Origin of the sequence: Desulfopila inferna, from assembly GCF_016919005.1 — a bacterium.
In the GTDB taxonomy this organism is placed as follows: domain Bacteria; phylum Desulfobacterota; class Desulfobulbia; order Desulfobulbales; family Desulfocapsaceae; genus Desulfopila_A; species Desulfopila_A inferna.
In genome coordinates, this window is sequence record NZ_JAFFQE010000001.1 from 57,672 (window position 1) to 115,342 (window position 57,671).

Consider the following 57,671-nt stretch of genomic DNA (forward strand, 5'->3'; position numbering starts at 1 on the left):
AGGTTGAAGGCCGCCGCATAACGATCAAGGATGCGGAAGCTCTGGCCTTTCGCTGATTTTAATAGAGCAGGCGGGTCATCAATGAATGACGAGGTTCATCAATGGGATCGACCAACTCGTGCTGTCTGGGCTGTAAACCGAACATCGCCTGCATATTCTTATCCAGGACCAGTTTATAATCAACTGAAGAAACAATGTTTGCATTGACCGGATCTACCAGCCTGGCAGACAAATAGATGGTTTTGTCGGCCAAAGAATAGGTACCTACGGAGATAGCTTGAGCTGTCTGGCTTTGCCGGATATCCTGAAGGTTCCTCGAGAGCATTTTCTCACCGCTTAAGGGCTCAACCTGCAGTTCATTGCGAAATTTGACTTCCCGGACGGTGTATCCCATCTGCACGAAACGTGAGGTCAGGTGTTCCTGAAGAACCCTGCTGAAGTGAGAGGTCTGGCCAAGATCGTTATTATTGACAAAAGTAGTTGTCAGAATCGGCTGCTCGGGGTGACGGGGTTGGAGGGGAGGGAACGCCTGCTTTTCCAGATCTTCCGCGATCTTATAGGCAACATGGATAAGATTTTGCTCGGAGCTGAATAATCCTGCTACTCTGTTTTCGTTCAACTTTGCGCAGCCACTTGCAAAAAAAAGCAGGGCAATCAGCATAAAGCAATACTTCTGCGAGGCGGATCTGGATAGTCGCAATCCCTGCCAGCTGAATCGAATGTCCGTTTTCATTAGTTTCTTCTCCATATGCCGGACTCGCCTGTACTGGTCAGCTGAATTTCTTTGGATGATCTTCCGCCTTTGTAGTGATGAGAATCAGCACTGTTGATGTAGTAGATGTCTGATGAGCGGAAAAGGTACTTGTTCCGGAAAATCATCGAGGTGGTGATGATTGCCTCCAGATTTGTGGTTTTGGCATAGGTTGTGTTACCATAATCGATGCCTGCAGCAAGAGAAATAGCCATAATTTCCGCCGGCGCATTACGCAGCACCGAAACTGCCGTCGTGAGTGCGGTGAGGAGCCCGGGCCGCACTGTTCGGATACGTCCGGCTTGATGGTAGACCACCTGGACCTTGTAGTCCACCCTAATTGCCTCACCGTCGGCAACGGCACTTGTGGGTATGCCGAATCCTACCAGCTCGGTGATGAGCAAATCCCTGAATCCTTCGTTGAAATCTGTTGTTGTGTTCTCGGCACACGGTTCGGCTTCGCTGCCGCAGGTCTCTTTTACAAACACGGCGGTATCGAGAAAATCGCTCCTGATCAGCTCGTTATTGATTTTGTTGGCAAGGTCCCGGGAGAGAACATTCCAGTGATGAACGGCCTGCATTTTTTCCTGGGTGGAATATTGGTATCCGATCGGCTCCGGGATTCGGCTGCACGATGATAGCAGAAATATGATGGCAAAAGAAAATAAAAGGTACTGCATAGATGCCCCCTCAAAAGTGATATGATACGATTGTATCGGATGGCTGGTGAGAAAATATAGATAAAAATGGATCTTAGAGTGTGTTTTGCAACAAAAGCGGTAAATGGCCGTTTGATCAAAATTCATAAAAGAATTACATTGATCTGTATGAAAAATTTTGATTTTTTTCTTTTTACAAAAACGTGATATCTTATGTCTATTGATCTTCATATTCATTCCCTGTTTTCCGACGGCACCTACACCCCGACGGAAATAGCACATCTTGCTCATAAACGCGGCTTAACGGCTATAGCGCTAACTGACCATGACACCCTGGCTGGAATTGCTGAGTTAATAACCGCCGTTGAACCTTTTGATATAGAGGCGATACCGGGTATCGAACTGAGTGTTGTTCATGGGGAAAACCATTTTCATCTCCTGGGGTATTTTGTTGATCACCTTGATATGGAACTTCACAGAAAAATAGATGTCCTGCAGAAAGCCCGCAACCTGAGAAATGAAAGAATCGTGGCCAAGCTTAAGGGCTTTGGTATTGAAATAACTATGGATGAGATCAATTCTGTTTCCCCAATAGGTCAGACAGGAAGACCGCATATCGCCGAAATATTATGCCGCAAGGGAGTAGTCAAAGATCTCAATACGGCGTTCAGCAGATATCTGAAAAAAGGTGCCGGAGCCTATGTCTCCCGCTTTGTGTATAGTGCGGCTGAGGCCATTGAAATGATAAAAAACAGCGGCGGGGTGGCCGTTCTTGCCCATCCTGTTCAGGATCGACAGTCTTTCCAGCATCTCTCCGGAACTATAGACGAGTTAGCGGAACTGGGACTCGATGGTCTGGAGGTGTATTATCCCAGTCATTCTTTTACTGTTCGCAAAAAATTGAAAGAAATTGCCAAAAGACGTGATATGATAATAAGCGGTGGAAGTGATTATCATGGCCGGATACGACCGGGGACGGACCTGGCGGGTGGAGTAAATGTGTTCGTACCCCCTGAGATACTGGAGCATATGAAAACGAAACGCGCTGTGCCTGGCACTAAATAGACAGCTGCATAAGAAGGTGACCACATTAAATACTTAAACCAGACAATGCCATGTATTCAATCCTAGTCGTTGACGATGAACCGAATTATCTGATTGTGCTCTCGGAATTACTACGTGATGAGGGTTTCGAAGTATATACAGCGCCGGGTGGCAACGAAGGTCTCGAAGTTGTCAGGGAAGTCGATCTTGATCTGGTCATCACCGATATGCAGATGCCGGAAATGGATGGCCTGCAGCTTCTCCAGGAGATAAGAAAGGCCAATGGAGAGTTGCCGGTTATCATCATTACCGCCTATGCTGAAGTTGAAAAGGCGGTCGCGGCCATGCAGGCCGGCGCTTTCAGCTACCTGGCCAAACCGTTTTCCAATGATGAGCTTGTCGTAAATATTAACAAAGCCGCCCAGCACTACTCTCTGCTGCGTGAAAATACCAGGCTGCGCAAGGAGATCAGAAAAACCAATAACTTTGGCGGGATGGTCGGTAAAAACAGCAAGATGGTCGAGGTCTATGAACTTATTGAAAAGGTCGCCCCGACCCCCGCTTCGGTCCTCGTTTCAGGTGAGAGCGGTACCGGTAAGGAGCTGGTCGCTAAAGCGATTCACATTAACTCTCCCAGAGAGTCGCAGCCTTTTATTACCGTCAACTGCGCCGCACTGTCGGATAATCTTCTCGAAAGTGAGCTTTTCGGTCACGAGAAAGGAGCCTTCACAGGTGCCGTGGGTATGCGCAAGGGCAGATTTGAGCTGGCCGACACGGGAACCATTTTTCTAGACGAAGTCGGAGAGATTCCGCTTGCTCTGCAGTCCAAGCTCTTACGGGTCATTCAGGAAAAATCCTTTGAACGGGTTGGTGGAACCAAGACATTATCCGTTGACGTTCGTATTATCAGCGCCTCAAACAGGGATCTTCGAGAAGAGGTGGCGCTGGGCAATTTCAGAGAGGATCTGTTCTATCGCTTGAACGTCATTCATGTCTCGCTTCCGCCGCTGCGTGAAAGAATGGATGATATGCCTCTGCTGGTTGATTTTTTTATCCAGAAATTTGCCGGGCAGCTTGGCAAGGAAGATCTGCGCATCTCACCTGACGCTCTGCGCCTGCTTTTGACCTTACCGTGGGAAGGCAATGTCCGTGAGTTGGAGAATACCATAGAGAGAGCGGCGATACTTTGCGATGGCAATGAGATTCAGGCAGATGATGTGCAGCCGGAATCAATCAGCGTCAAGGCGCATGACAAGTGGAGTGAAGGGGTGGATTTTTTTCAATACATTCCTGACGAAATTGCTCTTAACGATGTGCTTTATACGGTAGAAGAAAACATGTTGAATCGTGCTCTTGATGAAACAGGATTCGTCCAGGCCCGCGCTGCCGAAAAACTCGGCATCACCAAAAGTCTTCTCCAGTACAAGATGAAAAAATACGGAATAAAGAAGAAATAATCGAACCAGTTTTCGTTGCTATCTTCTGGTATCGGGGCTGCCCCAATGCAGCTTATTGCGCAGGATTGAAAAATAATCCCGATGCGGCGGAACGATGAGTTGTAGCGGGTGCTCCGCAGTTTTGATTATCAATCGTTCCTTTTTCCGAACCGTGCCGCTAGGTCTGCCATCAACGATTACATTGGCATTTTCGTTGAAATTACTTTCCTCTATCGAGGTCGCAATTGTTATCTCCGAGGGTAGTAGAATGGGCCTGCTTCCCAGCATGAACGGACATATCGGGGTTACCAGTATGGATGCCAGACCGGGATAGACAAGAGGTCCGCCCGCTGATAAATTGTAAGCAGTGGAACCCGTCGGAGTGGAAAAAATGAGACCATCGGCTTTGTAGGTGGTTATCAGTTCCTCATTAGCCGTGGTGGAGAGTTCCAATATCCTGTCGTAGGAGTTCTTGTTAATAACCACATCGTTGAGGGCATAACCGATAGTGGTTGTCTCATCTCCCTCTATCAGCGCCTTGAGCATTAGCCGATTTTCGACATTGACGCTGTCGGACAGGATGGTATCCAGTGTTCCTTTGGCCTCCTCGCAGGTCAGTTCGGTGAGAAAGCCCAGGTGACCGAGATTGATGCCAATCACCGGAATCGAATAGCGGGCAGCCTGCTCAGCTATCCTCAACAGAGTACCGTCACCCCCCAAAACCACCACGATGCTCAGGTCGGGGTGCAGGACATTCAGGTCTACCGATACATTTCTCTTTTCCAGCCAGCGCTTGAGCTCATCTGCGAATTGAGCAGCAGGCTGATCACCTGACTTGGTGATGATTCCTGCTGAACGTATAGAAAAATTGGATAATCTGCGGAACTGGGAAGAAAAATGAGCCATTTTCACATTTGATAGTCTTGTAAAAGTTGCCACGGAGTTCTCAGATGGCCAGATAAAAAGTTCGATATACAAGGCGCAGTGTTTTTGGCAGGCCTTCGACGATACAGGTAGTATGTCGAAGGTCTGCCAAAAACCTGCAACGCGGGAGATCGGGCTTTTTACGACGCCATCACATTTTACCGAGTTCTTTTGAGCGATTCACTGCAATTTCAACCGCATCCATAACAATTCCACCGAAACCTTTTTTTTCCAGAAAGTGATGGGCGGCAATGCTTGTTCCACCGGGCGAGGTTACCATTGAGCGCAGAACCGCAGGATGCTTTTTCTCCTTCTGCATAAGCCTGGCGGACCCCAGAACAGTCTGAACGGCCATGGTTTCGGCAATATGACGGGTAAGACCGACTTTGATGCCGGCATCTATCAGGGCCTCTATAAAGGAGAAGACGTATGCCGGTCCCGAACCGCTGAGCCCGGTGGCCGCATCAAGATAGGTCTCATCTAATAATACAGAAATTCCTACTGCATTGAAAATACATTCTGCAATTGCCAGTTCCTCGTCAGTTACATTATCGTTACAGCTTATGGCGGAGGTTCCTTCAAGGACGAGGGCAGGTGTATTCGGCATTACCCTGATAATTTTGTAACCGTTGCTGCCCAGCGAGGTCTCGTAGAATTTGATGGGGAGGCCGGCGGCAATTGAGATGATGATATGTGCATTGGTGACATAGGGTTTTGCCGCTTCAATGACATGGCCCATTACCTGTGGTTTTACGGCAAGCAGGATTATATCGCAGAGATCACAGAATTTTTCATGACTGTCCAGACATTGCAGACCGTATTTGGATTCCATATGTTCCCGGCGTATTGAATTAGGTTCAATCAGGTAAATATCTGCCGGAGTATAGAGTTTGGCCGCCATCATTCCTTTTATAAGGGCTTCGGCCATCTGGCCTCCGCCAATGAATCCAATTTTGTCTTTCTTCATATACATCCTCAATCTTTGAGCAAAGTTCTTTTGCCCGGATATTATCGGGGTTCATCGCAGATGGTTGTAATCAACACGCCAATGTACCATTATAATCGCAGCCAGTCCAGATATCTCATCAAGAATCTTATCGCACTTTGCCAAACGAACAGTTTTAACTGGATGAGACCATGCGAGAAGTTATGATTAAATATAAGGAAAATCCGGCAAAAGGAGGACATGGTGGTTAGATTTGTAGAAGGCAAAATTGCGAGATCTGTACTGATAAAAATAGACAAACAATGGTTTATTTTTGGTTAAATTCTTAATAATTGTAAATCTTACTGGCAGTTCCTCCCATAGATGATAAAATAGTTGCATTTCCACACTATTATTATCAGGGAGGGGGAGCGATATTCTCATGGCCTTGCAGAGCAGGGGATTCAGAGACCTCTGTATATCAACAATAATAACACTAACTGAGAAACTATGATTAATAAAGATTTGCTGGATATTCTTGTCTGTCCTCAATGTAAAGGACCTGTTGTTATGACGGAATCAAAAGACGGACTGGTCTGCGGAGCCTGCAAGCTGGAATATGAAATTAGAGACGATATACCAATAATGCTCATTGAAGAGGCCAGGAAGATTGAAGACGAGAAGTAAAACAATCGAGGCTGTGGTTTCCCAAATCGTTTTTGGCCGCCCCCCGGCGATATAAAACAGGAGGATACTCATGTCTGCAGCAGATGATCTGCCCCTAAGAATAAATGGATTACTGCAATCTGATGATCCTTTGTCATGTGATTATCTGGGAATGATTGCCGAATTGGTCCACAAAAAAGAATCGTCCGGACTTGAGTGGCGAAAATATGTGGAGCTATTATATGAGAAGGTTCGCCATGAAATAGAAAACAATACCGGCCGGCCGATTTCTCCTGTAACCTTCGGCACTTCGGGATGGCGGGGGATTCTGGGAAAAGATCTTTTCTGTAAATCCGTGGCACAGGTGATTCTGGCGATTGTCGAGATGTATAAAGAACTTGATCATAGTGCCGAACTCGCTGGCGTTTTAGGTGCGGCAAGTCTTGAGGAGGTCCGGCAGAGGGGGTGTGTCGTCGGTTATGATAACCGCTTTTGCGGAGATCTCCTGGCACGGGTTGCGGCCCAGGTTCTTGATAGAGAGGGGATAAAAATATATTTCGCCGGAGAGACTACCACCGGGGTATTGTCGGCAAGTGTTCTACAGTTGGATGCCGCCTTCTCCATCAATTTTACCCCTTCGCATAACCCGCTTGAATATGGTGGATTGAAATTTAACGCGGCTGACGGCGGTCCGGCTGCCACCGAAGTAACGCGCGCTATCACCGAAAGAGCCCAAGGCATTATTGGAGAAAACCGCCTGCCCTTTTCATTAGCAGAAGGCAGTAAGGTGCCGGAAATGCCGAAATCCATCAAGCGCATAGACTCCCTGTCCTTGTGGCAGAATCACCTGAAGAAGAATTATGACGCCCACGGTTTGGAGTATGCCGGTATTATCGAGGGGTTTGAGAAGAAGGAAGATCTGGTTGTTGTTATTGACTCTGTTCACGGTGCCAGCAGGCTGCATATAGATGCGATGTTTAAAAATACAGGCTCAGAAAGATTGATTCACCTGCGAAAAGAAAAGGATGTTACCTTTGGCGGAGTTGCCCCGGAACCATCCAGTGAGAATATGAGAGCAGTTGTAGAGACCCTTCAGCAGCGGCCGGAGAAATTTAAACTGGGAGCAATCATTGACCCCGATGGCGACAGGATCCGCTTCACTGATGGGAATATCGAAATCAGTATGAATCAGTTCGGGGCCATGGCCTATCATTTTCTCCATGAGTGGAAAAAGAAGAGCGGACTGGTCGCCAAAACCGTGGCATCTTCCAATCTGGCAAACGCGGTTGCTGCCGCTCTGGGCGAAGATGTCTTTGAGCCAAAAGTAGGATTTAAGGAATTTAAACCGGTGATCGGCAAGGCGCTAGTCTGTTTCGAAGAGTCCGACGGTATTTCCATTATAGGCCACACCCCGGAAAAAGATGCCTATATTGGTCTCCTGCTGGCCCTGGATATGGTGTTGACTACCGGCAGGAACCTTGGGGAGTATTTACATCAGATAGAAGAAACGTATGGTTTTTTCTATCCTGATCGTGATGGTATCGCTGTATCTGTACAGGGCGAGAAGCTCTTAACGGCCCTGGCCGGTCTGGAGAAATACCAAGAGGGGAGCTCTGTAGAGATTGAAGGAGAGTCCAGAATCATTGATAAAGTCATTGATGTGGACGGCAGGAAAATGATATTTAACGATGGCTCATGGCTGATGATACGGCCTTCCGGAACAGAGCCAAAGGTTCGTTTCTATGTTGAGTCGCGAACCGCAGATGGAACTCAAGAACTTGTTAAAGCAGCCAAAAATATGCTTAAAGAAATCGGGCTGCTCTGATTGTTTGTCGGAAATAATGCCTGATATGCTAATCCCGCTGAGCTGGACAAGGATCTTGGTAATAGAGGCGGGTTTCACGGATGTAAATTTATTTTTTATTTTTTTTATTTTTTGCACCCCTCAAAAGGGTACTGAACTGAGTGGCGGTTTTTCAGGAGTAAGGCACTAAAGGGAATCGGAACAGCGTGATCAAAAATCCCGGTGTTTTGCGGATGTAGTTATTATCAGTTGATTTTTTGGCAGAGGGTATTATTTTCAACTGGTGTGTTTTTATTTAATATTGACAGCGTGCGTGAATCGCGGGCGTATTACAAGATTGCCAATATTGATGATGTTGTTATTTAATCATTTGAGATGACCGGAAGTTGTTTGATACGTCATCAAATTCAGGAGCTTCATATGTGGGAATATACTGATCTGGTTCAGGAGCATTTTCTCAAGCCGAGAAATGTTGGTGAAGTGGAAAATCCAAGCGGTGTTGGCGATGTGGGATCCTTAGCATGTGGCGATGCTCTGAAACTCACCATCAAAGTTGATGAGAATGAAACTATAGTTGAAGCAAAATTTAAAACATTTGGCTGTGCCAGTGCAATTGCCTCTTCTTCCGCCCTGACTGAAATGATCAAGGGTATGAAGATTTCCGAGGCTGAAAAGATCACCAACGAAGATATTGCCGATTTCCTTGGTGGTCTGCCTAAGGAAAAAATGCATTGTTCGGTTATGGGGCGGGAGGCGCTGGAGGCAGCCATTGCCGATTATCGCGGCATGGTCCTTCCTATGGCCGAAGGAGAGGTTGTCTGCGAATGTTTCGGCGTTACCGATCTGGAAATAATCCGTGCAGTCAAGGAGTCCAACCTCCATTCAGTCGAGGAGATAACCAATTTTACCAAAGCCGGTGGCGGATGTGGTAAGTGCGAGGACAAGCTACAGAAAATACTCGATGATTGTATTGGGGATACCGCGAAAATAAAGAGGGTTGCTAAAAAGCCCGAGCGCATGACCACACTCCAAAAGATCAAGAAAATTGAAGAAGTGCTCGAACGCGAGATCAAACCGGCGCTGCGTCAGGATGGCGGAGATATAGAACTGATCGACGTGGACGGGGACTATGTACTTGTCTCTTTACGAGGATCATGCACCAGCTGTACAAAATCGCAAACAACTTTGAAAGAGTATGTGGAGAAAAAGCTGAGGGAGCTAGTTCTGGACACATTAATTGTGGAGGAAGCTAAATAATGAAGACATCTCCAGGCCAAGAAATATACATGGACAACAATGCAACCACCAAGATAGCTCCCGAGGTGGTTGAAGCTATGATGCCTTTTCTGACCGATTATTACGGTAATCCCTCAAGTATGCATGTCTTCGGCGGTCAGGTTGGCGAATCTCTCAGAGAGGCGCGGCTCCAGGTAGCAACCCTTCTCGGCGCCGAACCTGAAGAAATAACCTTTACCAGTTGCGGCACCGAGAGCGATTCAACTGCGGTTCTTTCGGCTCTTCAGTCTTTTCCTGAGAAAAGGCATATTCTGACGACCAGGGTGGAACACCCTGCCATAAAGACCCTCACTGAAAATCTGGAAACCTTGACCGGGCATAAGCATCGGGTGACACGACTTAAAGTGGCTGCTGATGGCACCATCGATCTGGATGAATATGCCGAGGCATTGACCGATGACACCGCTATAGTCAGTGTGATGTGGGCCAATAATGAGACCGGAGTGATATTTCCTGTTGAAGAAATGGCCGCGATGGCCAAGGAAAAAGGGATACTTTTTCATACCGATGCCGTCCAGGCTGTCGGAAAAATCGCCATAGACATGAGTAATTCCGCTATTGATTTTCTCTCGATGTCGGGGCATAAACTCCATGCCCCTAAGGGAGTGGGCGTTCTCTACGTGCGGCGCGGTACCCCGTTTGTTCCATTTATAGCAGGAGGCCATCAGGAGAAAGGCCGTCGCGGCGGTACTGAAAATGTGGCATCCATCGTAGGACTCGGTAAAGCCTGCCAGCTGGCCGGTGAGAAAATGGAAGAGGAGAATACCCGGGTTAAAGCACTGCGGGATAAACTGGAAGAGGGTTTGCTGTCCTCGGTTCCCCGCTCGATGCTTAACGGACACAAGAAAGATAGATTACCCAACACTTCAAACATAAGTTTTGAGTTCGTTGAAGGCGAATCAATACTGTTGCATTTAAATCAATATAATATCTGTGCCTCTTCCGGATCCGCCTGTACATCCGGGTCGCTTGAGCCGTCGCATGTGCTGCGGGCCATGGGGGTTCCGTTTACTGCGGCTCACGGTTCCATCCGATTTTCGCTAAGCATCTACAATACCGAGGAAGAGGTCGACTTCGTCCTCGGCAAGATTCCGGAAATTATTGCATCCCTCCGGGAAATGTCTCCTTTCTGGACCGGTGAATAGTTATGAAAATTATCAGCCCCTCCTATGAGATACAAGACGACCTCGATCATGCATCACTGGTGGTCCGACTCGAAGCCTGCGGGCGCATCTGCTATAAAAGCGAAGAGCTGATCTCCAGAGATTCTGCGCTTCCATTTGTGAAAAAGGTGGCAAGCCACGGTCATAATTCTGTCCTGGAGATGGCTGTAGTAACGCTGCAGGTTCGCTGTACCGAAACTGATGCCGCTGGTTTTCTAGCCTGTCAGCCTAAATTCCTCACTATAGATGTCTATGGTGATGGACTTCTTGTTACCGCTTCGATTCGCGGCTTCCGTGAAATCTACCAACGCTGCGCTGATGATGCAGTGGTCAGACAAATGGTAAATTTTCTGGGAAGAAAACATCCTTATCTGTTTGACGGAATCTGGTCGGCTGCTGATCATACCGATAGCGATAGTGCAATAGGCGTAAAAAAAATCGAACTCAACGAGGTCGAAAAACTTCCAGAAGAGTTGCTGCTGCGTCACCGTTATGTCGGAGTGAAATTTTATGTCAATAGAGCCGTAACCCATGAAATTGTGCGGCACCGGACCTGTTCCTTTCTGCAGGAGAGCCAGCGCTATTGCCGCTATAGTCAGGACAAATTCGACAACCAGGTGACCTTTGTCAAGCCCCTGTTCTACCAGGAAGGCACGGCAGATTACGCCCTCTGGGAAAAGGCCATGGAGGAAACCGAGGTTATTTACCTGAAGCTTCTGGAAACTTCGACGCCACAGGCTGCCCGGACAGTATTGCCTAATTCATGCAAAACTGAAATTATCGTCTACTGCAATCTTGAGGAGTGGCGGCATATCTTCCGACTGAGGACCCATAAAACCGCAGAGCCGTCGATGCGTGAGATTATGATACCGCTTGCAGAAGAGCTTAACGCAAGGTATCCGGCAATCAGCCTCTGAGAAGTCTGCAAAAATATAGTGCAACAAAAAAGCCCCGGACATCTACTGCCTCGGGGCTTTTTTGTTGGTTATAAGTGGGATTTTTGCTTAAGAGCCTCTTGCCCGCTTGCCGCGGGAAAGAGGCTCTTATTACCGTTGCTCCCTAAAGAGAATGGTTTGTCCGAATTAGAATACACCTTCAACCATTCCGGTTTCCGTATCCACATCAATACGTTTGAACGCGGGGTTTGAACCGGTTCCAGGCATCAGGCTGATTGTCCCGGCAACCGGAACAATAAAACCGGCACCACCATAGGTGAGGACTTCACGGATGGTGAGTCGCCATCCTTTGGGGACACCTTTCAGTGTAGGATTATCGGAGAGAGACAGATGGGTTTTGACCATGCACATTCCCATCTTGGCTAGTTCGGGATCGGCCTGAATTCTGTCAATCGCTTTGTTTGCCTCATTGGAATAGTCAACACCGTCGGCGCCGTAAACTTCCGTGGCAATGAGGTGGATCCTGTCCTTGATGGGCATGTCGAGTTCGTAGAGAAATTTGAACTCACTCTTTTCTTCGCAGGCATCAATAACGGTCTGGGCGAATTCAAGTGCACCGTCGCCGCCTTTTTCCCAATGCCGCGACAGAGCGACTTTGGCTCCTTCGGCTTCGCAGAGTTCGCGAATTTTGGCGATTTCGGCATCGGTGTCGGTATAAAAAGCATTGATACAGACAACCGGACTGATGCCTGCCTTTCTGACATTGCGTATATGGTGGATAAGATTATCACAGCCCTTGGCAACCCATTCGACGTTCTCCTCGAGGTATTCCTTGGGCATTGCTTTTCCAGGCACCGGAACCGGGGCGCCGCCGTGACACTTGAGCGCTCTGATAGTAGCGACAACAACGGCACAGTCGGGAATAAGTCCGGAAAAACGGCATTTAAGATTCCAAAATTTCTCAAAGCCGATATCGGCTCCGAATCCGGATTCAGTTACATGGTAATCGGCGAGTTTCAGGCCGACTTTATCGGCGATGACGGAGCTCTGACCAATGGCGATATTGGCGAATGGTCCGGCATGAACTATGACCGGCTGACCTTCCAGAGACTGCATCAGCGAAGGATTAAGCGCTTCAACCATCCAGGCTGTCATTGCACCGGCTACCTGCAGATCTTCCGTGGTTACCGGTTGGCCCTTCTTGTTATAGGCGACAACGATTTTACCCATTCTTTCACGCATATCCTTAAGATCGTTGGAAATAGAAAGGATAGCCATGACTTCCGAGGAAACGGCGATGCCGAATTTGGATTTCATCATAAAGCCGTCTGCCTTGCCGTTAACTCCATCTATACCGATGATGATATTCCGCAGAGCCTGGCAGCAGAAGTCCATGATCCAGCCCATTTCAACATTGGTCGGATCAATATCGAGACGCTTCATGCCGGAGAGTCGCTCGAGTTGCTCGTCATTGTAATTGCGTTCATGCTGCAGTCTGGAGGTGAGTGCTACCATTGCCAGGTTGTGAGCATTCATTATGGCGTTGATATCACCGGTGAACCCGAGTGAAAACGGGGTCAGGGGGATGCACTGGGCTAAACCACCGCCCGCGGCAGAACCCTTGATGTTCATGGTGGGACCGCCGGATGGCTGGCGAATTGCAGCACAGACATTTTTGCCCAATTTGCCAAGCCCCTGAACCAGACCCATGGAAGAAGTTGATTTTCCTTCACCAAGCGGTGTGGGTGTAATAGCCGTAACGTCAATATATTTGCCATTCGGCTTGTCCTTCAAGCGCTCAAGAACCTTTCGGAAATCGATCTTGGCAATATAGTGGCCATGAGGAAGGAGTTCTTCCTTGGTCAGGCCAAGCGTCTCACCTATTTCATAAATGGTTTTCATTGATTTTTCCGCTTCTTGTGCAATTTCCCAATCCGCATGTTTGGTTGGATCTAATGGCATAATTCACTCCTTTGGTAGAATTAGACTCTGACTGTAGTTAAATCCGTTATCAAGTAGATAACTTTGTCGAAAAATGGTGCAGTATTGCTGATAAAAAGAGCAGATCTGAAGATTCTACGCTTATTAGTGCCTCACTCCTGAAAAACCGTCACAAATAACAAGAGAATGAGAAATCTCTCTAATTCGTGAACTGGCCTCTAAAGCCAAGGCAGTTATCCAGCTCTGCTGGGTTAGTATGTTGCAGATTGTTTTCTGTTTTTTATGGAAAACAACTGCCTGAAATTTCTTATCCAGTCGAACCGGGTTTGTGTTTTTTTTTTGGAGGAAGGTTGGGGCACACCTTCGATATATTCATATAGGTATAAGTAGAAATTCAAAGACCAAGAAAACATTAAATTCGCACCGTTTTATGATCGGTTCATGCAACAGGAAGAATGAACATTAACAGTACCGGGTGTCTATGTTCTCATCAGATATACAATAAAAGAACATAACTATATCATGATTCTCCTACCATAAATACGGTCTATAGGCAATTTTTTTTTGCTGAAAACAGAGTGAAATAATCTGTAATCATTCATAAAATTGTTGGTGAAGCATTGTTTTTATCATACAAAAACATGCATAAGTTGCATAGTTGGTACAAGTGGGTGCGGCATGATGTCTTAAGTGAAGTGATAACTCTTTTAGGTGGCGCCGAAACATGTGCATTGTGTCGAATAAGATGCACATCGGTAGGACTTTGTTTTTGATCACTTCGATTCTGCTTCGAAAGGATTTTTACCCGTGGACCAATGTGCATGGTAATGGTGGGAGCAGCAACAGATTAGCCTGGATCAGTTACCTCAGTTGCGGAAAGATGATGGATTTCGCCATTATCTGTGATTATGGTCCAATTGCCATCGGCATCACATGCCCTTGCCAGGCAAGGCAGTTTTTCGCCATTCTTTAGAGTGATAGAGCAGTCAGGGTGAGATGACATGCTCTCTAGCTTTGTAAACTGCTTTTTAGAGGCTATTTCTTTAAAGAGAGTAACAGCCTTCTCAATAGCAAGAAGCTTTTGATGCTCCTGCGGTGATATCTCGGCAATTTGATTGCGGAGCTGCTGTATATCATCTTTCGCCTGTTTGATTGTTTTTAAAACCCCTTCAATATCTCCTCGCTGATCATCTGGTATCGAATAGAGGATCTGTTTCTGGATTTCGATTTCAGCTTCGATATAAGTGATTTTTTTTAAGATGCTCTGTACTGAATTTTGCATATACTCGAATTTTTATTTAAAAATTTAATGTATTCGTCCATCGGAGCTGAATTGATGTAAATTTACAGCATACATCACATTTTTATTTAATAGTTATGGTTAATCATATACGATGATGAGCATCTAAAGGGTTGCCATGTAAACTCTTAAATGGCTAGAAAGTTCGAAATACGGGGTGCAGTATAGGGAGAACCCGTGACAACTCAAGGTAGAATGTCATATGCCTGCTATAAACCTGTAAACGTGGGAACTCTGGTCTTTTGGACGCTATCATACCACAACAATAGCTTAAAATCAGTGATCCCGCACTTGAAATGTTTTAAAAATTATCAATTGAGGGGATTGATTCCCGGCAAAGTTTTTTTTTCAAGAAAAAAGAGGTTTTAATCCTTTATTTCATAGACTATACTCTCATCATTTAAACAGTGCTAATTATTATTCCCATATGGATGTTTTATGACGGTCAAAACTAATACTTCCTCCAGAAAAACATCACTTAAACGAACGGTTAAGGATCAATCGGGTGCGGGGAAAGTAAAGATTGGCGAACTTCTCAGCAAAGCGGGCTATATCACGCCGGCCCAGCTTGAGCGCGGTAAGAAGGAACTTAAGAAGCAGGGTGGCCGCCTCAGTTCGATCCTCGTTAAGCTCGATTATATTGATGATAATACAGTCTTTAACTTCCTCAGCAGGCAACACAATTATCCGGCAGTTGTCATCAAGGATGAACCTCCTTCAAAAGATGTATTACGGATCCTGCCCTTTGAACTTGCCAGAGAATATTTTGCATTCCCGCTCCGTATGGCCGGAAATACGCTGCAGATCACCATGGTCGAGCCATCGGATGCCTCCGCCGTTGAAGAATTGCAGGACCAGCTGAACAAGGAACTATCCGTTTGTGTATCAACGGAAAAGGATATCCTTGAAGCATATATCAAATATTACAAGATCAGTGAAGAGGAGGCAAAAAATCTCTCAATCGTATCTGAAGAGGATGATGTCGGAGAGATTTCCGTTACCCAGGTAGACGACTTCGGATCAATAGTTGCGGATGCTGCCGATGAGTTTGAGATCGAGAGCTATGACGAAGACGAAGGGCCGGACAAGTTTGCAGCCTCGGATGCCCCCATAATCAAACTGGTCAATGGTATTCTTATCAAAGCTGTGCAGGAAGGCGTCTCAGATGTTCATATTGAGCCTTATGAGAAAACCATGCAGGTGAGGTATCGCAAGGATGGTTCGCTTTTTAAATCGATGAACCTGCCGCTGACCATTAAAAACGCCTTGGTCGCCCGTGTAAAAATCCTCTCCGGTCTGGATATAACCGAGAGACGCGTGCCTCAGGATGGTAGAATCAAGATGCGCATGGGGAGGAACCGTTCCGTCGATTTCCGGGTGTCTTCACTGCCGACACTGTTCGGCGAATCAGTCGTTCTCCGTATTCTCGATAAGAGTTCTCTGAACGTTGATTTAACCCAGCTCGGCTTTGAAACTTCTACCTTCGATATGCTGAAACGTTGTCTTTCCAGACCTCAGGGACTTCTATTGGTAACCGGCCCCACCGGATCTGGAAAAACCGTTACACTGTATTCAGCCCTCAACTCCCTCAACAGTGAAGATATCAAGATTCTTACTGCGGAGGATCCGGTCGAGTTTAACTTTAAAGGCATCAACCAGGTAAATGTACATACCGAGGTTGGAATGACATTTGCGGCTGCCCTGAAAGCCTTTTTGAGGCAGGATCCCGACATCATTATGGTAGGTGAGATCCGCGATATAGAGACTGCGGAAATTGCCATCAAGGCTGCCATGACAGGCCATCTGGTATTTTCAACTCTGCATACCAATGACAGTGCCGCTACCATCGCACGCCTTGTCGATATCGGCATCCCCTCGTTTATGCTGTCATCTGCCGTGACCATGGTGCTGTCTCAGCGGCTGGGCCGGCGGCTTTGTCAAAGTTGCAAAAAGCCTGTTACCTATGAGGCGGAGGAGCTTCTCAGCATCGGTTTCCGTGAAAACGAAATAGAGGATCTGCAGCTCTACGGTCCCAATGGTTGTCCTGAGTGCAATGGTTTGGGTTATAAAGGCCGGGTTGGTTTTTTTGAGCTCATGGAAGTAACCGATGAGGTAGCCAAGGCCATAAGTGCCGAGGTTCCGGAAGATCAATTGCGGAAAGTTGCCGTGCAGGAGGGAATGACCCCTCTTCGTGATGCAGCCCTGAAAAAAGTAAAGGCCGGTATTACCAGCATCGATGAAGCCTTGCGCAGAACCGTGGCTCACAAGGAAAGTCTGCCTGCCTATCTTGTCAACCCTGATGTCGAGGAATATGAAGACGGCGATGTTATAATAAGAGAGGGGAACACCGATTACGATTTTTTTAAATTGATTCGCGGTGGACTCACCGTTATAAAAGGCGGTAAGAAAATAGCGGAATTGACGGAGCCGGGCGAATATTTTGGAGAGATGGCCGCCATTTCAAAAGAGCACCGCACCGCCTCGATTATTTCTCAGGGCAGAAGCACCGTGAAGCGTTTTCCCGGTGACAAAATAGACGAAATTATCGAGAAATATCCAGATGTCTCTGCCCATCTCTTTCGTACAATGACCTCACGCCTGGTCAAATCCAACCAGATCCTCGTTAAGCTTGCCGGAGCAAAGAAACCACCAGCACCTCCTGGCAGATAGAGACACTCATGTGATTTATTCCTGCGACCTTGCCCGAGGTATTCTTCTGTAGGTGATATTATTTTGTGTTTTCATATATTGATCTTGACCAGAATTCTTAGTATTAGGATGGACATAAAAATTAATCCGTTATGTCACAGAAGCCGGTCCTGATACCATGAGTGAAAATAATAAATTTAGGCTGGCGGCATTTCTCGATGGCCGTCCCGGTCATGAGAAACAGACCTTCGGCATTATTGAAGAACTCAAAAGGAAGATCGATGTTGAAGTGATTTCGGTACCAATTCGGAAAAAGAACGTTTTTCTGCAGGCTGCTGAATGGTTGAATTTCTTGTTTCCACCGAATTATCAGCCCGCTGATTCAGATGATTCTCTTAAAGATTGTGATTTGCTTCTGGGTACAGGGACTCATACCCATCTGCCGATGCTGCTTCTAAAAAAGCACTTCGGCATTCCAGTCGTTACCTGTATGACTCCTTCCTCCTTTCTGCAAAAGAAGTTCGATCTGATATTCTCACCACAACATGACAATACGACAGAAAAGCATAATATCTTTACGACGATTGGCCCTCCCAACCCCAACATCAACAGAGGGGATCACCGTAATGACAGAGTGCTGCTGCTCTGTGGTGGTCTCGACAGGAAAAGTCACGACTGGAACACCGATGAGATCATTGCCGGTATAAAGGCGCTTATTTCCCATGATCCGCTTAAACGGTATATACTGTCATCCTCTCCTCGAACTCCTGCCGAGGCCATACAAAAGATGTCACTTCTGGCGCAACATCTCCAAAATGTTGAATTCCATGAATACCAGGAAACTCCTCCCGGTTGGGTGGAGGAAGAATACCGTCGATGCCGTCAGGTCTGGGTTACCGGAGATTCCATATCAATGGTGTATGAGGCTCTCAGTTCCGGATGCAATGTGGGAATATTACCTGTGCAGTGGCGAAATAAAAACTCGAAATTCAGGAAAAGTGAAGAATATTTGAAGGATGCAGGATTTGTTATAGGGCTGCAGGCATATCTTCTGGGAGATGGAAGCTGGAAGAATGCCGAGCCGCTGAATGAAGCTCGACGCTGTGCCGAAGAGATTATAAGACGGTTTCTATGAGAAAATTACGGATTGTCCAAATACTGCCCGACCTTGATGAAGGCGGAGTAGAAGGCGAAACACTTGATCTGGCGATATATCTGGCTGACTTGGGCCATCATTCAATGGTTATATCGGGAGGAGGCCGTTTAGTGAGCCAGCTTGAGGATGCTGGAGGAGTTCATATAACCTGGCCTCAAATCGGTGAAAAAAGCCTTCGCTGTCTAAAATACATCCGGCGGCTTCAGCGCTTCTTCCTCGAGGAAAAAATTGATATTGTTCATCTACGTTCAAGACTACCTGCCTGGATTGGCTATACCGCGTGGAAACTACTTCCTCCTATTTTACGACCTGCCTTGATCACGACCTTTCATGGTTTTTATTCAGTCAACTCCTATTCAACTATAATGACCAAGGGTGAGAAGGTTATTGCTGTCTCTAAGGTCATAACCAATCACATCCTGGAAAACTACCGAGTTGATGAATCCCGGATTGAACTTATACATGGCGGCTGTGACACCAAGGCATTCGACCCTGCCGTAGTATCGCCTGAGAGGACCGGTGAACTTCGCCGGAAATGGCAGCTGCCTCAGGGTAATACTCCCATAATAATGCTTCCCGGACGTTTAACCCAGTGGAAGGGACAGGATGTCTTTATTGAAAGTCTTGCTCTCATTAAAGATTTGCCATTTTATGCTATTTGCGTCGGCGAAACGGAAGAAAATTCAGCGTTTACGAAAAAGCTTCTGGACAGGATACGCCGCCATGACCTTGAAGATAAGGTAAGGCTTGTCGGGCACTGTTCCGATATGCCGGCCGCACTGAAGGTAGCAGATTTTGTAGTTTCCGCCTCCTCCAGTCAGCCCGAGGCATTCGGCAAAATTGCCATTGAAGCTATGGCCATGTCAAAACCTGTTGTTTCAACTCGGCACGGGGGGAGTCTTGAAACAATCGTTGAGGGTGAAACAGGGTGGTTTGTTGCCCCATCGGACCCAAGCCAGTTGGCGGAAGCCATAAAAAATGTTCTCGTGAATCCGCATCTTATACGGGAAGCGGGAGAGCGCGGCAGAAAATGGGTGCTTGAGAATTTTACCGCCTACAGGATGTGCGAGAAAACCCTCTCCCTTTATCAAAGGCTGCACGAAGAAAAGGAGAGGAAGCGCAGTGGCCGGACAATCACCGCTGTGCAGATGCTGCCCGAACTCGAGGGCGGTGGAGTGGAGCGCGGCACCCTGGAAATGGGGCGCTATCTGGTTGCGAACGGTCATCGTTCCCTGGTTGTTTCCGGCGGAGGTCGTTTGGTGGAGCAGCTGGAAGATGAAGGCAGCTTGCATATCAAATGGGCTGTAGGCTCAAAAAGCCCCCGTTGTCTTGCCTATATCTGGCCCTTGCGGAGGTTAATGATCAAGGAAGAGGTTGATATTCTGCATCTTCGCTCAAGAATGCCTGCCTGGGTAGGTTATGTCGCCTGGCTCAGCATGCCTAAAAGCAGAAGACCGGTGCTGGTAACCACCTTTCATGGATTCTATTCGGTTAACAAATACAGCGCTATTATGACTAAAGGAGATGGAGTAATTGCTGTCTCGGAAAGCATAAAGAAGCATATACATGAGAAATATGAGGTCAAAAATGATGTCAGGCTCGTCTTTCGCGGAGTGGATGAAGAGATGTTTAATCCGGAGAACATTGAAAGCTCACGCCTGGAAAAGTTGAGAGGAGATTGGAACATTAAGGAAAATATTCCTGTTATCATGCTGCCCGGCAGAATTACCCGGCTGAAGGGCCAGGATATTTTTCTGAAGAGTTTGCTCCAGGTGAAGGGAAGGAATTTTCAGGCGATTCTCGTTGGAGATACCAGTGAAAACCCAGGATATGTCAGTGAACTCAAGGAATATATTTCAGATAATAACCTGGAGGAGTGTGTCAGCCTTGTTGGACACTGTTCGGATATGGCAGCAGGATTACTGCTGGCCGACATCGTTCTCAGTGCTTCTTCAAGTGAACCGGAGGCATTTGGTCGTACCACAGTTGAGGCGATGTCAATGGCCAAACCGGTAATTGCAACCGCCCATGGTGGCAGTCTGGAAACGGTAGTCAATGGTGAAACCGGTTGGCTCGTTATGCCATCGGACCCTGTCGAGATGGGACAATGTATCGACAATGCCTTGAAGGATCTGGAAACAATTAAGACATTCGGTAAAAGGGGACAGGAACGTGTACGTAAACACTTTACGACTCAGTCGATGTGTGAGAAAACCGTTCAAATCTATCGTGAACTCATTCTGAAGCGGCGAAAAATTTTTCAACCATAATTTTAACAGGTTCATCTTTATTATAAAAAACATCAGTATAATGAAATGTTCCGCAAAATTCTTGCCATAGGTGACTGCAATACGCTTGGTGCAAAAGAGCTGAAGGGACACAGCTATCCGGAAAGGGTGGCCGATAAGATCGGCTCTGAAGTAATTAATCTTGGCCATACAATGGCTACAACACGAGAAGGTCTGGGATTGCTGCGGGATTGTTTGCACCGGGATTATATGGCGGATGCCGACTGCATATTCATACAATTCGGTTTGGCGGATTCCAGCAAGACCCTCAGATATTCTCCTTATGTGCTCTATTATCCCGATAATTGGTGTCGCAAGGTATTACGAGCACTGACGAAAAAATTTAAAAAAACCTGTCGTAAAGCAGGGGTTAATGTTCTTCTGGGAGAGTCTAATACCGTACCCATAGAGGAATATGAAGAAAACTTACGAAAAATGGTCGAACTCTCTCAACCCAGAACCGTTTTTCTCGTGGATACCATCCCTACCAACAACCAGGACCGTAATGGTGAATTAGTGCGATATAATAAGATCCTTGATAAGGTTTGCGGCGATTATGAGACATGTATAAAGATTGATCTCTATGAAATATTTGAAAAAGAATCCCATCAATTTTACATGGACAGGATTCATTGCAGCAATGCCGGGTATGAGTGTATTGCGGCTAAAATAGCAAGTAGGATACGATTGGCATAATTCGATAGTGATCTTCAGACCATGAAAATTATACAATTTATGGCCTCGAGCAAATGGGGAGGGGCTGAAAAAGTTTTTGTCGATTTATCTAACGAATTGTCAAAAAGACATGAAGTTTTGGCTGTGGTACTAAGGGAGACCGAATACATAGAACAATTTACTGAACAGGTTGAAATCATTGAACTGCAAAGCCATCCCACTACCCATAATCCTCTTCTCCTGCTGGAGCTGTACAGAATAATCAAACAGAAGCGACCGGATATCGTTCATACGCATGCTTTCAAAGCCTCTTACCTGATTCATGGAGTGAACCGTTTTACCAAGGTCAAGCATCTGGGGACCAAGCATAACGCCAGAAAAGGAAGGATATTTAATCGTCTTCGGTATGTTTCAGCAGTTTCTGAAGAAGCCCGGAATTCAGTCAAACAAAAAGCTGATGCCGTGGTAAGGGTGATTCACAACGGTATAGTGCCGCGAACGGCAATCGGTGTAGCGAAAAATGAAGTTTTCGATATAGCTGCTATTGGCAGGCTTGATGCCATAAAGGGATTCGATATCCTGATCGACCAGGTATGGAATCTTCCCTTTCCTTTCAGATTAAGGATTGTCGGGGAAGGGAAGGAGTATAATAATCTGCAAAGGAAGATTGCCGGTTTAAACCTTGAAGACCGCGTAATTTTGTCGGGTTTCAGCACTGACATACCCGAAATTATGAAAGGCGCTGATCTGATGGTCATTTCTTCCCATAGCGAGGGATTCCCTCAGGTTATGGTCGAAGCTCTTTTTTATGGGAATGTGCTTATTTCAACGCCGGTGGGAGGCGTTAAAGAGGTTTTGCCGGCCCTGCTGCTGGAGGAGCAGAATAATCTGGGAAGAAAAATAGAAGATGTGTATGGACGCTATAGCCATTACGCATCCTGCTTCAAAGAGCTCCAGGAGAGAAGGGCGGAAGATTTTCATCTCTTGAGGATTACCGAACAGTATGAAAACTATTATGCAGAAATACTGGGGTGATTATCTCCCTTGCGAGAGTGTGTTCCCGCCAAAGGGTGCCAAGGATAAAATTCAGCTCAAAGATCGAAGAGGTAGATGATTTCCCGGATAGGAGGAGAAATAAAGGCCGGAGAGAAAAGCCCAGAAATGCCCCTGGTGTGAATCGAAGAGAAAAGAGTTCATCAAACATCCCACTGCCATAGCTACTACAACTCCCTGAACGAACCGCTTATCGGGTTTTTCCAGTTTAAATGAGTACTTGATTTGAGCAAGAAAGATCAGGAGAAATGTTGCCAGCCCTATTATCCCGAGTTGAACACCGATGAACAGATACTCATTGTGTGGATTATCGGTCCCTTGGATTGCTGTATCGGCAATGAGCTCATCATGTACTTCTTCAAAAGATCCCGTCCCATGCCCCAATAAAGGTTTTTGCTTTATCAGAATTATGCTGTTGACCCACCAATCGAAACGCATCCCAAGGGAAGTTCGTGTCTCTCCATAGTGGTAATTTTGAATTTCCTTCAGGGCTATGTTGCTCCTTGAGGAAAAGTTGTCTGAGGTTGTATAGATTATTGATAGGAGCAAGGTAAGTAAAAACAAGCCGACAAACTGCTGCAGCACAGAAAGGCGCTGGATCAGGAAGAGCACCATCAGGGCGAGAAAGACCAGCATGCCGGTTCTTCCAGGTGCTATATAAAAGAGGTTAAAGACAGCTAGAAAATAAATGACGATCCAGAGATATCTATATTGATATGAGTCGATTGCTTTGTGAATGGCCCAGAAGGCAAGGATCGCCATGAAGTAGCTGTGGGTAATATGGTACACAATGGAGTGGCCGTACCGGGCTGAAGGAAGAATCGAAAAATACATGCTGTAGGAGATCAGCAGGAGAATAATACACCCGAAAATAAAGCCATACTCACAGTTTTTTCTGGCAATTGGATGGTCTCTGAGTAATGAGATTAAAATTGGAACGAAAATGAGTTCCCTGTATTTTTTGAAGACGGCAAGAGCTTCAGAGATGTCTGCTGCAGTATAGAATAAGCCTATGACGAAAAAGCCAAAGAGAAGTATTGTCAGAAAAGCAATAGGATTGGATCTGGTAATTGATGGTATTTCTTTAATTTTTCCGGAAATAATCCAGAAAATCAGAGTTAGGATGGAAAAAAGTGACAAAAGGGATGAGGCGAAAGGGATAACAAGACAAGAGGCAGTAGCACAAAATAGCGCTGCTGTTTCAAAGAAATTCTTTTTTTTGCCGATTACCATAACCGCTTTCCAATTGCCTTTTTCAATCGAACACCTCATAAGTAAGCACCTTTGGCTGTAGGCGCCGATTCACAAGGCTAAATAAATTTTCGTTGTTTCTTTTGCGGCAGTTTTTCAGGAGTGAAGCACTCAAGATGAAATATACATTCTCTGTACTCTGAATAGAGTGATGAATCAATTTTAACCCGCTATTGATATTGCATATTATGCAGGAGTTCGTATTCTCCATGCAGGTCAATAAGATCATCATGGGTGCCTTCTTCGACAACCCTTCCATCTTTTACGACAATTATTCTATCCGCATTTTTAATAGTTGAAAGCCTGTGCGCAATTACCAGGGTCGTTTTATTTTTCATCAGATTCTCCAGGGCCTTCTGAACTTCCCGTTCGGACTCGGTATCCAGTGACGATGTGGCTTCATCGAGAATCAGAATAGGAGAGTTTTTAAGAATAGCCCTCGCTATGGACACCCTCTGGCGCTCTCCCCCGGATAGACGGCTACCGCCTTCACCGATGATGGTATCAAAGCCTTCCGGCAACCGTTCGATAAATTGTATGGCATGAGCAGCCTTTGCGGCATCGGTGATTTGTTCGTCCGTGGCTTCCAGGTCGCCATAGGCTATATTGTTTTTTACAGAATCATTAAATAGAATTGTTTGCTGGGTAACCATAGCTATCTGCGATCTGAGCGAAGCGAGGGTACAGTCTTTAATGTTTACGGAGTCGATACATATCTCTCCATCGCTGACCTCCAGAAACCTGGGGATGAGATTTGTCAAAGTAGTCTTGCCGCCGCCGCTGGGACCAACTATGGCAAGGGCTTCGCCTGAACGTACCTCCAGGTTGATATCGTGCAGCACTTTTTCCTCGCCATTATAGGAAAACGAGAGATTTTTAAATTCAATAGAAGATGTGAAGGGCGGAAGTGAAATGGCATCCGGTTTGTCTGCTATTTCAGGCTTCGTATCGAGCACAGAAAAAACACGCGTAGCGGCTGCCATTCCCTGCTGGATGGTGGAATTGATCCGACTGATGCCCTTGATTGGGTCATAAGCGGCAACGAGTGCCGTGAGAAAGGCGAAGAATGTACCGGGCGTCGCGGTTCCGGAAATGACATCCTTCCCTCCATACCAGATTATAAGAGCGAAGGCGACACCCCCGATAAACTCCATTAAAGGATGCTGAATACTCCGGAATTTCGCATCCTTGATGGTGACGGCAAAGAGCTTGCCGATTTGTTGAGTAAATCTGTCTGACTCGTACTGTTCTTTGCAAAAGGCTTTGACGATTCTGTTCCCTGTAATTGTCTCATAGAGCATGTTGGAGACATGAGCGGTTTCTTCCTGTGTACGTGTACTTAATTTCCTGAAGAGTCTGCCGAACTTTATTATTGGATACCCGGCGATCGGCAAAATCACGAAAGAAAACATGGCCAGTTTCCAGTTCATATAAAAAACAACGCCAAGAAGAATCACCACCTGAAAAAAGTCACGGAGAATGTTGACCAAGGCATTGGAAACCGCTTGCTGCATAAGGGTGACATCGGAGATTATTCTTGAAATCAGAGTGCCGGTTGGGATTGTATTGAAAAAGGATAACGGCTGCGAATGGATATGGGTAAAAATTCTGGTTCTCAGATTTCGGATAACGGTTTGTCCCACAATTTCGAGTAAAAATGAATAAGTGTAGTAGGATATAGATTTCAAGCCAAAAACTAGAATAAGTATCAACGGAAGCAGGTTGAGGAAGGCGACGTTTTTCTCCATAAAAATCTTATCGAGAAGATCTTTCACCAGATATGCCTGAACACCTGTCATCGCTGCTACAGTGATCATGGCTATCATGGCCAGCCCGAGCTTAATCTTGAATGGGCTGATTACTTCATAAATTCTTTTTAAGATGTCTTTGTTAGTCATTAAATGTTTACTAATGATGTATTGCAGATTTTGTTCTGGTTATTAAAAAGAGAGAAAATTACTACAAAAGATAAATTGGGGTATACTTCTACACCACTTCACCTGAATTAAAAAGGGGTAAAAAAGGCTAAAAGCCTCTCTGTCCTCTCGAGAAAGCTTTGTGGCAGCATTATGCTGTATTTAATAGCCATTGATTCGATGTAATTTGCTGGTGGCAAATATTTTACAAAAGAAACATGGATCGTTTGCTTGAGAAATGGTGCGAAAGAAATTTTTCTCATCAACTAAAATTTTTTATGTGGGGGTGGGGCGGGCAGACATTCAATTTCTTTTTTTTTTAAAGCTATAGCTTTTTCTCAGTAGGGGGTTGGCCTGCGCCCACCAAATCATATGGCTCATCGAATGCATCCAATAAAATTATAATGGAATGGCAGTAATTTTCCTCGATATAATGTGGAACTATTGCATCACACCATGTGACAAGCACCATTATGAGTGGAGTGTTCAGGTATAATGTGATAAAATCAAAAAACAATGGTAAATGAACAGTTATTATATGCTGAAAGTTTGGCTGAGATAACTCAATCATTATTCGGGAAAATCCTCATCGGGCTTTAGTCGTTTTGCTCCAGGATTCACACAAATGGAGTCTCAGACGTATTGGCCAGTTATCTATTATTCTTCTGAAGAAGATGAACAACTTTCTGGTAAAATAACCATGTCATTAACTCCTACTATCCTCCCTGGGTACCCCGGGAAACCGAATATAGGAGCCTTGCTATGTCGGATACGAAGAGGTTGTATTGATATAACTTCACCGAGGAACTCAAGAGGGAATTTGAGCGATATCCCCCTCGGAATGCAAGATATTTTAATATTTGATTACTCCGAATATGACGGTATCCCAGTGGTTTAGGGCAAATGCCGAAGAGAAAAATATTGATTTAGAATCAAAATCAGTTTATAACTCAGTTGCTTTTAATTAAAAATAATTATCAATCTTCTTATAAGAGTTGGGTTACTTTCATGAAAATTTCCTACGCGGTGCTGGTTTTTGTCTGTGCCTTTTTATTAACCGTCGTTGAGCAGGGTCAAGCGGAAGAATTGGACGACGAAAACCTCAAGCTACAAATTTCATTTGATGTAAAAAACGAATCATTAAGGAATGTTCTCCAAAGCATTTCGGCTGAAACCGGGTATAGAATAGAAGTAAATAAGGAGCTACTTGATATCAAGGTTAGTGGCAGCTTTAAAGATACCACCTTAACCGCCATTATTAGTAGAATTCTTAAAGGGAACAATGTATTTATCGTAGAGGACAACTCTAAAAAACTTCTCTCAGTCAGGTCGATTGCATCTGCACCAAATCAAAGCATGGAAATCTTCAACGTGGACCAAGATGAAGGCTCTCCTGGTGACCTCATAATAGAAGTTAAACTCGCTCAAGCGTCTCTCGACAAAAATATATTGAATAACCAAGATACCATAGAAGCCTCTCCCGGGGTTTCTTATAGAAGCTTTATTAATTCGCGGGACGAGCTTGATCAATATATGGTTGACAATGCCACTCAGATTATGGCAACATCTTCTGGTTCATACGCTGAGTTAAAAGAAACACAAGATCAACTAGACCAGCATATCAACAATGGTAACGTAGAAGCTTCTGAAAATTTTACCCATCGTGAGTTGTTGGTAGAACAAGCAGAGCTTGATACTAAAATTTCGTCTGACAATAAAGTTGAGGCGTCTCCTGGAATGTCTTACCAGGAATTGAAAAAAATACAGGCGCAGCTTGATAAGCAGCTTGCCAAGAGGAAAAAATGATTTATAGAAGTATTGGTGTAGCAGGATAATTAATAGGTTTATTTTATTGCCTGGAAAAGGGGGTAAGCCCCTAATTTAAACATAAATCAGAGGAGAAATTATGAATAGAAAATTATTTATGAGTGCTATTATGTGTTCTTTCCTGTTTGCAGCTGCGAGTATAGCAAGCGCAACAGATTTCGTATCAGGAAACGTTAACAGGACAAGATCTGTAAATGGTACTGCGAGTGTTATGCTGCAATATGTTTCGGGATCCGGCTGCACATGGGGAAATAATGGCAGACCTGTCAATGTTTGGTTTACAGTGCCCTCAGCTATGAATGACCAAGCGCTTGCAATTTCGCTTACGGCTATCTCACTGCAAAAAACTGTTCGTGCAGGTATAGAAACATGTCCGACACCGGGCAGTGAAACAGGCACACTTTCGTCGCTTGGGTTGGATAATTAATTAATAACCAAATACTTTCATGCATGCGATTCCCTAAATTATGATCTGCTTGCTTTGAGAGGTCTGAAAACGGAAGCAGCGTTGGTAAACAAAAATACCAACGCTACTTCTTTTTTCGTGAATGGTATTTGATAATTTTTTTCGTAAGAAGTTGACACGAAGCTCTATAGAACGATCTGTCGGAACCTCCAGCAATGGAGCTTCCTGCACCATTTAAAACATAAAACATATTATTAACTGCGCCAGACAATCCTATATTTCCAGAGACTGCTTAGAGCCCAGCAAGCAAAGTAATATAAGCTCTTGCTTAGAGATAATTTTTCGATATGTCGCAGTACCATCCAGTGAGGCTTTATGACGCTGAATTTGTTAGCAGTAACAGCATCCCTTCTGATTCGATAGGAAGCCAGTATCTCTTGATTTCCATAGGCAAAATCGACATGATTTTTGAGGATGGTTAGCCAGAATACATAGTCATCACGCAAACTACCCATCTCTTCGTTGAAGTAATATTTCCCCAATGTGCCGATATTCATGATTGCTGTAGATGGGCAGATAGGTAGTGTTTTTAGTATTTTTGTGTAATTAACCGTTGCTGGGACGATAAATGGGGGTAAGACGTCAACATTTTCGTCTTCAGCAATTCTTCGATAGGAACAAAAGACAATTTTAGCACTTTTCTCTTGCATAAAAGAAAGTTGTTTTTCCAGAAATGGTTTATTCCATAAATCATCGGCATCAAGAAAAGCTATAAATTCGCCTTCCGCACATTCGATGCCTACATTCCTAGCCCCGGAAGCACCTTTATTGGCTGATAAGACTATCAGTTTAATGCGAGTATCCGTAGCCAGGTACCTTTCAACTATAGATCTTCCCAGGCCGTTATCGCTGCTACAATCATCGACTATGATCATTTCCCAATCTTCATAGGTCTGAGCCTGGACTGATTCTATCGTTCGAGCTACCAGCTTACCCCCATTGAACATTGGAGTTATTATAGAAACACGATTTTTCTGCATATTATTCTAAGAATTGTAAATGCCTGGTGAAATCACCTTTAATTCCATCAGCGACACATTTTAAATAATGAATGTAATCTTTAATAGCGAACTTCTTCTCTATAAGAAAGAGCCACGTATATAAAATGAATTTCAGGAAAATTATGTATTTCCCCCGGTAATTCCAATAATTATAGGTGCTATTTCTTATAAGACATGTGAACCTGAGTTTCGATTCTGTGTAATTAACCGGTATGGCACCAAAGAAGACCCGATAAACAGTTGCCTTATCGTCAGGGTGATAAAAAATCGCATCGAGGTTTGTTATGGGTTCAATACCTTTTTTAATGCAACGATACTGATATTCAAAATCATCTCCCCAGATAAACATTTCTTTTTTAGGAAATCCGACTTTTTCTATAGCTTGTCGACTCAGAAGCAGTCCATTAAAAGGAACGGTATATCGCATCTTGCCGGCATTGAATGAATTACGTAGTTTAAGATAAGACCTGGTGAATCGTTTATTCTTTTTTCGTATGAACCAGGTCAATCTATCACCATCTTTCTCGCAAAGGCTCACGGGCATAATGTATTCATAGGTATCTTTCAGGACTAATAGCTTTTCCAGACATGTTCTTGAGGGATAGCCATCATCATCCATGATCCAGACATAATCTGCATTAGCATGAGCAAGTCTCATACCTTCATGGAACCCTCCAGCCCCACCTGAATTTTGGGCTAGACGTTTATAGTGAATGGAGGTTTTTCCTATCACCAATGACGATAGATTTTGATCATTTGTAATCAATCCTTTATTCACTAAAAAATCTTCCGTCCCATCAGTTGAGGCATTATCGATCAGATAGAGATTCTCAATATTCTGAGATTGTTGCAGTACTGCTTCTAAACATCTAAGCAAAAGTTCTTTTCTGTTATATGTTACAATCACTGCGTTAATTATCATGATAAATTGCTTGTATCTGCATATTTGCTAAGATTGGTTCGTCATGAACTTTAGCACTGCATCCATTGCTTCTCTGATAGAAACATCCATATCCAGATAACGGTAGGTGCCCAGGCGTCCGATAAAAGTTACGTTCTCCAAATCCTTGGCATAAAGTAAGTATTTACTTAATACTGGATTTTCCTCTATCAGGCGAATTGGATAATAGGGAATGTCGTCTATTTCGCATATGCGGCTGTATTCCCTGTAGCATATGCTCGAATGCTGATGTTCTTCCCATGGCGAAAAATGCTTGTGCTCGGTAATGCGAGTAAATGGCACCTCGACATCGCCATAGTTCATAACAGCGCAGCCCTGATAATCACCAGCGTAGTAAAACTTTTCGAAATCCAATGTCCTATAGTCAAGTCGGCCCAATGAATAGTCAAAAAAACCATCAATTGGACCTGAATAAAAGACATGATTAAAATCTCTCACCTGTCGGCTATCAAAAGTTCTACTTAAATGAACTGTGATATTTGGATGATTCAGGATATTACCTATTAATTGGGTATATCCATTCTTAGGGATTCCCTGGTATTTACTGGTAAAATAATTGTCATTATAATCAAAACGGACAGGTAAACGCTGCAAGATGCTGGCTGGAAGGTGGCAGGGGGCACAACCCCACTGCTTGGTCGTATACCCTTTGAAGAACGCTTCATATAAATCCTTTCCTATAAAACATAGCGCCTGCTCTTCGAATGTTTGTGGACATTCGAATGATGTGTCAGCTAAATTCTCAAGAAAAGTAACGGCTTCATCAGGACGAAAAGCTTTGTTGAAAAATTGATTGATAGTATGCAAGTTGACAGGCAGGGAATAAACATTGCCCCGCGCCGTAATTTTCACTCGATTGACATAAGGTATAAATTTGCTGAACTTGTTGACAAAACTCCATACCTCTTCATCATCGGTATGAAATATATGCGGTCCATAGACATGGATCATAATTCCAGTGTCTGTATCCCTTTTGGTGTAACTATTGCCACCGATATGAGGCCGGGAGTCAAATACAACAACTTGAAAACCTTGGCATGCCAAGAGATGACTGATCACCGCTCCCGAAAATCCAGCGCCAACTACTGCTATTGATCCTTTCATTGATGCTCTTTCATGAAAAATGAGGCTGCGCGCCTAAGAGTTGATTTTAAATATGAGGTTTTTCTACCTATAGAGCAGCTTACTAATAATTCGTTTTGCAGCATAAAATATTGTTACTAAAAAAAAGGATAACTCAGGTGTTTTGATATCCAAAAAATTATACTTAAAATATTTTAGCTTACCTTCTATTTTCGAAAAGGTTAAGCCTCTAATTAATCTTAAATCGACGAATTGCGCGTGAATTGAATCTGGAAGGTACCTTGCCTTGGCCAGATAGGTTTTAGCTCTGCTTCGCAACCCTTTTTTTAATAGCCGATGGTCTACTGTACAATTATACTGTCCACGGAGCAGTTTGTCTGCAATGTTCAAAAAAGGGGAAGCATCACTTATACAGTCACTCCGATGCAAAGAGATCTTCATAAAGCTGGCAGCTTCGTTAAGAGTAGAGTTGATAGAAAAACGTGAGAGAATAAGCTGTTTAACAGAAGCATCTTTGAGTTCCTGCTTTTCTAAACCCGCGCCATGACTGATTCCGTTGGGTGTATAGCTGTAGACCATATCTATTTTGCCGGTATTTTTTACTCGTAAGCCGCATTCGAAGATCACCTTGTACCAGAGATGATAATCTGCACAGGGAGCAAATTCCGCGTCCCATCTCAGATTATGCAGTTTCATACAGAGAAGTCTTATTGTCGCTGTCGATGTGGGGATTGCATTTCTAAAGATGGTCTCTACCTTTACTTCATCATGTTCTTCAGGTGCGGCCCAGATTGAATTATTTTTCCTCATTTTCATGCTGCTTCCACACACAGCAATTGTAGGATCACTTTCTAATATCTGTACTTGTCTAGCTAACCTTTGGGGGTAAGCTATATCATCGGCATCCATGATTGACATGTATGAAAAACCATTACCCAGGCAATAATCGAGCATGTCATTGCGAGTAGGAACTGTGCCCTGATTGCTTTCATTCTGGAAGAAAATGATTCTCCTGTCGTCAAAGCTTTTTACTATCTCGACTGTGTTATCTTGTGAACCATCGTCTGTAATAATAAAAGTAAACTCCGAATACGTTTGGTTTAAAATGGAGGATATTGCGTTTGCTATAAAATCTCCGGAATTATAAGCTGGCATACATACCGCTAGCATATTTTTTTGCATCAGCTATTACTCCGAAATTTCCTGTAATCTTTTCAAGTTGGCCAACGGTATTAGTTCATCATTTGATGGCGCAACAGCCTCGTCTGGATGTGTTCAAAGGTTCGCCGGCAATTATTGTGATCTCTGTTCTGGAAAAGTTTGTCGATCTTTTGAAAATCCTCTCTGGTGTATTCTGAAGTAGTATCTAGAGTTTTTACCAGGTGTTCTACCAATTGCACCTCATCTTCGAAGATTTTTATGGGTAAATCTTTTTCAAAATCAATCAGTGCCGGACCATTGGGAGGAGTGTTCCACTCATTAAGGTCAAACATGATGGAATATACCGGCTTTAGCTGATAAAAAAAATCATACATGACACTTGAATAATCAGTAATAAGCGCATCACAATCAATAATATGCTGTTGCAGCAGTTCACTTGTCGGGGAGATTAATTCAATTTTCCGTGAGCCATTTCCAAAATCAGAAATATAATTCATCATATTGAAATGCGGTTGGAAAATGAGTTTAATATTTTTTTCTTCCAATATGTTTATCAGCAGGGATGATTGGAGAAGGCCGTGCCATACCTTATAATACAGACTATCCCGGATATTTTCTTTTTTTGCCAACCACTTCCGCCAGGTAGGAGCTACCAATATCTTTCTAATCAATTTTCCGGCAGGCTTTAAAGGAAGTTTGTCAAAGCGTGCCAGTCCGGTAACAGCTATATTTTTTTCTTCAAAACCATAGATTCGTGCAAAGGAGTTTTTTTCCATTTCATTGCTTGTCACAACCATATTGAAATAGGGATGGCGCTTCTTATAATAAGTCATAGTCTTATTACCCGAAACACCATGTTGAAGAAAAACATTACACGTTTTTCTCCATAAAAATGGAAAAATGATATAAGGGTAGGCCAATACCTTAAAGCAGTCGGTAGATAAAATTACCTTAGCCTTATGAAGTAGCCTCATGTGTTTCCATGAGAAAAGGTAAACAACGTTACCATAAGTGATAACATTTTCTACTTGCAGAGAATCTCTTCTAATAATGTAGTAGATAGGCAGGTCCGGGTATTGCTTTCGCAGATAAATAAAAAAGTGAAGACTATTATCCTCTGCGCTTTGAGCCCACCTTTCATCGATTAGCCATACATCGTGATTGTCTTTTGCTTTAAAAAATCTGGTTACATCGAGGAAGAGGATTAGATACTTACTAAGGCAGAGTACTCCTGGATAGCCTTGGTCAATCAGATTCCGTACAGTAATTTTCCCTCTGACCTTCCACCGTTTTAATTTATGATAAAGTTCTCGAAGTGGTACCGTCAGGTCTTCATAATATGCAAAGTTGTCCCTTAACCTTCTATCAATTCGCAAAAGAGCATGTTGGGATGGTTCTTTTTTGAAGGACTGTAGCGGATCTGCTATTTTTTCAATGGTTGTCTTTTTTGTCAAAAGATCAAGAAACGTGGTGTTGTTGTTTTTGACCAATGAAGACAAGGCCTGTAATTCATTTTCCATTAGAAGAATAATCTTCAATTTATCGATGTCTTTCAGGTCCGTACCTCTTAAGAGACTGTCATAATCGACATTCGCAGCAAGTAAACGAATGCACTCGATTATTTCTTTTCTTTCGTTAATATCGGCACCGATTATCACCTTCTTCAGCCTGTTACCGACTAATTTCCTCAGTTCGCTTCTCAATAGGTGCTGATAGATATTCTCCTTCCCTGCAAGAGAATAGAGTTCTGCTAATGAAAGTGTTGTCCTGACTCTATCTTTAAAAAAACTCGCTTTGATACGTCCCGTGCTGGCATTTTCTCTGGCTCTATAATTGTAAACCACCTCAGGCAGTATAGATATATTTTCAAATTTTAAAAAAGCTCTTGCACAGAAATCAAGATCCTCACCAGCAGTTTGTTCAGGAAAGATCAGCTCGTTTCTTAAAATGCTGGTCTTCTTAAAGAGTTTGTTGCAGACGCTTATATCGGAGAGAAGCGCGGGAAATTCGCTGATATCGGTATCTGTAATGAGTTTGTTAAATTGATTTTGGTGAACCGGAACTCCAATCCACTTCCTCACTTTGCTAAATGATTGTTGAATACCGATAACCATCTCCGAAGAGTGTTTTTGGGCTATCTCATACATCTTCCGATACGCATCGGAAGGGACTGTATCATCAGAATCCAAAAAAGTAATGTATTCTCCTGAAGATTGTAATAGTGCAAGATTCCTGGCTGCACCCTGTCTTTTCCTATTCTGCCTGAATATCGAAATATTTGCATGTTGATCCCGGAAAGACAGGAGAATTTCCCAACTCCCGTCGGTGGAGCCGTCGTCTACGACTAAAATTTCAATACCATCCAGGGATTGTCTGAGAACCGAATTCAAACATTCGGGTAAATATTCTCTTGTGTTATAGACAGGTATGATAACGCTTAATTTAGGTGGTTTCGATATCAGCATCTTTGCATAAACATTGATTCTAGTGATATTTGATTAAACTCAGGTTTCAGGATTGCTGATATTCAATTTTATTTGTTGCCAGCCACGCTTTAGGATTTCTACAAAAATCAGCGTAAGAGGATAATACCGCTTCCGTTTGTCCATCTTGAAGAACTTGTCCCTTGTGGAGCCAAATTACCCTTGAACACATCTTTTTTATCTGCTCTGGGCTATGGGAGATAAGAATTATCGTTTTGGTCCTCTCCCGCATGACTTTCATTCGTTCATTGGCTTTCTCCTTGAAAGCGGCATCACCTGTGGACATTACTTCATCAAGAATCAGGATGTCGGGACTTACAGCCGTGGCTACAGCAAACCCCAAACGACTCCGCATTCCGGCAGAATAGGTTCGGACCGGCTGGTCCATGAAGTCTTCCAACTCTGCGAAAGATTCAATATCCGGCAAATTATGTAGAATTTCCTTTTTAGATAAGCCAAGCAACGCACCATTGATAAATACATTATCACGGCCTGTAAGTTCATTCTGGAATCCCAGACCTATCGACAGGAGTTGAATCCGTCCGTAAGTCGTCACTGTGCCATTATCAGGTGAGAGGGCTCCCGAAATCACCATTGAAATGGTACTCTTTCCGGAACCATTACGACCAATAATCCCGATGGTTTCTCCTTCATTAACTGTAAAAGAAATATCATGAAGAGCTTTAAACTCTGTCGGGACATTTTTTTTAAAAGAAAAAAAAGGGATATTGCTCCTTCGGTAAGAAAGGCTGACTTTTCTTAAAACAATAGATGGCGGACTTGGAGCAGCTTCGGCGATGTTCTTCTGATTATCTGAAGTAGATTCATCATCTTGAATAGGTGGAGATTTATCAGCGAGCGGAGTTACAATATCTGAGACAATGTTTTCGCATGTATTCGTTTTTGATTGATCTGTTACTGATGTCGTCTTGTTTGCCTTGGTAACTGGTATATAAGGATCAAATTCGACTCGCTTGCCGTTTAAAAAGAAGAGTAACTCATCTGACTGATATTCTTTAAGCTTCTGCGGAAGTGGAGATAGAAAGAAAACTCTGGGCTGTTGGAATTGTTCCAGGTTAGGAAAGAAAATTTTCTCATTGTTCTGTTTGCCGGTTTTAGAGTCAAGAGAGATAATATGTGAAGGAAAATGCTCAGCGTCTTTGTTCCATACGCCTGAGAAAACAGTATTATCAATGACTGTTAATCCTCTGACAAACTGCTTTTCCTGGGAAGGGCCTGTTTCATAATGTTCAAGAAAAGATTTCCATATGCAATTTTCAGAGAATACTCCGGAACTATTGACCGTATACGATGTGATCGTGTTATCATTGCAATCTTGAATAATTAAATTTCCATCAGCAAAACCGCAGCTATGAGGAGCGCGAATATCAGTTAACAAAGACCTGCCGGTGTCGAAATTAATCACGGCGCCTTTAGTAGAGTTGTTCAAAGATGATACTGTAATAAAGATCTTTCCATTACCATCTTCTGTGAGATGACGAATATGCCCATACCTGAATTTCTTATCGGCCTTTTTGGGCAAAGGAAATAGCGCAGGAGCTAAGTCATGAAGAAAATGACGTTTTATAAAATCTCCATGCAGAGAAAGCTCATCAATGGAATTAAACAAATTATTTGCAGCAAAAATTCTATTTCTAGTGGAAGAGGCAAGGATTCCTAACAAATTACCACCTAAAAGCCACTCTTTAAGCAAAATTTCTTTGCTCAAATTGAAAAGAGGTGAATCCTTTTTAAATTGAACGGTATAGATGCGAATAGAGGTTGGAGTCGTGATATAAATTTTGTCATCCAAAAGGGATATTCCGCGCAGGTGACGTGGATTAGTCAATTCGGAAAAATTATCCACCTGAAGATAAATGAGACCTGAAATTGAATCTACAAGAGCAAGCCCACCCATGTCGCTTAAGGGAGAGTGTAGTGTTGCCAGGAATACTGTCATGAGATTAGCAAAATAAAAATTGACGTTTCGGGCATATTATGAGGAAAATCTTGTTTAGTGGTGGTCATGGAATATAGCTATTTTTATAGCATCTTTATAATTTTTGAAGAATTGAGACGCAACCAAATCAATCCGAATTGTACAACAAACAATACAAATACAACGAGAATTAAAAAGCCACGCCAATCATACATCTGACCAAACAACAAAACCTCACGCGCTGCAGGAAGTATCCAAACCATCGGATTGAGTTGCAGTATTATTTTTATATAATCCGGGATAGATTGAGATTCCAGTAATCTTGAAGCAGGATAAAGAATAGGGCTAAGGAAGAAGCCCGCTCTTAAAATATAAGATATAAATTTTCCTGTATCTGCAAAAAAAACATTAATAACAGAGACAAATAATCCGAGACCATAGCTGAGCAATCCAATCACACAGAGGAGCGGAAGGATTGCCAGAGTGGCAACGTTTGTCACGGAAAAATTGAAGGAAATAATTATAACCATGCCTATCATTGCAAAGAAAAAATGCGTAAAAATGGGAATAGCTACAAGAATTGGTAAAGGGAAAGCTATTTGCCGAATGATTCGTTTATTACTTGGAATAACATTGATAGTTCCGCTGAGAGCTCTTGTAAAAAACTGCCAGCAGACAATCCCACTTAAGACGAACAAATGATAATTTTCTCCTCCTCTGCCGAAAACTCCTTTTATAAGAAAATAGTAGATACTCATCATAATAATGGGATCCAGGATCCACCAGAGCCAGCCTAATTTTGTGGTAAGAACAGTGGTGCGAATATTCACCCCTACTAAAACTTTAAATGCCTGGAAGTGATGTGTAAGTTTACGGGCAAGCTCTATCATGGATTAACTGCTTTTCTTTTCATATTTCTCTTGCTTAAGCTTCAAGAAGCTCTAAAAAAATATCTCTATACTGCGATTGTAATTTATTTTTGTCGAAATGATTCTCAGCATAACTCCTTGCGTTTTCAGCAAGTGTATTAGCTAAGGAAATGTCATCATGCAAGAATATAATCTGTTTGGCAAGATGTACGGCGTCAAGTTCTGTCAGCAGTGCTTCGACTCCATCAGTGAACGTATTTTTAAAAATATGTTTTGATAAGATGCAGGGTTTCCCCATAGCCATAGCTTCCAAAACAACCTGAGGCATACCTTCAGTCCTGGAACTCAAAATAACAGCATCAGCACTTTCATAAAGCTCAGGAAGTTTTGCAGTCTCTATAAAACCTAAATAATTCCTGTTTCCTTCTTTTTTTACTGTAAAATTACCGGCAAAAAGGAATTGTAATTTGGGGTGCGTCTTCTCAATTATCTTTGCTGCATTTTCAATGATATCATATCCTTTTTCTTTAGAATTTCTGCCGACAAAGAGAAAAGATTGAACCGGTTTTTTCAATTTTGACAGTGAGGGGTTGAATACTTTTAAGTCTATACCTCTTAAGGCAATACGCACTATATCTTTGTTTGCGCATTGTCCTATTATTCTTTCGCGTTCCCATGGTGACATGGCTATAATCCGATCAGCCCTGCTAAAGCCTAGCATCTCTTTTCTTCTGTCTTCCCGGAACTGCGCACAATTCTTATGGTAATTTTTACCGAGATACTTTCCCAAAGCAATCCTGCTGGCTATTTCATCTCCGGCTACTCTGATTACAGAATGAATATTTAGCAATTTTGCAATATATGTGAGGCTATAGCCAAAAACTACACCGCCAAAAACATTTGTTAAAATATCTGCGGCAATGTTGTTGGCGCAATTTTTACCTCCTTGGATCCAGTAGCTATATGGATCAACGCCATCTCTGGGGGGGAGCTCATGAAATACTACATTATAATCATCTTGTAATGTCTTGATGCCTGGGCGTGCAAATTCAGGAACAGGACTGGTGAGCATATGGATGGAAAAATGATCCAACAAAGGCTCGAAAAGATCCGGAAAAATATACTTTACACGATTTTGCCAGACCCCTTCACGAAACCATCCTGGGCCTATATAGAGAATCACTGGTTTTGTGGAACGCAGTTTTGTGACTGGTTTAGCACATTCTTGAAATCCCACCAAATTTATATCGAAATTTGAAATACCTGCACCTGGAATAAGAATAGAAGCTTTTTTCAGGATGGCATTATTTTTTTTCCAGGTATGACTGTCATCCTCTCGCCGGGAGGCGATTACATTATTCTGATCAAAAGAATAAAAGGCCAGATCGTGTCGCGAAGCCTGAATAAGAAAAGCTGAGTCAGCCGATCCAAAAACATTATTGAGATAGCCCTGGCGACGAAGCACATCTGTTTTACCTGCTATAGTATTCCCTCCAAGCCATAGCTTGCCGGTATGAAGGGCTTCATTTGGCAATTTAGATAGTTGTGGCGTGGAAGTTTGGCGAAAATATACTTCTTTGTCTTGTTCAAAATAAAGATGCACTGGAGGCTTGCCAAAAATATCAGCATCAACTGAATTGAGATGAAGCATCATATCAGCAAGATAGTTTTCCGAATAGTAGTCGTCGTCATCCATGCGGAAACAATAGGAACCATTGGCGGCATGAGCGCCACTGTTGAGGCAGGCACCTGCATAGTTTTCCATTGGCTGCGTCAGCAGTTGAATGTTGGAATTTGATGTCCTTTCCACAGCTTCGTCAACAAGCTGGAACTTATCATTGATGCCGTTATATACGATGACCAAATCTTTAGCCGGATATGACTGTTTCAAAAATGTATCAAGGACATGTTGAATATTCTCCGGTCTTCTCGTGGGAGTGATAACTGTTACCTGCGGCAAATCAGCATGAACGGGACTTATGCGGATTGTATCGAGGATTTGCTTTAAGCGTTGCGCAAATGTATGATTTTGATGGGTATCCCTCCAAACCTGTTGCGCCACCTCTTCCCGATAATGTGTTTCTTCGAGCAGACGGGACAAATTTGTCCGAAAAGCAGTTTCGTTGCCTGCTTCCAGTACCATTCCCTTTCTAATGTCATGTTCTTCAAACTCGCCAAAGTGCACTACCGGAACTCGACATCCTAATGCTTCAATGGCCATCCAGCTTTGTGTTGTCGGAGTTGCCAATGACATTTCAAAGGATATTTGGCTCTTGCAGAATTTTAATATGTTAATTCTGTCAAATCCACCGACACATCCAAGTATCTGGTCTCTCGATCCAGGTAGATCAGATAATTTTTCCTCAAAGATCAAATTAAGGGAATCTATGATTTTGATATTGAAGTCATCGAGATTTTGAAAAGGAAGATGTTGACCATAATGAAGCAGATCCGCCCAACCGTCAAAAATCACATCAATCTCTAATAGAGAATGATCATAGTCCCGGATGGGGTTATGCCATATGGGTTGAATCGCAGGAGGGAGCGTCTCTGATGACCTCCCTTCATTTAACAGTAATTGAGTTTCCAGGGGATCAGCACAAAAAATGTATGCAAAGGAAGGCAAAATATTTTTGTAACTATCATGATAAACATGATCTTCAGTGAACCAATAAACACATGGAATATCGTTTTTTTGAGCGAGCAGTAATACATTCTGCAGCTCTTCCATTTGCTTGTTTTCTGTTGTCTGGGCCTGCTGCCAGTGGCCTGTGAAACTTCTTTGACAGGATTCGACAAGTATGAAGTCTAACGCTCCATTCTCAATTATAAGTGAATAGTTATGAGGGGTTAAGGGAAATAGATGTCCCTCGAACCGTAGTCCCTGAAACAACCGCTCCTCGACGATTACACCAATGCGCAAAGAGGTTTTTGCGAGCCTCTGTGAACGATTCAATACGGGAAAAGGTGGAACCCAATAATGGATATGTTCATTAAATGTATTAGAGTAATTTGTCTTGGTTATGGAAGATTTTTTCATTATAGCGGCGCGTAAAAGATATTAATAAACTTCAGCATTTTAGTTTTTTACAGCGCGAGAGGCGAGAAGGACACGTAAAAGATAAAGAGGAAAAAGGAGGGTATTTTTACCTGGCTTAACTACAGCTTTGACAAGTATAAGCCCGACTTTAAAAGAAGTAGAAGTTTTCAGAGTAAAAAGTTCCTTTCTATTTCGATCAAGTTCAGGCTCTATTGCTTCTAACTTCCTCTGTGTATCCTGTAGTTCTTTGGCCTTTACAGATAGCCTTATTCGTAAATGTTCATTTTGATCGGAAAGATCTTTGCACTCTATTATGTATTTTTGAATGTCCCCAACATATTGTACTTTCTCTTCATAAGACTTCTGTAATTTTGGCTCTACTGCTTCTAACTTCTTCTTTGTTTTCTGGTTAACAGACCTATTTTGTTGTCGGTAGAATTGTTGGGCCATCATTGGCCATCCAGAAAATTCCGCCATGGCTTTTCGGCACTCCACAACAACATCCATGAGTTTCCGTCGGTCAAAAGAATCCCCATGGCAATTCTGCAATACAGAATAAAGCTTTATTACATAGCGGTTTTTTATTTCATAATCATTATATACTGCCCGATTGAGCTGGGGTTTGACGCAATCGTTCATAGCATCTGAAACACTTCTTTCATTGCCCCAATACTCAGCCAACCCGGTATACTGCAAAAGTTGACTGCCTATCATTGCTGCCTTTTCTGAAAACCAGTCTTCATAATGAACAATGAAACAATTGCCTCCGGTATGATAAAGTGCTTCACAATTACGGTGAAGCCATGTCAGTTCCGCTATCTGTGGAGAATCACCGTATTGCTTATGCAAAGAGACCACAGTGCTTTGGGGATTACGCACTGTCAAAACATACTTTGGGACTATTTTGTATTTATTAAAGACTCGCGTCCATATTGGAAGAAGATTTGGTGTTCTGGGATCTTTAAACCCCCAGATCGTTGAAGTCTTGTTAATGTTTTTGAAAACTATACTGTGTACGTCATTATGAAAAGAGCTGATGTTTTGATTTTTTAAAAAATCTACAGGAAAAGGGAGATAAGGATGACAACTTAATTTAGAAAGAAAATTTTTTTGAATTTCCACAATTTCTGCATCTTCAAAAAAACCTGCAGGGTTTTGTTCAGATAAGGGGACCTCCTTCTCAGAAAGGCTCATTCCCAAAATGTTTAAAATTCTGGTTAAAAGGGATGTTCCTGTTCTCCCAGCACCTAGAACGACAATAATTCTATTTTCTGTGCTTGATTGAGTGTTCATCTTGAGCGATCTTCTCCTAAAAAATAATCGACAGTAAGAGCGATACCTCTTTCAAGATCCATGGAAGTCTTCCAGCCCAGGATCTGCTTTGCTTTGCTAGTATCAGAAAAGTTTCGCTTTACATCACCTAATCGAGGTTGATCATATTTGATGATTATCTCTTTACCGTGTGATTTGATAATTCCTCTGATAACATCAGCAACCTCATCAACTGTTCTCTCGCGTCCTGAAGCTATCTGAAAAGTTTCTCCGCCGATATCTTTGGTGATAGCCAGCTCAATAGCCTTGATAAGATCATCAATGTAAATAAAATCTCTGGTTTGGCTTCCGTCTCCATAGATATAACAGGCTTCACCTGCTAATGCCTGACGGATGAATTTTGCAACGACACTGGACTTCTTTTTTGATCGCGGACCATAAACATTTCCAAACCGTAGACAGACCGTGCTTACACCAAAGGTTTGATAGTATGCTGAGCAATATCCTTCACCAGCCAACTTGCTCGCTCCATAGGGAGAGACAGGATGGGGCGGCAGTTCTTCATGAATAGGTGGCTCTACTGTACCTGCAGGAGCTCCGGATGAGGCAAAAACAAATTTACTGACGTTATTGTGCCGGGCAGCTTCGAGCATGTTAAAGGTACCGATAACATTGCTTTCCATATCCATACGAGGGTTTTTTACAGAAGGTGGTACACCTGTATTGGCAGCTAAATGAACAATACAATCAACGTCTCTGCAACATAATCTTGTGGTTTCAGAATCCCTAATGTCTCCTTCCACTAAAACTATGCCTGCATGCATATGGCAATTCTCAGCAGTAGAAATCTCATACTGGGTAATTTCTTCTAGGTCCGCGGGTGTACCTTCCTGAAAGTTGTCGAGTATGCGGATATTATTAAATTGCTTCTTGGCAAGTAATTCGGCAATCAGGGAAGTTCCAATAAAACCGCATCCGCCCGTAATCAATATCGTTCTGCTCTTATTCATTTGTAATCCTGTTGAAATATTTTTTGTCGGCATCTGGCCATATGTAAGGCTCGCTCTTTATCCACTGCGATTTGTTCACGCAACAATCTCTCCGGATCGTTTTTGTATGCAGCCATTTCATAAAACATTTTTTCCCATTGATCATAAGTATCTTTTGCCTGGTATTTCTTTGCATCATAAAGAGCTTGATTCCCGAGACTTTCACGCAGATGGGGGGAGTTCATGAGTTCTGTTAGTGCTTGTGCCATCTCTCCACCTGTTATGTCGTCTTTTACCAAAAGTCCATTCTTACCATTTTTAATCAATTCATTCGTTCCGGGGCAACTTGCTAATCCCACGCTTGGCAGGCCATGCGCCATTGCTTCCAGAACACAAGTTGGGCAGCCTTCGTTTAATGATGGAATAGCATGAATGTGTGCTGCAGCATACTCAGCGAAAATATCCTTAGTGGCGGGATGGAAGAAAACCCTGTTTTTTAGTTGAGATGATGCAACTTTATTCATAATAACGGTATGATAGGCATTGTCCATTTTTAATGGAGATCCAAAATTGTGTATCTCCCAATCGGGAAATTCCTTTTCTATTTTTATAAAAGCCTCTAATAAGAGAAGAAAATTTTTGTTCTTTTTATGTCCCCCAATGATAATAATTTTATTGGGTGCCAGACCGTTGCCGGCAGGAGTGGCTCTATTTGACACATCAGGTACTGAGTTTGGGAACGCTCGTGTATTCTGCCGGATATATTGGGGAAAAGATTTTTCATATCCAGGCATTACCATTCTGATTCTAGTCGCTGCTGAAGCAATCAACTCTCTTTCCCAACTAGAATGTGCTATTCTGCCTGTTGTATTCCTCCATGTCTGTAAACAGATACGTTTCGGGTTGGAGCATTCCTGCATACCGAATGGAATTTTGCTTTCTGCATTTAAACGAAAAAAGTTCATGATATGTCTGGCAAAGTAAAAAACAAAAAAAACATCATAACCCTGCTCGATTAAGTTGTTCTTGTATTCATAAGGAGGAATCGACTTGTTCCAGGGAGCGAATAACGCATCTTCATGCTGTTGATATGCAGGTGCTCCTGAACCATCAAAGCCGAGACACACCAGGTGTCCTCGCTTGATCATTTCGAATGCAAGATTGGTCACAATTCTTTCCGCTCCTCCTCTCCCGTGAGAAAGAGATTCGCAGAAGAGAAACAGTTTCAATTTATCACCCATTAACTATCTCCATGAGCAATGGTGAAATGTGATTCTTTACAATCGATTGATAGTCACAATTATGAACACTTTTTATATTGGAAGTAGAGACCTCAGTAGAAACACCATTTATGGCACATTCTGTCACATTATCAACAAAAGAATTCAATTCGTTTGAAAAGAGTTGAAAATGCAAACCATGATCTTTCATCTGCTGAATATGGGCTGATGTATCCGAAGCAAGAACATGAAGTCCAGCGGCTGCATATTCAATTGATTTGAGAGAAGGAGATCTGTCATACTTTTCATATGGGACATATGCGATTCCAGCATCATAATCTCCTAACTTCTGGAAAAGATCTTCCTGATTTAACAAGCCTTTAAAGAAGATATTTTTTTCCATGTGTAATTTTGAAATAAGCTGTCTAAGTTTATTCTCAGCAGGGCCTGCTCCATATAAGTCAAGTGTCAGAAATCTCTCTTTATTCTTTTGCACGGCATGAGAAAAGTAAGAGATCAAAAAATCTAATTTTCTGAGATTGTGAAAAGAACCAATAAATACAAACCTAGTACAATACAGACATTTACTCTGGTAAATTTTGGGAGTAAATTTTGACGTATCAATTCCTATGGGAATTGGCGTGGTTTTTTTTAATAGAAGCGGAATCCATGTCTTCACACTGTGTCTGCTTAAAGTAATAATTCCATCAACATAAAATTGTAATAAGAAATGCCCGTTTCGGATTCTTCTTCTTCTGCTCCCCTGTTGTAGTAAAGGTGTACGGAAATCAGCAATCCATTTAATGCCGGGAAATAAATGATGAAGCGAGAAAAGGTAGGCTGGAGAAGATGGTGAATTGAATAAGTAGATAATATCTGGAACGAATGAGCGTAAAATCTGATGAATTTTATTCAGAGAATCCGATTTGCTACGATCTTTAATCTTGATTACCATTAAGTCATTATTACGATGAACTACATATTTTTCTTCATTAGGCCTGTCCGGAGCTATGACAAGAATATCATGTTCAGAGGATAACACTTCGATTAAACGATAGGTTCCTATCGTTCCTCTTACTCCAAAGCATGTAGGAATAAAAAATAGTATCTTTAGTTTGTTGTTTGACAATCTACTAACCTTCAATAATTTATATAAATATTAGACAAACAGATCGCGTAGATTTACACCGTTGGACGGGCTTAACATGTCCATGACAGCCAAGTTCGGCAGATGCCATGTAGGCCCCGAGACATTTTTTGATACCATATTGAAGTTGCCCAATATAATATAGTAATCCATTTTATCTTGAATATTCCTGTACAAGGATGAGTTTGTCGATCCTGAATTGTTATCTTGATACCCTTCATCTGAAAAAACAGCATGGCAGGTAAACGTATTGTCTGCATTAGAAAAATTTTCTTCATAAAATTCAGAACTTGCAAACACAAGTGAGGGGCAATGTTTATTCCATTTAACTATCTGATCTTTCTCCTCTAAATAGACACAATTAAAAAGAGCTCTGAACAACTTCGCATCGACTGATTTCAGGTGCAATAATGCATCGGCTATATAGTGCTCACCATAGTAGGCATCCTCGTCCATCCGGAAATAGTAGGCTCCCTTCGCAACTGTATTGCCTATGTTTAAGGCTGCACCGGCGAATTTCTCCTCCGGAACTGGAAGGATACGGATATTGTTACTATTGATGGATTGGGAAATAGATAACATATCTGGATTGTTGTTGTTAACAACAAGTATCAATTCTTTATTCGGATATTTCTGCTTCGTAAATGTTTCTACAGAACTTGAAATTTTGTCTTCACGGCTGGTAGGGGTTACTATTGATATTGCAGGATACTCGTCATAATTGTGGGTGATGTTAAGTAAACTACATATTTTTGCTACACGATGAGAAAAGGTATGCTGCTGATAGATACATCTCCATTGGAGATGGCCGATTCTCTGGCGATAGAGATCATCTTGATGAAAGGATTCAAGCATAAGAAGCAAATCGTCATCATGCTCAAAATGAGAAATCAAACCATGACGAATATCCTGTTCATCAAGAATGCCCCTATGAAGAACCGGTACCCGACAGGCAGCGGTTTCCAGCGTTTGCCATTGCTGTAATGTCTCAGTTCGTAATGTGGTTTCTGTTGTTATTGCGGTTTCTGTATGTTTCAAAAGATTTATTAGATCATTATATTGTATTGTCCCGAGAAAATGCTTTTCCAGGAGCGGAATGTCCTTAATTTTAGTCTTAAAGATCTCGGCTTGTGATTCAATGATTTTTAATCCGTACGGTACGATCTCATGCAATATTTCCAACTTATCGTGCAAACGATAAATATCTGTAAAGCCATCATAGAGAACATTGATTGAAAATTTCGGATGGTCCGGCTGAAATTCTGTAAAACGATTATGAATAGCAGGTTGGACGGCAGGCAAAAGGACTTCGGTCTTGAGTCCATCCTGATTCATCAATTCCGCTTCTTTGGCATCCGCGCAAAAGACTACGTCGAAATTTTCTGCAAATGCACTGTAATGGCTGTGATAAAGATGGCTTTGAGTATTCCAGTAAATGGCGGGTATTGATTTCTTTTGAGCGTATGCAATTATCTCAAGTAATTCTTGCTTATGCTGAGAATGAACATATTGCCCGAGGTACCAATGACCGGTTACGGTCTGCCAGGAAGATTCAACTATTAAAAAATCAATATTTCCAAAGTCAAGAACCATTACCCAGTTTTCCGGAGTAAGCAGGTATAATTCACCTTCATACCGTAATCCGCGGTAGAGCCGTTCATCGACAATAGCAGCTATCCTCAAGGAAGAATTTAATTTCTGCTTTCTTGGCTTAAAGGCAGGAACAGGGGGAACCCAGTAATGAATACTGTTGATAAGCTCGTCAGAATATGATCTTTTGTTCAGCGCTGATTTTTCGGCTATTTTGTTAGATGTTTCTACCACTGCATTCCTTTATATATTACATCTTTGCGGATATTCTGTTTGTACATTTCCACGACTTTGAACATAGAGGCCAGCGATTTATCAGTTAAATAATGTGGTTCTACGCCGAGTTCGAGCAATCCCTGGTAGGTGGGGTTATAGTAGTGTTCTTCCGCCTCCTTACGTGGGTTGTCAACTCGTTGTATTTCTACCGGATATCCTAATGTTTTTCCAACCTTCTGGATTTTTTCAGCAAGTTCATTAACGGAAAATGTCTCCATTATTTGATTATAAATCCTAAGCTTACCTGGTGAAGGTGGATTAATAGTGCTCTTGTGGATACATTGCAATGTATCATTGATATTGATATACCCCCTGGTCTGGCCACCTTTACCATAGACTGTCAAAGGGTAGCCAACAATGGCCTGGGTTATAAAACGGTTTATTACCGTGCCAAAAATCTCATCATAGTTGAAAATAGTATTTAGTCGCTCATCTACATTAGATGCGTCAGTTTTAATACCATACACAGGACCCTGCATTAAATCGGTAATTTTCAGCCCCCATGTACGTACTGCAAACCACATGAGATCAGTGTCCATAATTTTGGTGGTATGGTAAAGGGAGCTAGCCTGCCTGGGAAACAAAAAAGTATCTTTTCTGCCCTTGTGTTCAATTTCCAGCCATCCTTCTTCTATATCTATATCAGGGGTCCCGTATTCTCCCATGGTACCAACATGTACTATATGGGTAGCACGATTGAAATCCCGGATAGCGAACAGCAAATTGTTGGTGATGAGCAGGTTATTTGCCAGCGTGAAGTTGGCATGTTTGTAATCCAGAAGCGAATAGGGGGCCGATGGCTGCTCAGCATAATGAACAACAGTCCCGGGTACTCCGGTAAATGATTGATCGATTGCCCACTGGTACTGAACGCGTCCGTCGAAAAATGAACGCATGAGTTCCGGATCCTGGAGATCGCCTATGACAACTTTGATTTCTCTACCTGTTCTTTCATGCCAGATCTTGGCTCTTTCAATAAGAGTAGGAATGGGATAGAGCATTCCTACGTCTAACTCTGTACAGGCGTTGCGGCGAAAATAATTGTCCACGGCAGTGACTTGATACCCCAACTTTGAGAAATACATGGCCGTAGGCCAACCCAGATAACCGTCTGCGCCGAGAATGAGAATATGTTGTTCTGTGTTCATAATTCAGTTTTAAATAGAAGGAATAGGAAGGGAAGTTACTTCAGGTTTCTTTGAACCTTTTAATATCTTCGGCACACTTTGGCAAAGGTATTTTTTTTAAAGACAAATCTGTAATCTCTCTGTCTGAAAAGGAGCGACGTCCTTGTATGAGCAATTCAGCGGCTTCTATGGATAAGAAGCCGGAGGTTGAAAAAGTATTCTCCCCAATGTATGGATTATGCAGGTCATTCAGGCGGAAACTTGTTACCTTCTCATCAAGATCCTCAAGATATTGATCAATATTGGCTGAAGTAAGCACATTTGTACCAGAGCCTATTTGCTCTATAATATAATTGTTTACAGCGAGATGGTAGTGCCCTGAGTCCTTATAGAGACGTAAATCATTGGTGAACTTTTCTCTATCGAAGCCATGTATCCGTACGTTGGTGAAACCCTCCGTATCGAGAACGAACTGCCTAAGTATCTGCAGATAAATTTTATATCCTTTCGGGTTGCTCATTTTCATCTTCTGCATTCTTAATGTCGGATAAGCTGTCACTACAATATTAAATATAGTGTCGGGATGCTCTTTGAAAATCGGCAGCAGGTTGTTTTCTAAGTTTTCATTATAATGAACAAACCACTTACGTGACAGTGGCACCTGCTCTGTTAATTCTTCACGATTTAAATGATTCAGCTTTTTTCCAGTTGCCAAATTCTGATATGGAGGGGCACCGCGTAATATTTGATCAGCAACAAAACCAGGTCGGTTAAAAGAGCAAATATTTTTCTCGTACCAGGATGTTGCCCGGTCAAGTTGATTTTCCTGGCTAAATCCATCGGATTTCAAAATTTGATTTTTTTGTTCCTGTTTTTGCTTATAATATTTTTGTAGGTCGAGGGTTAAAAAGAATCGAAGATCGTTTAATCTATTACCATCAAAGAGGTATTCCTGAATAGGTATTTTGAGGTTTTTTAATTTCTCTGGTCGGATAAAATTATAAATATATAGCCCCCACAGCACGTTTTTTATCTCGTGCTCTAATAAGACAGATCTTGCCACTACAGCTTGTTCATAGAGGGAGGAACCATCCATGGTGAGGCTATAAACTTTTTCCCAGTGCAGCTCTTTCCTTAATTTAGAGGGAAGAAAATTAGCGGCGTGAGAATGCCCAATTATGACAGATTCGATATCATATTGATTGATGACTCCGGCGTGCTGGTATCGTTCAGCTCCACGTCCGCCCAATATTATCGCAGGTTGCTCAAGGTCTTTATGAATTATTTGAAATGGATCTATATAAATATTGTAAGCGAGTATAGACGCTAATGGAATTATAAGTCCGGCAACTGCGAAGATGGCAAATTTTTTGGAAGAGAGGAGCATCATGAAAACCTAGAATTGGAAGTAGATAAATTCTTGGATATTGCTTTGATCGAGAAGGAGAAAAAGTGACGTGGCGGACAAAATGATGATTGCACAACTCCAGAGAAGAGTAGGCTGGTATGAAAAAAGAAAAACTCTTGCGACTCTGAATGGATTCTGATAGACCCGTAGCCCTCCCGGCCAATTATTCATGATATTCTGAGTGTTTGGCAGAAAAAAAACTACAACTATAATAGGAACTACATATTTTAATGCGTCAGTCATTTCTTCTATTTTGAGCACACTACAGCAGGAAAAAGATTGGAAATCAATCATGGCTATGAGTATTTTACTGGCTGAAGCAAAATTCTCTGCCCGGAAAAAAACCCAAGCGACAACAACACAAATGAAAGTCAGCAGATGAGCAACAAATTCTGGAAGCCGAATATTTGTTTTGCTCCACAATCTATGGACAATAAGAAAAATTCCATGCAATCCCCCCCATAGCACAAAAGTCCATCCGGCTCCATGCCATAAGCCTCCTATTAGCATTGTGAACAGCAAGTTCATATATCTTTTCTTCTCTCCAATTCTGCTACCGCCAAGAGGAATGTATATGTAATCTCGTAAAAACCGAGATAGAGTTATATGCCAACGTCTCCAGAACTCGGCAATGGAAAGGGATTTGTATGGTGAATCAAAATTAATGGGAAGACGTATGTTGCACATAAGGGCAAGGCCAATGGCCATGTCGGCATATCCGGAAAAGTCAAAATACAGTTGCATTGAGTAGGTAATCGCACCAAGCCAGGCTTCACCTGCCGAAATTTGCTGAGATGTATTCAATGCTGCATCAAAGATCTTGTTGGCATAGGGAGCAATGGAATCCGCAATGACAACCTTCTTAGCTAGACCGATAACAAAAATAGTGAGACCGGCAGCCATATTATCCCAGTTCAACCATTGGCTATTCTTCTCATGAAATTGAGGCATCATTTCGGCATGATGAACAATGGGGCCGGCTATCAACTGCGGGAAAAAGGTGACGAATAAGCCATATTCCCAGATACCTTTTTCCTTTTCAGATACTCTCCCCTTATAGGAATCGACTAGCCAGGCGATTTGCTGGAATGTAAAAAATGAGATACCTAAAGGGAGGATGATTTCCCCTAAATTATATGAATTTCCTGATATATCATTAAAAATTGATGTGAAAAATCCGGCGTATTTATAATAGCCTATTAGAAGAAGGTTTAAAGTGACTCCTAGATAAAGAAAACTTTTCTTTCTTGATGAATTGAGCAACAACCCGAAATAGTAATTGCACACCAATGAGCCGATAAGAAATGGCACATATTTAGGATTCCACCATCCATAAAAGAATAAGGAGCACAAAACCAACCATATTATGCTTAATCGCTTACTGCGTTTTCCGAGCAGAAAATAGCCCGTGAGGCAGATGGGAAAGAAAAGATAGATAAATTCAAAGGAGTAGAATAACATAAGGTTCTATCTTTCAGACCTTTAGTCCTCAAGCAAATTATTCTCTAACAGAAAATTGCGTAATGTTTCTTTATCAAGGGGTTTTTCAATACTTGAATTGTATGGGTTGGAAACTTCGGTAGAGATAATATCAGAATATTCATAATTGATATCCTGATACAGGCTGCGAAACGCAGGTGGAACGGCAAAATAACGTTGAAGCTCTATAGCTCTTCTTGTTTCCTCCAGATTCATCAGCTCTTCATACATCTTCTCGCCAGGTTTGACCCCGATTGTATTGATTCGTATATCTTCGGGATTCCGACCATATCTCGGAGCCAGTTCCTCTATCATGACTTCAGCTAGATCTTTTATGCGGATAATGGGCATTTTGGTGATAAACACTTCTCCTCCACAGGCAATGGAGGATGTTTCTATTACGAGTCTCACAGCTTCTTTAATGCTCATTATAAATCGCGTCATTTCCGGGTCGGTTAGAGTAATTGGCCCACCTTTGCTGATTTGCTCTTTAAAAATGGGTATAACCGATCCACGAGAACCTAAAACATTCCCGAATCTCGTGGATGCCAAAACCGGTCCACGACATCGCTGTGAACTATTGGCAGCAGCTATAAGACGTTCTCCCATCAGCTTGGACGTTCCCATTACATTGGTTGGGTTCACCGCTTTGTCAGAACTTGTGAAAATTACCCTTTCCGCATTGTTGTCGATAGCTGCCGTAATAACATTCTGAACCCCGATAATATTGGTTTGAGCAGCCTCAAATGGTGAGCGCTCACAGAGAATCACATGCTTAAATGCAGCTGTGTGAAACACCACCTGCATGTGCTTCATCTTTCTGGTCAATTTATAGCGGTCCCGGATATCAGCCAGGAAAAAAGATGCATTCTTATCGGAATAATCTTGATCTAAATGGAATAATTCACTCTCATTATTGTCAAGTCCAATAAGTTCATCAATTTCATAATCTGCCAAAAGTTGTTGAACCAGTTCTTTTCCTATGGTTCCACAGGCTCCTGTGACAACGACTCGTTTACCTTTTAAGTGATTCATGTTTTATTTTGAGTTAATTAAGATTAGTTGTTTGGATCGCAAGAGTAATTATAGCGGAATCTGCATTTATGGGAATTTTTGAGATAAACCAATCGCTTCTTAAAAAAAGCTTAGTTGTTCTACATGACAACATACAGCAGTTGTGTTAAGGGCAGAAGAAATCACTATATTTACCGACTATTAGAAAAAAATTTATATACTAAAGTATATTCTTATCAAAAGTCAAGATTAGTATCAGTTACCCGACCTTTATATTGCTTCTCTTGCATTGTTTTTATAAGCGGAAAAGGTTGAAGTGAAAAGAGTAGGGCTGTAAATAACTGTTGATGCTTTGCTTGTTTAATAAAGCTTATGTTCAGATATTCTATAATCTGGGGATTTTCATGAATGTTCTTGTTACCGGCAGCAACGGCTTCGTAGGTTCAGCCTTAATTGAACATGTGGCAGGTATAAGGAAATACCAGGTCATCGCTGCCTACAGATCTTTATCTATGGGTTCAACGGGAAATGCGGCTACATTAGCAATTGGAGATCTGGGTAGCCTGGCTGATATTACCACATCATTAAGAGCTGTAGATGTTGTCGTGCACACAGCCGGCCTGGCACATGTTTTTAATACTTCACGGAATTTTCTGGATGAGCTGCATAATATTAATGTCAATGGCACAGTTAATCTGGCAAGACAGGCTGCAGTTGCAGGAGTAAGACGCTTCATCTTTATCAGTTCTGTCAAAGTCAACGGAAATGAGACACAACCAGGTAGACCCTATTCTGAACTAAGCCCGATTGCCCCCGTAGATCCATATGGAAGGTCAAAGTTTGAAGCAGAAGAGAGGCTGCGTCAACTGGCAGACGAAACCGGAATGGAAATTGTTATTATCCGGCCTCCTCTGGTGTACGGGCTTGGGGTAAAAGGTAATTTTCGAAGATTGTTGCATCTGGTTGATCTAGGAATTCCCTTACCGCTTGGCGGTGTCCGTAATCAACGCAGTTTAATTGCTCTGGATAATCTTGTTGATTTTATTATAACCTGCATTAGCCATCCAGCCGCAGCAAATCAGACATTTTTAGTTTCAGACGGTGAAGATCTTTCTACACCTGAATTGCTACAATGTCTTGGGAAGGCAATGAATAAACCGGTCCGATTAATTTCTCTTCCAGTCAATGTAATCGAATTCAGTGCCTTGCTTGTAAGGAGAAAAAAAGAGGTAAAAATGTTGTGTGGGAATTTGCAGGTAAATATTGCTCGTGCCCGGGAAATGCTGGGGTGGACTCCTCCTGTTACAATTGCAGAGGGGCTCCGTCGAACCGTAGCCTGACTAATATTTCCTTTTCCGGCCAATCTGTTGTTCGAGATTGTAATAACTCATGAAAAAAAGGGGGTGCGGACCTATTACTGTCGTTTTCTTTGACATATAACATGCAACTTATTAATACATGTTGGTTTTTGCGATATCCTGAAAGCCTTAGCCGTGATCACCAATAATGTGTAGCCTTGTTTCCAACTAAAACTCACCTAGAATTTCTAAGTAATGCCATTTTTATCAGTAATAAATTCACATCTCTGGATAGCTTACTCGCTAATACTGAATGGTTTTCTTTTGAGCTGTTTATTATCATCCCATTCAGCGGAGTATCGGGATTTGATAAAAAAGTTTGAAGCTAATATCGTCGCCTGTTTTTTCCTTTCGCTCGCAATCAATGGTCTTTGCCTGGCAATATTATTTCAGTTCGATCTAAGAATTGACTATGTCAAATTTGTAATTCCTCTATTGACGTTCTCACTGGTTTTTCTATGCATTTTATCAGGAGCATGGAAAAATATAAAACTTAAGGCGATATTGACGCTATGGGGTCTTGTTAGAATTGGCACCTATGGGTTTGTGTTTCTTATTTTATGCTATAATGGTGGACTGATCGAATTGATCGCCGACTCATGGTATCATTTGTCCTTGGCTAATAAAATTAGTGAATTTAGTACATTTAGCGTCGACGGCCACCTAAACGGTGTGACAGAAAAAAACTATCCTCGGCTATGGCACGGCAACCTCGCTTTACTGCACAATCTGTCGGGCTCTTCTTTTCCCATGCTTTGGAATTCAGTAACGGCCTGGATCGGTGTTTTTAAGGTAATGGCGTTCTACTTATTCACTTTTGGTTTGAGTAAGTCTGAAAAAGTTGCAGCCATCAGTATTGTTTTGTTCGTATTATTGCCTGGAATGGGGGATTCTTACCTTCGTGTATCAGCCTGGCCTTCTCATATCTCATATACAGCCTGGTTTGTTCTTTTTTTTCTCACTTTTCAGTTATTTGATAGGCTTTCTAATTCTTATGGAACTGAAAAGAAAGAGATTTTTCAAGGTTCTTTTGTTTGTAAACTTGTAAGACAGCATAAGGTTCACCTGATAACCTTTGTATTTGTTTTTTGTATTGTTGGTCTTTCTCATTTAGCCGAGATTGTCTGGTATACCTGTGGATTGTTATTTTATGCTATTGCCCTTATATTCTGCGATACTTTTATGAAGGGTAAAATAGAGTTTCAGGAGCCGGCCTTTCAATTTTTGCGCATCTATATGATTTGCATCTTCCTGGCAATTCTGCTGATTACAGTAATGAATTATTCTCCACTGGTTTTGGAGGGAAAAACTAACATGGGAGTATATCTTCTTATTGCGCTCGTCGTATCTATCACAGCGGCGCTTCTTGGGTCGGTCTATACTCCGTGGAAAAAAGCTGAATTATTTGGAGTGAAGGTACCGAAAATATTGCTGTTCATCTTTGTTGTGATGGTGCTGATGTCGGTTGATGTAAGACAGGTTATTTCTCTCTTCATACCTCATATCGGATATAAAAAATCAGTTATTAACGAGGCACCATTAATACTTTCAGGGTTGCTTGAGGGGTGGGGGAAGCTGCCAAGTTGGCATATGCAGCTGCGGCCCGGTCTTTTATATGTCGGTGTGACGGCGATTGCCTTATCGATTCCTTTGGCCTTTTTTAAACCCGGCAGGTCATCATGCTTTCTTTTAGGAAATTCAGTAATTCCATTTATCATACTGGTTTCCCCATACTTTTATACCTGGTTCTCCGATATGCTGCAGTACCATTCAGCATGGCGTGTCTCTTTGTTGATTTTTCACCCTATTATATTAGCATATTATATTTCTATGTCCTGGGATTTAATCATTGGAAAAAAAGTGCATGATGTTGAAGTATAAAACAAATATTTTAGGAGTTATTGTTCTTGTTTTCTGCCTAGTGTTGATAGGTAAGGAAGTGAAATTTCATTTTCAGAAAGAAAGAATTACAGAAAAACTTCAACATTTTTCGGCGGTACGGCATTGGAGTATACATTTTGGTCCTCAATATGTGTATTACAATAGCTCCTTAAGGTACGAAAGCGACTTTAAGCACATACGAAAACATGTGGAGCCGAAATCTGCTCTTTTGTCCGACCTGGCAACCAGTTATTATGCAGCGGCTGCTCTACCGGTTTATATAAGAAATACCCATAGACACCATGGATTGAAAAGGTTTGCCGGTCTGCAGGGTTTTTTACAAAAAGGACATCTATGCTATTTGAATGATCCTTACCATAGCATGAAGCTTTTAGCATATCTTGAACAAGACGCATTACTTGCAAGGAAGAATGGCTGGCCTGCCTTAAAATATATCATCATTAATAAAGACAAAAAAAACAAGGTGTTGTATAGAGACTGTATTGCAACTAATAGTCGAAATATAATTGAAAATATTTCTTCTATTGCATCAATAATTTATGAGGGTAAGTATTTGAATCTTTATGCACTAAAGGATTTTTAATATTACTCGGCGGAGTCCGATAAATACCTTAATGGTATATTAAAGGTATTGGATTTTAACGTAATTTATTTTCTTGCTTTTATGACTTACTCTCAGGATTAAGGCACTATTAGTCCTTGGAGTTTGTTGGCAATCTTTTCTATTATCCCTGTTCTGAAAAAGACAGTTTATTAGTTCATAAATTTTTGTTAGCATGCGAGTTTTTCGTTGCATGGTTTCCTGATGATTCTAGAGCCTGAAAAAGCAGATCCATAGCTTTTACAGCCAAGCTTTTTTTTGAAACATCTTATGAAATTGAGAGTAAGTAGCTTGAGGGTTCCCCGAGATAATTGTAGATTTTAAGCAGCCTCAGTTGAATCGACAATTGGTATGATATGTCGTAAAAAAGGAACATGCGAAGTAGATAAATAATATTAAACAATATTAAAATAATTAAATTGTACGACATTATGGGCAACATAACACAATCAGCGCTAGTCGAGCCAAACGATTTAACATACCATTCTGATGGCTTTTGGAGTGTTGAAAGCGACAGTGGATTTAGTTATACCGATGGAAGTTCATCGGAAAAATCACTCAAAGCATTGCTGAACAGAGTTAATGATCGGAGTTCCCTCTCGATCGATCTTGAGAAGGCAAGCTGCGACTGGATTTCTGAGTATCACCTCAGCTCTGAAAGACCAAACATTTACAGATTTCTTGACCTCTCCAAAATCAAGACCGGCCTCGAGCTTGGCAGCGGCTGCGGAGCCATCACTCGTTATCTCGGGGAAACAGGGATGCAGCTCGATGCCGTCGAGGGTAGCAGGAAGCGAGCTGAGATTTGCCGGCTGCGCTGTGATGACCTGGACAATGTCCATGTGGTCCATTCGAATTTTAATGAACTGGATCTGCCGGAACAGAATTACGATGCCGTTTTTCTGAATGGCGTCCTTGAATATGCAGGAAGATTCCTGGAGACAAACGATGACGATCTGCAGGCTTTAAAGAATGTTCTGCATAAATCCCTGCAAACCTTGACGCCTCAAGGCGTGGCCTGTATCGCCATAGAAAACAGAATGGGGTTGAAGTATTGGTTAGGCGCTAGGGAAGATCATTTTGGCCTACCTTATGTCGGTTTGTATGGATACCCTCAGGATGAAGGGATCCGAACCTATGACAGAAATGAATGGCAGACTATTCTAGCGGGCCTTGATCCTTCCTACCAGTATCGTTTTGTCTATCCTTTTCCCGATTACAAAATGGCCAGGACAATTCTCAGCGAAAAATTCATTAGAGAAACGCCACATGCCGCAAACCACCTTTTCCGAATGGCCTCAACCGATAACGGCAAGCCGGTAAATGGTGCAATGAATGAATTCCTGCTCTGGGAATCTCTGCAGGCACAGAACCTTTTTGAGCAATATGCTAATTCTTTTTTTATCCTGATTTCCAGAAGCAATGAAACGCTCTCCGATATCTGTCCTTATGACTTCATGCATTTTTCCGGCAAAGGCAGGCGTACCCGCTACCGGACAGTGACCAGTAAGATGTCTGGTACAAAAATCGTCGAGAAGAAGCTTTTATATTCATCTCTGCCGCAGAAAGATCCTTCGGTGGATCATGATCTTTCACCTGATCAATATGTAAGTGGACCCTTGCTGGTTTCTTCCTGGCTTCATGTACTTGCAGGTGGTTTGCCGT

Annotated in this window: 44 protein-coding genes (2 of these 44 cut by a window edge); 19 read left to right on the top strand and 25 right to left on the bottom strand. The window is 42.5% G+C overall.

Annotated features, from left to right (window positions below; translation table 11 throughout):
• On the top strand, positions 1-56 hold the 3' portion of the coding sequence (locus tag JWG88_RS00240; protein WP_205231673.1) for a Crp/Fnr family transcriptional regulator. The gene continues 607 nt to the left of window position 1, outside the view; 56 of the gene's 663 nt are visible here — the last part of the coding sequence; its start codon lies beyond the left edge, outside the window; the stop codon is at positions 54-56.
• Between the two features lie 2 nt (positions 57-58).
• On the opposite strand, the gene JWG88_RS00245 is transcribed toward JWG88_RS00240, so the two are convergent.
• Both JWG88_RS00245 and JWG88_RS00250 read right to left on the bottom strand, forming a co-directional pair.
• Positions 59-733 carry a FlgO family outer membrane protein gene (locus JWG88_RS00245; protein ID WP_205231674.1) on the bottom strand — a complete coding sequence of 225 codons (675 nt, stop codon included), beginning with the start codon at positions 731-733 and terminating at the stop codon, positions 59-61.
• Positions 733-1,431, bottom strand: coding sequence for a hypothetical protein (locus JWG88_RS00250; protein WP_205231675.1), 699 nt, complete (start codon positions 1,429-1,431; stop codon positions 733-735). Before JWG88_RS00250 ends, JWG88_RS00245 begins: the two co-directional genes overlap by 1 nt.
• Positions 1,432-1,623: 192 nt before the next feature.
• On the opposite strand from JWG88_RS00250, the gene JWG88_RS00255 reads away from it, so the two are divergent.
• Both JWG88_RS00255 and JWG88_RS00260 read left to right on the top strand, forming a co-directional pair.
• Entirely contained in the window at positions 1,624-2,475 is an 852-nt protein-coding gene (locus JWG88_RS00255; protein ID WP_205231676.1) for a PHP domain-containing protein, read from the top strand.
• A 50-nt stretch (positions 2,476-2,525) separates the two neighbouring features.
• Positions 2,526-3,911: a sigma-54-dependent transcriptional regulator gene (locus JWG88_RS00260; RefSeq protein WP_205231677.1), complete on the top strand. Its 1,386-nt coding sequence runs from the start codon at positions 2,526-2,528 to the stop codon at positions 3,909-3,911.
• Positions 3,912-3,929: 18 nt separating this feature from the next.
• Here the strand turns inward: JWG88_RS00260 and JWG88_RS00265 are convergent, their stop codons facing one another.
• Together JWG88_RS00265 and proC are read right to left on the bottom strand one after the other, a co-directional pair.
• The gene (locus tag JWG88_RS00265) at positions 3,930-4,829 is read right to left on the bottom strand and encodes an NAD(+)/NADH kinase (RefSeq protein ID WP_337833091.1); all 900 of its coding nucleotides are present in this window, start codon (positions 4,827-4,829) and stop codon (positions 3,930-3,932) included.
• 136 nt (positions 4,830-4,965) lie between these two features.
• Entirely contained in the window at positions 4,966-5,781 is an 816-nt protein-coding gene (proC, locus tag JWG88_RS00270; protein ID WP_240194203.1) for a pyrroline-5-carboxylate reductase, read from the bottom strand.
• Positions 5,782-6,249: 468 nt separating this feature from the next.
• Between proC and JWG88_RS00275 the strand changes: the two genes are divergently transcribed.
• The 5 genes from JWG88_RS00275 (at position 6,250) to JWG88_RS00295 (ending at position 11,585) form a co-directional block, all read left to right on the top strand.
• Positions 6,250-6,426: a Trm112 family protein gene (locus tag JWG88_RS00275; RefSeq protein WP_205231679.1), complete on the top strand. Its 177-nt coding sequence runs from the start codon at positions 6,250-6,252 to the stop codon at positions 6,424-6,426.
• Between the two features lie 70 nt (positions 6,427-6,496).
• Entirely contained in the window at positions 6,497-8,230 is a 1,734-nt protein-coding gene (locus JWG88_RS00280; RefSeq protein WP_205231680.1) for a phosphohexomutase domain-containing protein, read from the top strand.
• Positions 8,231-8,629: 399 nt separating this feature from the next.
• Positions 8,630-9,466 (top strand): Fe-S cluster assembly protein NifU, encoded by an 837-nt coding sequence (gene nifU / locus JWG88_RS00285; protein WP_205231681.1) that lies wholly within the window; start codon positions 8,630-8,632, stop codon positions 9,464-9,466.
• Positions 9,466-10,650, top strand: coding sequence for a cysteine desulfurase NifS (gene nifS, locus JWG88_RS00290; protein ID WP_205231682.1), 1,185 nt, complete (start codon positions 9,466-9,468; stop codon positions 10,648-10,650). The genes nifU and nifS overlap by 1 nt, the downstream gene beginning before the upstream one ends.
• 2 nt (positions 10,651-10,652) lie before the next feature.
• Complete coding sequence (locus JWG88_RS00295; RefSeq protein ID WP_205231683.1) at positions 10,653-11,585, top strand: FAD-dependent thymidylate synthase; 933 nt, start codon at positions 10,653-10,655, stop codon at positions 11,583-11,585.
• Positions 11,586-11,750: 165 nt separating this feature from the next.
• Here JWG88_RS00295 and JWG88_RS00300 read toward each other — a convergent pair whose 3' ends face one another.
• Positions 11,751-13,526 (bottom strand): formate--tetrahydrofolate ligase, encoded by a 1,776-nt coding sequence (locus tag JWG88_RS00300; protein WP_205231684.1) that lies wholly within the window; start codon positions 13,524-13,526, stop codon positions 11,751-11,753.
• A gap of 826 nt (positions 13,527-14,352) precedes the next feature.
• On the bottom strand, positions 14,353-14,787 hold the full coding sequence (locus JWG88_RS00305; RefSeq protein ID WP_205231685.1) for a hypothetical protein: 435 nt from the start codon (positions 14,785-14,787) through the stop codon (positions 14,353-14,355).
• Between the two features lie 456 nt (positions 14,788-15,243).
• Between JWG88_RS00305 and pilB the strand changes: the two genes are divergently transcribed.
• The 5 genes from pilB to JWG88_RS00330 all read left to right on the top strand — a co-directional run bounded on the left by pilB (position 15,244) and on the right by JWG88_RS00330 (position 22,608).
• Positions 15,244-17,475 (top strand): type IV-A pilus assembly ATPase PilB, encoded by a 2,232-nt coding sequence (pilB, locus tag JWG88_RS00310; protein WP_205231686.1) that lies wholly within the window; start codon positions 15,244-15,246, stop codon positions 17,473-17,475.
• A gap of 157 nt (positions 17,476-17,632) precedes the next feature.
• Positions 17,633-18,589 carry a mitochondrial fission ELM1 family protein gene (locus JWG88_RS00315; protein WP_205231687.1) on the top strand — a complete coding sequence of 319 codons (957 nt, stop codon included), beginning with the start codon at positions 17,633-17,635 and terminating at the stop codon, positions 18,587-18,589.
• A complete protein-coding gene (locus JWG88_RS21540) occupies positions 18,586-20,880 on the top strand; it encodes a glycosyltransferase family 4 protein (RefSeq protein ID WP_240194204.1) in 2,295 nt (764 codons plus the stop codon). The genes JWG88_RS00315 and JWG88_RS21540 overlap by 4 nt, the downstream gene beginning before the upstream one ends.
• Positions 20,881-20,925: 45 nt before the next feature.
• Positions 20,926-21,594, top strand: coding sequence for an SGNH/GDSL hydrolase family protein (locus JWG88_RS00325; RefSeq protein ID WP_205231688.1), 669 nt, complete (start codon positions 20,926-20,928; stop codon positions 21,592-21,594).
• Positions 21,595-21,615: 21 nt separating this feature from the next.
• Positions 21,616-22,608, top strand: coding sequence for a glycosyltransferase (locus JWG88_RS00330; protein WP_205231689.1), 993 nt, complete (start codon positions 21,616-21,618; stop codon positions 22,606-22,608).
• 51 nt (positions 22,609-22,659) lie between these two features.
• Here the strand turns inward: JWG88_RS00330 and JWG88_RS00335 are convergent, their stop codons facing one another.
• Both JWG88_RS00335 and msbA read right to left on the bottom strand, forming a co-directional pair.
• Positions 22,660-23,898, bottom strand: coding sequence for an O-antigen ligase family protein (locus tag JWG88_RS00335; RefSeq protein ID WP_205231690.1), 1,239 nt, complete (start codon positions 23,896-23,898; stop codon positions 22,660-22,662).
• Between the two features lie 149 nt (positions 23,899-24,047).
• Positions 24,048-25,775, bottom strand: a complete 1,728-nt coding sequence (gene msbA, locus JWG88_RS00340; protein ID WP_205231691.1) for a lipid A export permease/ATP-binding protein MsbA — start codon at positions 25,773-25,775, stop codon at positions 24,048-24,050.
• Between the two features lie 1,026 nt (positions 25,776-26,801).
• On the opposite strand from msbA, the gene JWG88_RS00345 reads away from it, so the two are divergent.
• Positions 26,802-27,599 carry a hypothetical protein gene (locus JWG88_RS00345; RefSeq protein WP_205231692.1) on the top strand — a complete coding sequence of 266 codons (798 nt, stop codon included), beginning with the start codon at positions 26,802-26,804 and terminating at the stop codon, positions 27,597-27,599.
• Positions 27,600-27,699: 100 nt separating this feature from the next.
• Positions 27,700-28,047 carry a hypothetical protein gene (locus tag JWG88_RS00350; RefSeq protein WP_205231693.1) on the top strand — a complete coding sequence of 116 codons (348 nt, stop codon included), beginning with the start codon at positions 27,700-27,702 and terminating at the stop codon, positions 28,045-28,047.
• 233 nt (positions 28,048-28,280) lie between these two features.
• Here JWG88_RS00350 and JWG88_RS00355 read toward each other — a convergent pair whose 3' ends face one another.
• The 17 genes from JWG88_RS00355 to JWG88_RS00435 all read right to left on the bottom strand — a co-directional run bounded on the left by JWG88_RS00355 (position 28,281) and on the right by JWG88_RS00435 (position 52,166).
• On the bottom strand, positions 28,281-29,066 hold the full coding sequence (locus JWG88_RS00355; protein ID WP_205231694.1) for a glycosyltransferase family 2 protein: 786 nt from the start codon (positions 29,064-29,066) through the stop codon (positions 28,281-28,283).
• Between the two features lies 1 nt (position 29,067).
• Complete coding sequence (locus JWG88_RS00360) at positions 29,068-30,009, bottom strand: glycosyltransferase (protein ID WP_205231695.1); 942 nt, start codon at positions 30,007-30,009, stop codon at positions 29,068-29,070.
• 27 nt (positions 30,010-30,036) lie between these two features.
• Positions 30,037-31,152 carry a UDP-galactopyranose mutase gene (gene glf, locus JWG88_RS00365; protein WP_205231696.1) on the bottom strand — a complete coding sequence of 372 codons (1,116 nt, stop codon included), beginning with the start codon at positions 31,150-31,152 and terminating at the stop codon, positions 30,037-30,039.
• Between the two features lie 63 nt (positions 31,153-31,215).
• Positions 31,216-32,313, bottom strand: coding sequence for a glycosyltransferase family 2 protein (locus JWG88_RS00370; RefSeq protein WP_205231697.1), 1,098 nt, complete (start codon positions 32,311-32,313; stop codon positions 31,216-31,218).
• Between the two features lie 50 nt (positions 32,314-32,363).
• Entirely contained in the window at positions 32,364-34,757 is a 2,394-nt protein-coding gene (locus JWG88_RS00375; RefSeq protein WP_205231698.1) for a bifunctional glycosyltransferase/CDP-glycerol:glycerophosphate glycerophosphotransferase, read from the bottom strand.
• Between the two features lie 46 nt (positions 34,758-34,803).
• On the bottom strand, positions 34,804-36,735 hold the full coding sequence (locus JWG88_RS00380) for an ABC transporter ATP-binding protein (protein ID WP_205231699.1): 1,932 nt from the start codon (positions 36,733-36,735) through the stop codon (positions 34,804-34,806).
• An 83-nt stretch (positions 36,736-36,818) separates the two neighbouring features.
• Positions 36,819-37,604 carry an ABC transporter permease gene (locus JWG88_RS00385; protein WP_205231700.1) on the bottom strand — a complete coding sequence of 262 codons (786 nt, stop codon included), beginning with the start codon at positions 37,602-37,604 and terminating at the stop codon, positions 36,819-36,821.
• Positions 37,605-37,638: 34 nt separating this feature from the next.
• Positions 37,639-40,314, bottom strand: coding sequence for a glycosyltransferase (locus JWG88_RS00390; protein ID WP_205231701.1), 2,676 nt, complete (start codon positions 40,312-40,314; stop codon positions 37,639-37,641).
• A 348-nt stretch (positions 40,315-40,662) separates the two neighbouring features.
• The gene (locus tag JWG88_RS00395; protein ID WP_205231702.1) at positions 40,663-41,916 is read right to left on the bottom strand and encodes a hypothetical protein; all 1,254 of its coding nucleotides are present in this window, start codon (positions 41,914-41,916) and stop codon (positions 40,663-40,665) included.
• On the bottom strand, positions 41,913-42,905 hold the full coding sequence (locus tag JWG88_RS00400) for an NAD-dependent epimerase/dehydratase family protein (RefSeq protein WP_205231703.1): 993 nt from the start codon (positions 42,903-42,905) through the stop codon (positions 41,913-41,915). Before JWG88_RS00400 ends, JWG88_RS00395 begins: the two co-directional genes overlap by 4 nt.
• The gene (locus JWG88_RS00405; protein WP_205231704.1) at positions 42,902-44,125 is read right to left on the bottom strand and encodes a glycosyltransferase; all 1,224 of its coding nucleotides are present in this window, start codon (positions 44,123-44,125) and stop codon (positions 42,902-42,904) included. The genes JWG88_RS00400 and JWG88_RS00405 overlap by 4 nt, the downstream gene beginning before the upstream one ends.
• Positions 44,118-45,233, bottom strand: coding sequence for a glycosyltransferase family 4 protein (locus JWG88_RS00410; protein ID WP_205231705.1), 1,116 nt, complete (start codon positions 45,231-45,233; stop codon positions 44,118-44,120). The genes JWG88_RS00405 and JWG88_RS00410 overlap by 8 nt, the downstream gene beginning before the upstream one ends.
• 30 nt (positions 45,234-45,263) lie before the next feature.
• Complete coding sequence (locus JWG88_RS21800; RefSeq protein WP_205231706.1) at positions 45,264-47,075, bottom strand: glycosyltransferase; 1,812 nt, start codon at positions 47,073-47,075, stop codon at positions 45,264-45,266.
• Positions 47,069-48,265 (bottom strand): NAD-dependent epimerase/dehydratase family protein, encoded by a 1,197-nt coding sequence (locus JWG88_RS00420; protein WP_205231707.1) that lies wholly within the window; start codon positions 48,263-48,265, stop codon positions 47,069-47,071. Before JWG88_RS00420 ends, JWG88_RS21800 begins: the two co-directional genes overlap by 7 nt.
• A gap of 40 nt (positions 48,266-48,305) precedes the next feature.
• Positions 48,306-49,634: a hypothetical protein gene (locus tag JWG88_RS00425; protein ID WP_205231708.1), complete on the bottom strand. Its 1,329-nt coding sequence runs from the start codon at positions 49,632-49,634 to the stop codon at positions 48,306-48,308.
• A gap of 6 nt (positions 49,635-49,640) precedes the next feature.
• Positions 49,641-51,113, bottom strand: a complete 1,473-nt coding sequence (locus tag JWG88_RS00430; RefSeq protein ID WP_205231709.1) for an MBOAT family O-acyltransferase — start codon at positions 51,111-51,113, stop codon at positions 49,641-49,643.
• A 21-nt stretch (positions 51,114-51,134) separates the two neighbouring features.
• Positions 51,135-52,166: a polysaccharide biosynthesis protein gene (locus tag JWG88_RS00435; RefSeq protein ID WP_205231710.1), complete on the bottom strand. Its 1,032-nt coding sequence runs from the start codon at positions 52,164-52,166 to the stop codon at positions 51,135-51,137.
• A 383-nt stretch (positions 52,167-52,549) separates the two neighbouring features.
• Here JWG88_RS00435 and JWG88_RS00440 point away from each other — a divergent pair, with 383 nt between their 5' ends.
• The 4 genes from JWG88_RS00440 to JWG88_RS00455 all read left to right on the top strand — a co-directional run.
• Entirely contained in the window at positions 52,550-53,485 is a 936-nt protein-coding gene (locus JWG88_RS00440; protein ID WP_205231711.1) for an NAD-dependent epimerase/dehydratase family protein, read from the top strand.
• Between the two features lie 324 nt (positions 53,486-53,809).
• Positions 53,810-55,384, top strand: a complete 1,575-nt coding sequence (locus tag JWG88_RS00445) for a hypothetical protein (protein ID WP_205231712.1) — start codon at positions 53,810-53,812, stop codon at positions 55,382-55,384.
• Positions 55,368-55,988, top strand: a complete 621-nt coding sequence (locus tag JWG88_RS00450) for a hypothetical protein (protein WP_205231713.1) — start codon at positions 55,368-55,370, stop codon at positions 55,986-55,988. The genes JWG88_RS00445 and JWG88_RS00450 overlap by 17 nt, the downstream gene beginning before the upstream one ends.
• Positions 55,989-56,572: 584 nt before the next feature.
• A protein-coding gene (locus tag JWG88_RS00455; RefSeq protein WP_205231714.1) for a glycosyltransferase crosses the window boundary here: on the top strand, positions 56,573-57,671 show its 5' portion. The gene runs 2,966 nt beyond the window's last position; only the first 1,099 of its 4,065 coding nucleotides appear in the window; the start codon lies at positions 56,573-56,575; its stop codon lies off the right edge, out of view.

Excerpts from the sequence above, each read along its gene's own strand:
- msbA (WP_205231691.1), bottom strand. The coding sequence starts at position 25,775 with ATGACTAACAAAGACATCTTAAAAAGAATTTATGAAGTAATCAGCCCA.
- JWG88_RS00375 (WP_205231698.1), bottom strand. The coding sequence starts at position 34,757 with ATGCTGATATCGAAACCACCTAAATTAAGCGTTATCATACCTGTCTAT.
- JWG88_RS00275 (WP_205231679.1), top strand. The coding sequence starts at position 6,250 with ATGATTAATAAAGATTTGCTGGATATTCTTGTCTGTCCTCAATGTAAA.
- JWG88_RS00345 (WP_205231692.1), top strand. The coding sequence starts at position 26,802 with ATGAAAATTTCCTACGCGGTGCTGGTTTTTGTCTGTGCCTTTTTATTA.
- JWG88_RS00425 (WP_205231708.1), bottom strand. The coding sequence starts at position 49,634 with ATGATGCTCCTCTCTTCCAAAAAATTTGCCATCTTCGCAGTTGCCGGA.
- JWG88_RS00450 (WP_205231713.1), top strand. The coding sequence starts at position 55,368 with ATGATGTTGAAGTATAAAACAAATATTTTAGGAGTTATTGTTCTTGTT.
- JWG88_RS00245 (WP_205231674.1), bottom strand. The coding sequence starts at position 733 with ATGAAAACGGACATTCGATTCAGCTGGCAGGGATTGCGACTATCCAGA.
- JWG88_RS00355 (WP_205231694.1), bottom strand. The coding sequence starts at position 29,066 with ATGCAGAAAAATCGTGTTTCTATAATAACTCCAATGTTCAATGGGGGT.
- JWG88_RS00420 (WP_205231707.1), bottom strand. The coding sequence starts at position 48,265 with ATGAACACAGAACAACATATTCTCATTCTCGGCGCAGACGGTTATCTG.
- JWG88_RS00335 (WP_205231690.1), bottom strand. The coding sequence starts at position 23,898 with ATGAGGTGTTCGATTGAAAAAGGCAATTGGAAAGCGGTTATGGTAATC.
- JWG88_RS00350 (WP_205231693.1), top strand. The coding sequence starts at position 27,700 with ATGAATAGAAAATTATTTATGAGTGCTATTATGTGTTCTTTCCTGTTT.
- JWG88_RS00305 (WP_205231685.1), bottom strand. The coding sequence starts at position 14,787 with ATGCAAAATTCAGTACAGAGCATCTTAAAAAAAATCACTTATATCGAA.
- pilB (WP_205231686.1), top strand. The coding sequence starts at position 15,244 with ATGACGGTCAAAACTAATACTTCCTCCAGAAAAACATCACTTAAACGA.
- JWG88_RS00430 (WP_205231709.1), bottom strand. The coding sequence starts at position 51,113 with ATGTTATTCTACTCCTTTGAATTTATCTATCTTTTCTTTCCCATCTGC.
- JWG88_RS00400 (WP_205231703.1), bottom strand. The coding sequence starts at position 42,905 with ATGAATAAGAGCAGAACGATATTGATTACGGGCGGATGCGGTTTTATT.
- JWG88_RS00325 (WP_205231688.1), top strand. The coding sequence starts at position 20,926 with ATGTTCCGCAAAATTCTTGCCATAGGTGACTGCAATACGCTTGGTGCA.
- JWG88_RS00385 (WP_205231700.1), bottom strand. The coding sequence starts at position 37,604 with ATGATAGAGCTTGCCCGTAAACTTACACATCACTTCCAGGCATTTAAA.
- JWG88_RS00370 (WP_205231697.1), bottom strand. The coding sequence starts at position 32,313 with ATGCAAAAAAATATGCTAGCGGTATGTATGCCAGCTTATAATTCCGGA.
- JWG88_RS00250 (WP_205231675.1), bottom strand. The coding sequence starts at position 1,431 with ATGCAGTACCTTTTATTTTCTTTTGCCATCATATTTCTGCTATCATCG.
- JWG88_RS00440 (WP_205231711.1), top strand. The coding sequence starts at position 52,550 with ATGAATGTTCTTGTTACCGGCAGCAACGGCTTCGTAGGTTCAGCCTTA.
- JWG88_RS00315 (WP_205231687.1), top strand. The coding sequence starts at position 17,633 with ATGAGTGAAAATAATAAATTTAGGCTGGCGGCATTTCTCGATGGCCGT.
- JWG88_RS00300 (WP_205231684.1), bottom strand. The coding sequence starts at position 13,526 with ATGCCATTAGATCCAACCAAACATGCGGATTGGGAAATTGCACAAGAA.
- JWG88_RS00295 (WP_205231683.1), top strand. The coding sequence starts at position 10,653 with ATGAAAATTATCAGCCCCTCCTATGAGATACAAGACGACCTCGATCAT.
- nifU (WP_205231681.1), top strand. The coding sequence starts at position 8,630 with ATGTGGGAATATACTGATCTGGTTCAGGAGCATTTTCTCAAGCCGAGA.
- proC (WP_240194203.1), bottom strand. The coding sequence starts at position 5,781 with ATGAAGAAAGACAAAATTGGATTCATTGGCGGAGGCCAGATGGCCGAA.
- JWG88_RS00260 (WP_205231677.1), top strand. The coding sequence starts at position 2,526 with ATGTATTCAATCCTAGTCGTTGACGATGAACCGAATTATCTGATTGTG.
- JWG88_RS00395 (WP_205231702.1), bottom strand. The coding sequence starts at position 41,916 with ATGAACACTCAATCAAGCACAGAAAATAGAATTATTGTCGTTCTAGGT.
- nifS (WP_205231682.1), top strand. The coding sequence starts at position 9,466 with ATGAAGACATCTCCAGGCCAAGAAATATACATGGACAACAATGCAACC.
- JWG88_RS00330 (WP_205231689.1), top strand. The coding sequence starts at position 21,616 with ATGAAAATTATACAATTTATGGCCTCGAGCAAATGGGGAGGGGCTGAA.
- JWG88_RS00360 (WP_205231695.1), bottom strand. The coding sequence starts at position 30,009 with ATGATAATTAACGCAGTGATTGTAACATATAACAGAAAAGAACTTTTG.
- glf (WP_205231696.1), bottom strand. The coding sequence starts at position 31,152 with ATGAAAGGATCAATAGCAGTAGTTGGCGCTGGATTTTCGGGAGCGGTG.
- JWG88_RS00405 (WP_205231704.1), bottom strand. The coding sequence starts at position 44,125 with ATGGGTGATAAATTGAAACTGTTTCTCTTCTGCGAATCTCTTTCTCAC.
- JWG88_RS00390 (WP_205231701.1), bottom strand. The coding sequence starts at position 40,314 with ATGGAAGAGCTGCAGAATGTATTACTGCTCGCTCAAAAAAACGATATT.
- JWG88_RS00435 (WP_205231710.1), bottom strand. The coding sequence starts at position 52,166 with ATGAATCACTTAAAAGGTAAACGAGTCGTTGTCACAGGAGCCTGTGGA.
- JWG88_RS00280 (WP_205231680.1), top strand. The coding sequence starts at position 6,497 with ATGTCTGCAGCAGATGATCTGCCCCTAAGAATAAATGGATTACTGCAA.
- JWG88_RS00380 (WP_205231699.1), bottom strand. The coding sequence starts at position 36,735 with ATGACAGTATTCCTGGCAACACTACACTCTCCCTTAAGCGACATGGGT.
- JWG88_RS21540 (WP_240194204.1), top strand. The coding sequence starts at position 18,586 with ATGAGAAAATTACGGATTGTCCAAATACTGCCCGACCTTGATGAAGGC.
- JWG88_RS00255 (WP_205231676.1), top strand. The coding sequence starts at position 1,624 with ATGTCTATTGATCTTCATATTCATTCCCTGTTTTCCGACGGCACCTAC.